Origin of the sequence: Chryseobacterium sp. FP211-J200 (assembly GCF_001643375.1) — a bacterium.
Lineage (GTDB): Bacteria > Bacteroidota > Bacteroidia > Flavobacteriales > Weeksellaceae > Epilithonimonas > Epilithonimonas ginsengisoli.
This window is the reverse complement of sequence record NZ_LSHB01000001.1, coordinates 1-57,671: the sequence shown is the minus strand read 5'-3', so window position 1 is coordinate 57,671 and position 57,671 is coordinate 1. Positions and strand designations below refer to the sequence as shown.

Annotated in this window: 56 protein-coding genes (1 of these 56 running past the window's edge); 24 read left to right on the top strand and 32 right to left on the bottom strand. The window is 36.7% G+C overall.

What is annotated here, in order from left to right; all coding sequences use genetic code 11:
• A protein-coding gene (locus AXA65_RS00275; protein WP_063968139.1) for an AsmA-like C-terminal region-containing protein crosses the window boundary here: on the top strand, positions 1–2,115 show its 3' portion. Its footprint begins 783 nt before the window's first position; the window shows 2,115 of its 2,898 coding nt (coding positions 784–2,898); the start codon falls outside the window, past its left edge; its stop codon occupies positions 2,113–2,115.
• A gap of 108 nt (positions 2,116–2,223) precedes the next feature.
• Here AXA65_RS00275 and AXA65_RS00270 read toward each other — a convergent pair whose 3' ends face one another.
• Together AXA65_RS00270 and AXA65_RS00265 are read right to left on the bottom strand one after the other, a co-directional pair.
• On the bottom strand, positions 2,224–2,733 hold the full coding sequence (locus AXA65_RS00270) for a YegJ family protein (protein WP_063968138.1): 510 nt from the start codon (positions 2,731–2,733) through the stop codon (positions 2,224–2,226).
• Positions 2,734–2,736: 3 nt separating this feature from the next.
• Positions 2,737–3,009: a hypothetical protein gene (locus AXA65_RS00265; protein ID WP_063968137.1), complete on the bottom strand. Its 273-nt coding sequence runs from the start codon at positions 3,007–3,009 to the stop codon at positions 2,737–2,739.
• Between the two features lie 523 nt (positions 3,010–3,532).
• Between AXA65_RS00265 and AXA65_RS00260 the strand changes: the two genes are divergently transcribed.
• The 3 genes from AXA65_RS00260 to AXA65_RS00250 all read left to right on the top strand — a co-directional run bounded on the left by AXA65_RS00260 (position 3,533) and on the right by AXA65_RS00250 (position 6,081).
• Positions 3,533–4,714, top strand: coding sequence for an acyl-CoA dehydrogenase family protein (locus AXA65_RS00260; RefSeq protein WP_063968136.1), 1,182 nt, complete (start codon positions 3,533–3,535; stop codon positions 4,712–4,714).
• Positions 4,715–4,798: 84 nt separating this feature from the next.
• On the top strand, positions 4,799–5,368 hold the full coding sequence (locus AXA65_RS00255; protein WP_063968135.1) for a DUF1287 domain-containing protein: 570 nt from the start codon (positions 4,799–4,801) through the stop codon (positions 5,366–5,368).
• A gap of 62 nt (positions 5,369–5,430) precedes the next feature.
• Positions 5,431–6,081 carry a peptidoglycan recognition family protein gene (locus tag AXA65_RS00250; protein WP_063968134.1) on the top strand — a complete coding sequence of 217 codons (651 nt, stop codon included), beginning with the start codon at positions 5,431–5,433 and terminating at the stop codon, positions 6,079–6,081.
• Between the two features lie 122 nt (positions 6,082–6,203).
• On the opposite strand, the gene AXA65_RS00245 is transcribed toward AXA65_RS00250, so the two are convergent.
• The 7 genes from AXA65_RS00245 to AXA65_RS00215 all read right to left on the bottom strand — a co-directional run bounded on the left by AXA65_RS00245 (position 6,204) and on the right by AXA65_RS00215 (position 16,078).
• Positions 6,204–8,897 carry a PD-(D/E)XK nuclease family protein gene (locus tag AXA65_RS00245; protein WP_063968133.1) on the bottom strand — a complete coding sequence of 898 codons (2,694 nt, stop codon included), beginning with the start codon at positions 8,895–8,897 and terminating at the stop codon, positions 6,204–6,206.
• A 98-nt stretch (positions 8,898–8,995) separates the two neighbouring features.
• Positions 8,996–9,214, bottom strand: a complete 219-nt coding sequence (locus AXA65_RS00240) for a hypothetical protein (protein ID WP_063968132.1) — start codon at positions 9,212–9,214, stop codon at positions 8,996–8,998.
• Between the two features lie 54 nt (positions 9,215–9,268).
• Entirely contained in the window at positions 9,269–9,478 is a 210-nt protein-coding gene (locus AXA65_RS00235) for a hypothetical protein (RefSeq protein WP_063968131.1), read from the bottom strand.
• A gap of 65 nt (positions 9,479–9,543) precedes the next feature.
• Positions 9,544–9,963, bottom strand: a complete 420-nt coding sequence (locus AXA65_RS00230) for a hypothetical protein (protein ID WP_063968130.1) — start codon at positions 9,961–9,963, stop codon at positions 9,544–9,546.
• An 11-nt stretch (positions 9,964–9,974) separates the two neighbouring features.
• A complete protein-coding gene (gene rsmG, locus AXA65_RS00225; protein ID WP_063968129.1) occupies positions 9,975–10,610 on the bottom strand; it encodes a 16S rRNA (guanine(527)-N(7))-methyltransferase RsmG in 636 nt (211 codons plus the stop codon).
• Between the two features lie 88 nt (positions 10,611–10,698).
• Positions 10,699–14,526 (bottom strand): Ig-like domain-containing protein, encoded by a 3,828-nt coding sequence (locus tag AXA65_RS00220; protein ID WP_063968128.1) that lies wholly within the window; start codon positions 14,524–14,526, stop codon positions 10,699–10,701.
• A gap of 289 nt (positions 14,527–14,815) precedes the next feature.
• Entirely contained in the window at positions 14,816–16,078 is a 1,263-nt protein-coding gene (locus tag AXA65_RS00215; protein WP_063968127.1) for a LuxR C-terminal-related transcriptional regulator, read from the bottom strand.
• 242 nt (positions 16,079–16,320) lie between these two features.
• On the opposite strand from AXA65_RS00215, the gene AXA65_RS00210 reads away from it, so the two are divergent.
• On the top strand, positions 16,321–17,511 hold the full coding sequence (locus tag AXA65_RS00210; protein WP_063968126.1) for a pyridoxal phosphate-dependent aminotransferase: 1,191 nt from the start codon (positions 16,321–16,323) through the stop codon (positions 17,509–17,511).
• Positions 17,512–17,577: 66 nt separating this feature from the next.
• Here AXA65_RS00210 and AXA65_RS00205 read toward each other — a convergent pair whose 3' ends face one another.
• Positions 17,578–18,438, bottom strand: coding sequence for a hypothetical protein (locus AXA65_RS00205; protein WP_063968125.1), 861 nt, complete (start codon positions 18,436–18,438; stop codon positions 17,578–17,580).
• An 11-nt stretch (positions 18,439–18,449) separates the two neighbouring features.
• Entirely contained in the window at positions 18,450–19,904 is a 1,455-nt protein-coding gene (locus AXA65_RS00200; RefSeq protein ID WP_063968124.1) for an MBOAT family O-acyltransferase, read from the bottom strand.
• 377 nt (positions 19,905–20,281) lie between these two features.
• Between AXA65_RS00200 and AXA65_RS00195 the strand changes: the two genes are divergently transcribed.
• From AXA65_RS00195 to AXA65_RS00175, 5 genes are all read left to right on the top strand, one after another.
• Positions 20,282–20,914, top strand: coding sequence for a peroxiredoxin (locus AXA65_RS00195; RefSeq protein ID WP_063968123.1), 633 nt, complete (start codon positions 20,282–20,284; stop codon positions 20,912–20,914).
• Between the two features lie 95 nt (positions 20,915–21,009).
• Positions 21,010–21,321, top strand: coding sequence for a thioredoxin family protein (locus AXA65_RS00190; protein WP_063968122.1), 312 nt, complete (start codon positions 21,010–21,012; stop codon positions 21,319–21,321).
• 38 nt (positions 21,322–21,359) lie between these two features.
• On the top strand, positions 21,360–21,608 hold the full coding sequence (locus AXA65_RS00185; protein WP_034967957.1) for a DUF6952 family protein: 249 nt from the start codon (positions 21,360–21,362) through the stop codon (positions 21,606–21,608).
• A gap of 79 nt (positions 21,609–21,687) precedes the next feature.
• Entirely contained in the window at positions 21,688–22,698 is a 1,011-nt protein-coding gene (locus AXA65_RS00180; protein WP_063968121.1) for an adenosine deaminase, read from the top strand.
• A 2-nt stretch (positions 22,699–22,700) separates the two neighbouring features.
• Entirely contained in the window at positions 22,701–23,309 is a 609-nt protein-coding gene (locus tag AXA65_RS00175) for an HAD family hydrolase (RefSeq protein ID WP_063968120.1), read from the top strand.
• Here AXA65_RS00175 and AXA65_RS00170 read toward each other — a convergent pair.
• From AXA65_RS00170 to AXA65_RS00145, 6 genes are read right to left on the bottom strand one after another with little or no spacing between them, the layout of a single operon-like run.
• Positions 23,299–23,745 carry a GNAT family N-acetyltransferase gene (locus tag AXA65_RS00170; protein ID WP_063968171.1) on the bottom strand — a complete coding sequence of 149 codons (447 nt, stop codon included), beginning with the start codon at positions 23,743–23,745 and terminating at the stop codon, positions 23,299–23,301. The genes AXA65_RS00175 and AXA65_RS00170 overlap by 11 nt on opposite strands.
• Complete coding sequence (locus AXA65_RS00165) at positions 23,742–24,239, bottom strand: thermonuclease family protein (protein WP_063968119.1); 498 nt, start codon at positions 24,237–24,239, stop codon at positions 23,742–23,744. Before AXA65_RS00165 ends, AXA65_RS00170 begins: the two co-directional genes overlap by 4 nt.
• An 8-nt stretch (positions 24,240–24,247) precedes the next feature.
• The gene (locus AXA65_RS00160; protein WP_063968118.1) at positions 24,248–24,841 is read right to left on the bottom strand and encodes a Crp/Fnr family transcriptional regulator; all 594 of its coding nucleotides are present in this window, start codon (positions 24,839–24,841) and stop codon (positions 24,248–24,250) included.
• Between the two features lie 29 nt (positions 24,842–24,870).
• The gene (gene ytxJ / locus AXA65_RS00155) at positions 24,871–25,248 is read right to left on the bottom strand and encodes a bacillithiol system redox-active protein YtxJ (protein ID WP_063968117.1); all 378 of its coding nucleotides are present in this window, start codon (positions 25,246–25,248) and stop codon (positions 24,871–24,873) included.
• A gap of 52 nt (positions 25,249–25,300) precedes the next feature.
• Positions 25,301–25,993 carry a ZIP family metal transporter gene (locus AXA65_RS00150; RefSeq protein ID WP_063968170.1) on the bottom strand — a complete coding sequence of 231 codons (693 nt, stop codon included), beginning with the start codon at positions 25,991–25,993 and terminating at the stop codon, positions 25,301–25,303.
• Positions 25,993–26,721, bottom strand: coding sequence for a class I SAM-dependent methyltransferase (locus AXA65_RS00145; protein ID WP_063968116.1), 729 nt, complete (start codon positions 26,719–26,721; stop codon positions 25,993–25,995). Before AXA65_RS00145 ends, AXA65_RS00150 begins: the two co-directional genes overlap by 1 nt.
• A gap of 102 nt (positions 26,722–26,823) precedes the next feature.
• Between AXA65_RS00145 and AXA65_RS00140 the strand changes: the two genes are divergently transcribed.
• The 3 genes from AXA65_RS00140 (at position 26,824) to AXA65_RS00130 (ending at position 30,926) form a co-directional block, all read left to right on the top strand.
• Positions 26,824–27,993, top strand: a complete 1,170-nt coding sequence (locus AXA65_RS00140) for a class I SAM-dependent RNA methyltransferase (RefSeq protein WP_063968115.1) — start codon at positions 26,824–26,826, stop codon at positions 27,991–27,993.
• A gap of 116 nt (positions 27,994–28,109) precedes the next feature.
• Entirely contained in the window at positions 28,110–29,105 is a 996-nt protein-coding gene (locus AXA65_RS00135; protein WP_063968114.1) for a glycosyltransferase, read from the top strand.
• Positions 29,106–29,189: 84 nt separating this feature from the next.
• Positions 29,190–30,926: a thiamine pyrophosphate-dependent enzyme gene (locus AXA65_RS00130; RefSeq protein ID WP_063968113.1), complete on the top strand. Its 1,737-nt coding sequence runs from the start codon at positions 29,190–29,192 to the stop codon at positions 30,924–30,926.
• A gap of 119 nt (positions 30,927–31,045) precedes the next feature.
• Here AXA65_RS00130 and AXA65_RS00125 read toward each other — a convergent pair whose 3' ends face one another.
• Positions 31,046–31,636, bottom strand: a complete 591-nt coding sequence (locus AXA65_RS00125; protein ID WP_063968112.1) for a DUF3244 domain-containing protein — start codon at positions 31,634–31,636, stop codon at positions 31,046–31,048.
• A gap of 163 nt (positions 31,637–31,799) precedes the next feature.
• Here AXA65_RS00125 and AXA65_RS00120 point away from each other — a divergent pair, with 163 nt between their 5' ends.
• A complete protein-coding gene (locus AXA65_RS00120) occupies positions 31,800–32,672 on the top strand; it encodes an AraC family transcriptional regulator (protein ID WP_063968111.1) in 873 nt (290 codons plus the stop codon).
• Here the strand turns inward: AXA65_RS00120 and AXA65_RS00115 are convergent, their stop codons facing one another.
• Positions 32,673–33,224, bottom strand: a complete 552-nt coding sequence (locus AXA65_RS00115) for a DUF2199 domain-containing protein (protein WP_063968110.1) — start codon at positions 33,222–33,224, stop codon at positions 32,673–32,675.
• A gap of 20 nt (positions 33,225–33,244) precedes the next feature.
• Positions 33,245–34,348 carry a pyridoxal phosphate-dependent aminotransferase gene (locus AXA65_RS00110; RefSeq protein WP_063968109.1) on the bottom strand — a complete coding sequence of 368 codons (1,104 nt, stop codon included), beginning with the start codon at positions 34,346–34,348 and terminating at the stop codon, positions 33,245–33,247.
• A gap of 165 nt (positions 34,349–34,513) precedes the next feature.
• Here AXA65_RS00110 and AXA65_RS00105 point away from each other — a divergent pair, with 165 nt between their 5' ends.
• The 4 genes from AXA65_RS00105 (at position 34,514) to AXA65_RS00090 (ending at position 37,553) form a co-directional block, all read left to right on the top strand.
• Positions 34,514–35,248 carry a CPBP family intramembrane glutamic endopeptidase gene (locus tag AXA65_RS00105; RefSeq protein ID WP_063968108.1) on the top strand — a complete coding sequence of 245 codons (735 nt, stop codon included), beginning with the start codon at positions 34,514–34,516 and terminating at the stop codon, positions 35,246–35,248.
• Between the two features lie 421 nt (positions 35,249–35,669).
• Positions 35,670–36,425: a sensor histidine kinase gene (locus tag AXA65_RS00100; protein ID WP_228391592.1), complete on the top strand. Its 756-nt coding sequence runs from the start codon at positions 35,670–35,672 to the stop codon at positions 36,423–36,425.
• 2 nt (positions 36,426–36,427) lie between these two features.
• Positions 36,428–37,135, top strand: coding sequence for a LytR/AlgR family response regulator transcription factor (locus AXA65_RS00095; RefSeq protein ID WP_063968106.1), 708 nt, complete (start codon positions 36,428–36,430; stop codon positions 37,133–37,135).
• A 34-nt stretch (positions 37,136–37,169) separates the two neighbouring features.
• A complete protein-coding gene (locus AXA65_RS00090) occupies positions 37,170–37,553 on the top strand; it encodes a hypothetical protein (protein ID WP_165596546.1) in 384 nt (127 codons plus the stop codon).
• A gap of 12 nt (positions 37,554–37,565) precedes the next feature.
• Here AXA65_RS00090 and purU read toward each other — a convergent pair whose 3' ends face one another.
• The 9 genes from purU to AXA65_RS00045 all read right to left on the bottom strand — a co-directional run bounded on the left by purU (position 37,566) and on the right by AXA65_RS00045 (position 48,318).
• Positions 37,566–38,396, bottom strand: a complete 831-nt coding sequence (gene purU / locus AXA65_RS00085) for a formyltetrahydrofolate deformylase (protein ID WP_063968104.1) — start codon at positions 38,394–38,396, stop codon at positions 37,566–37,568.
• An 84-nt stretch (positions 38,397–38,480) separates the two neighbouring features.
• Positions 38,481–40,058 (bottom strand): glycoside hydrolase family 10 protein, encoded by a 1,578-nt coding sequence (locus AXA65_RS00080; protein ID WP_063968103.1) that lies wholly within the window; start codon positions 40,056–40,058, stop codon positions 38,481–38,483.
• 95 nt (positions 40,059–40,153) lie between these two features.
• Positions 40,154–41,962: a translational GTPase TypA gene (gene typA, locus AXA65_RS00075; protein WP_063968102.1), complete on the bottom strand. Its 1,809-nt coding sequence runs from the start codon at positions 41,960–41,962 to the stop codon at positions 40,154–40,156.
• A 177-nt stretch (positions 41,963–42,139) separates the two neighbouring features.
• Positions 42,140–43,303 (bottom strand): class I SAM-dependent methyltransferase, encoded by a 1,164-nt coding sequence (locus AXA65_RS00070; RefSeq protein ID WP_063968101.1) that lies wholly within the window; start codon positions 43,301–43,303, stop codon positions 42,140–42,142.
• The gene (locus AXA65_RS00065; RefSeq protein WP_063968100.1) at positions 43,304–43,720 is read right to left on the bottom strand and encodes a DUF1801 domain-containing protein; all 417 of its coding nucleotides are present in this window, start codon (positions 43,718–43,720) and stop codon (positions 43,304–43,306) included.
• Positions 43,721–43,889: 169 nt separating this feature from the next.
• Positions 43,890–45,287 carry an MFS transporter gene (locus tag AXA65_RS00060; protein WP_063968099.1) on the bottom strand — a complete coding sequence of 466 codons (1,398 nt, stop codon included), beginning with the start codon at positions 45,285–45,287 and terminating at the stop codon, positions 43,890–43,892.
• A gap of 51 nt (positions 45,288–45,338) precedes the next feature.
• The gene (locus AXA65_RS00055; protein WP_063968098.1) at positions 45,339–46,400 is read right to left on the bottom strand and encodes an agmatine/peptidylarginine deiminase; all 1,062 of its coding nucleotides are present in this window, start codon (positions 46,398–46,400) and stop codon (positions 45,339–45,341) included.
• A complete protein-coding gene (locus AXA65_RS00050; protein WP_063968097.1) occupies positions 46,387–47,418 on the bottom strand; it encodes a YhcG family protein in 1,032 nt (343 codons plus the stop codon). Before AXA65_RS00050 ends, AXA65_RS00055 begins: the two co-directional genes overlap by 14 nt.
• A 24-nt stretch (positions 47,419–47,442) precedes the next feature.
• Positions 47,443–48,318 (bottom strand): carbon-nitrogen hydrolase, encoded by an 876-nt coding sequence (locus AXA65_RS00045; protein WP_063968096.1) that lies wholly within the window; start codon positions 48,316–48,318, stop codon positions 47,443–47,445.
• A 175-nt stretch (positions 48,319–48,493) separates the two neighbouring features.
• Between AXA65_RS00045 and AXA65_RS00040 the strand changes: the two genes are divergently transcribed.
• Positions 48,494–48,907 carry an acyl-CoA thioesterase gene (locus AXA65_RS00040; RefSeq protein WP_034974887.1) on the top strand — a complete coding sequence of 138 codons (414 nt, stop codon included), beginning with the start codon at positions 48,494–48,496 and terminating at the stop codon, positions 48,905–48,907.
• A gap of 194 nt (positions 48,908–49,101) precedes the next feature.
• Here AXA65_RS00040 and AXA65_RS19785 read toward each other — a convergent pair whose 3' ends face one another.
• The gene (locus tag AXA65_RS19785; RefSeq protein ID WP_165596545.1) at positions 49,102–49,266 is read right to left on the bottom strand and encodes a hypothetical protein; all 165 of its coding nucleotides are present in this window, start codon (positions 49,264–49,266) and stop codon (positions 49,102–49,104) included.
• 71 nt (positions 49,267–49,337) lie between these two features.
• Between AXA65_RS19785 and AXA65_RS00035 the strand changes: the two genes are divergently transcribed.
• The 5 genes from AXA65_RS00035 (at position 49,338) to AXA65_RS00015 (ending at position 55,393) form a co-directional block, all read left to right on the top strand.
• Positions 49,338–51,473, top strand: coding sequence for a S46 family peptidase (locus tag AXA65_RS00035; RefSeq protein WP_063968095.1), 2,136 nt, complete (start codon positions 49,338–49,340; stop codon positions 51,471–51,473).
• A 78-nt stretch (positions 51,474–51,551) separates the two neighbouring features.
• Complete coding sequence (locus AXA65_RS00030; protein WP_063968094.1) at positions 51,552–52,571, top strand: polysaccharide deacetylase family protein; 1,020 nt, start codon at positions 51,552–51,554, stop codon at positions 52,569–52,571.
• A gap of 49 nt (positions 52,572–52,620) precedes the next feature.
• Positions 52,621–53,691, top strand: a complete 1,071-nt coding sequence (locus AXA65_RS00025) for a GNAT family N-acetyltransferase (RefSeq protein WP_063968169.1) — start codon at positions 52,621–52,623, stop codon at positions 53,689–53,691.
• A gap of 9 nt (positions 53,692–53,700) precedes the next feature.
• A complete protein-coding gene (locus AXA65_RS00020) occupies positions 53,701–54,207 on the top strand; it encodes a MepB family protein (RefSeq protein WP_063968093.1) in 507 nt (168 codons plus the stop codon).
• Positions 54,208–54,250: 43 nt separating this feature from the next.
• Positions 54,251–55,393: a DEAD/DEAH box helicase gene (locus tag AXA65_RS00015; protein WP_063968092.1), complete on the top strand. Its 1,143-nt coding sequence runs from the start codon at positions 54,251–54,253 to the stop codon at positions 55,391–55,393.
• A gap of 5 nt (positions 55,394–55,398) precedes the next feature.
• Here AXA65_RS00015 and AXA65_RS00010 read toward each other — a convergent pair whose 3' ends face one another.
• Positions 55,399–56,850, bottom strand: a complete 1,452-nt coding sequence (locus AXA65_RS00010) for a hypothetical protein (protein ID WP_063968091.1) — start codon at positions 56,848–56,850, stop codon at positions 55,399–55,401.
• Positions 56,851–56,962: 112 nt separating this feature from the next.
• Positions 56,963–57,610, bottom strand: a complete 648-nt coding sequence (locus AXA65_RS00005; protein ID WP_063968090.1) for an alpha/beta hydrolase — start codon at positions 57,608–57,610, stop codon at positions 56,963–56,965.
• Positions 57,611–57,671 lie beyond the last annotated feature (61 nt).

Genomic DNA, 57,671 nt, shown 5'->3' with positions numbered 1-57,671 from the left:
TTGAAGGATGGTTATAATTTGAATATCAATGCGGCGTCGGAAAAAACGACGATTAAAGATATGTTGTCCGTTTTGCCACCGCAATATTTAAGTTGGGTGAAAGACACGAAAATCGAGGGAAATAGTGATTTGTTCTTCAGTTTAAAAGGTAGATTCAGTGAGCCGAAAAACCAGAAACCCGATTTGAAAGCCAGTCTTAAAATCAATAATGGTTCGGTTTCCAACAGCAATGCGCCAGTTCCAATGAACAATTTGAATATGGATCTGAATGTGGATCTACCATCATTGGACACCAACAAACTCCTACTCGACCTTCGAAATCTGAGTTTTGATCTGGGTAAAAATAATAAGTTCCGAGCCGTTGTAAGAACTCAGGGAATGGACGAAATGAAAATCAATGCCAACATCAAAGGTGGAATTGATCTGGCCACCTTGGATTCAGCTTTGGGATTGAAAGATATTGAACTGAAAGGTCTTATGAATACGGATATTCAATCGAATGGTATTTTCAATTTGGATAAAAAATTATTCCCAAAGACGAAAGGTTATTTTAATCTGAAAAATGGCTGGCTGAAAACGAAATATTATCCGAATGCGATTCAGAACATCAATATTTTAGCGAATATTTATAATACAGATGGGACCTTCAAAAGTCTGGGTGTGAAACTTGATCCGTTCAAATTTGATTTTGAAGGAAATCCTGTATTTGTGAATGCAGACCTTCAAAACTTCGAAGATCTGTTATATAAAATCAGAGCAAAAGGCGTTTTGAACATTGGCCGAATCTATCAGGTTTTCAGGAAAGAAGGATTTGATGTCAGTGGTCTGATAATGGCAGATTTATCTTTGAATGGTCGTCAAAGTTACGCGACAACAGGACAATACAGCAGATTGGACAACCGAGGAAACTTAATCTTAAAAAATATCAAAGCCACCACTGAATATCTCCCAAAATCATTTTTTATCAAAGAAGGAAATTTCGAATTTGAAAATGAGAAAATGTGGTTTAGAAAATTCTATGCGACTTATGGAAAATCTGATTTCGCCTTGAATGGCTATCTTTTAAATACTATTAATTATTTCATCGAGAGAAAAGGAACTTTGCACGGTAAATTCCATCTTAAATCTAATTACATTTTGGTTGATGAATTTATGGCGTTGAAAGAAGGCGACAACAAAGACAAATCGCTAGCTGTAGAATATGCGAAAGAAGAAAATCCGAAAAGCAGCGGCGTTGTGATTGTTCCAACAAATCTGGATGTTTCTCTGGAAGCGAATGCTAAAAAGGTAGAATTCAAAGGACTTGGATTGAATAATCTTGTGGGATTGGCGTCTGTCAACAAAGGCGAAGTTTACCTGAAGAATACAAGCTTCGACATTGTCGGAAGCAGAATGGGAATAGATGCAAGATATCAAAACGAGTCACCGATCACGGCCAATTACGATGTCGCTTTGAAAGTTGATAACTTCGATGTTCAGAGAGCTTACAAAGAAATCGATATGATTCGCGAAATGGCAACTGCAGCCAAAGATGTGAAGGGAATTGTTTCTCTTGATTATAAATTGAAAGGCGATTTTGACGGGAATATGAAACCGATCTACCCATCTCTTGAAGGAGGCGGAAACGTCAATCTAAAAGATGTCGAAGTCAAAAACCTAAAAATGCTTTCCGCAGTCGGAAACGGTATTGGCGCAGATGCCTTCAACAATCCCGATATGAAGGGGGTTGACATCAAAACGAACATCAAAAACAATTTGATTCACGTGGATCCATTTACTTTCAAAGTCTCAGTTTTGAGACCGTCAATTAGCGGGACGACCAGTTTCAACGGCCTGCTCGATTTCCGAATCAGAGTTGGTTTGCCACCAGGCGGATGGATCGGTTTCCCTGTTGTGGTAACAGGAACACACGAGAAACCGAAAATCAAAATCTTCAGCAAAACCGGACAAGGCATTATGGATGCGCTTTACAATACCAAATCCAACAAAGTCATCCGTGAAGAAAAACGGGCTGAGAAAAAATCCCGAGCGCAACAACGAAAAGACAAACGTGCGCAGGAAAGGAAGGCTGAGAATGCGGAGAAGCAGGTTAGTAGAGATGTGAAAGAGAAATAAAGTGAAAGCTCCAGTTATAATTGGAGCTTTTATTTTTGTTGTTAGTGCGAGCCTCTCACTCGTATCTTTTTTGTTTGGAGCATTTTTAAAATATTTGGATAGATATTCTTATTCATTCTCGAATTTCACACCACTTTCTGTATCCATTGCATTGCGTTCTTCCTGAGACATTCGTTTTCGTAAAACCCTGGTTGTAAATGCTCCCTTTACTATATTTTTATCAAAATACATCCAGTCCGTTATATTTTCATATCTCACTTCAATTGTATCCCCAAATTTCACTTCGTGTGTAGAAATTGGTTTTCCATCTACAACTCCATAAAATTTGTTGTCGTCATATTGAACATCACTGATCCAAATATGCTCACCTCCACCATCATCAACAGCAAACCTTGCTTTTAGCGCGAAATTATAGTAATTTGGATTCTCACTTGTTATTGCTTCTTTAAATTTATGAAGTGATTTTTGTGCATTTTCGATGGCAATATTCATTTCTTCATCTTCATTTTTAAGAAGATGAATATCTGGCTCATTTTCTCTTTTAACAACTGCATCTTTTTTTTGGCAACTATTTAATATTAAAAAAAATATCAAATAGTTTAAATATTTAAATCTCATAATTTAAGCACATAAAATAGGTTTAATAGTATTTACCAAGCATTCGAGATTTATATTTTCTAAGATTTGATTTTCTTGATTTTGACATTCAATTTCTAAATAATACTCATCAACTTCCTTGTTGAAGGTAGAGATATAAATCAAAATTGTTTTATCCACATTAGTAATACCAAAAGCGCAATCATCAGCATCCCAAAAATTAACGATTTGAGTTTTATCTATACGAAATTCAACCATTAAATAATCAAAGATTTTTTCTGTCTGTGATGTTTTCATAATATATTCTCATTTCATTTTTTTACACATTATTCAATAAATGCAATTTTTGAGTCATAAAAGTAACATTATTTCCAACACCATCAACAAAAACCGCCACCACCTGATTCAGAACTGGCAAAAACTGGTTGGTCAAATGGTCAAAACCGGTTCCGGACCACCTATGACCACTTCACCAACTGGTCGCAGGCGGTTACCCAAGTGGTCTCGGGCGGTCCTTGACCACCCAAAGGTGGTTGGTTAAGGGGCTATGACCATTTAAGAACCGGCTTAAGGGTAGTTCCGAACCAGTTGCGACCATTTCAAAACCGGGTAAAGGGTGGTTCGGAACCGGGGGTACCCCCCTCCTGAACCACCCCCTCAGAATTTTGCATTTATAAGAATGCTGAGTATTGATGAGCATTGTAGCGATTTATTCCGAAGTTCTAAATGAGAACAATGTATAAAATCAGAAAATGAATTATTTGTGAACAAAACTTTTTGGTAATTCAAGAAAAGCTTTATTTTTAGGCAAAACAAAACAATGTCATATTATCCACTCACCAGCATACCCGATTATTACTCAATAGACACCCTGTTAACCGAAGAACACAAGCTTATCCGCGAATCTGTGCGTAGCTGGGTCGAGAGTTTCGTCATGCCGAAAATTGATCAAGCAGCGCAAGATCATACGGATATTCCGGGGTTGATGAAGGAATTGGGCAACATTGGCGCTTTGGGGCCTTACATTCCCGAGGAATATGGTGGACCCGGATTGGATCAGATCTCTTACGGATTGATCATGCAGGAATTGGAAAGAGGCGATTCGGCGGTTCGTTCAGCAGCTTCTGTACAATCTTCATTGGTAATGTTCCCTATTTTTGAATTCGGATCTGAAGAACAAAAGCATAAATATCTACCAAAATTAGCATCAGGCGATTTGATCGGCTGTTTCGGATTGACAGAGCCCAACCACGGTTCTGATCCTTCATCCATGGAATCCAAATTCACAGACCAAGGCGACCATTATCTTTTGAATGGTGCCAAAATGTGGATCACGAATTCTCCTATTGCAGACATTGCTGTAGTTTGGGCAAAAGGCGAAGACGGAAAAGTACGAGGAATGATTCTTGAGCGCGGAATGGAAGGCTTCACCACACCAACTACGCATAACAAATGGAGTTTACGAGCTTCTAAAACCGGAGAATTGGTTTTCAATAATGTGAAAGTCCCGAAAGAAAATCTACTTCCAAATGTTGAAGGTTTGAAAGGACCACTTTCTTGTCTTAATTCTGCCAGATATGGCATTTCTTGGGGCGTAATTGGCGCAGCGATTGACTGTTATTGTACAGGTGTTCAATATTCGAAAGAAAGAAAACAATTTGGAAAACCCATTGGTGGATTCCAGCTTCAGCAAAAGAAATTAGCTGAATTCCTGACAGAGATCACCAAGTCGCAATTGCTTTGTTACCAGTTAGGAAATCTTAAAAACGAAAATAAAGCTTCGCCAGCACAGATCTCTATGGCGAAAAGAAATAACGTCAAAATGGCTATCGAGATTGCCAGAGAATCGAGACAAATGCTTGGTGGAATGGGGATCATGGGCGAATTCCCGATGATGCGCCACGCCGCCAATCTGGAATCTGTGATCACTTACGAAGGAACACACGATATTCATTTACTGATAACAGGAATGGATATTACAGGCATCAATGCCTTTGGATAAGACCAAATCAATCTTATATATTTTTAACAGAAACCTACGGAATATTTTCGTAGGTTTTTACGTTCATAACATATAAATATTCAGATGAGAAAATATTTTTTCCTATTTATTCTAATTTCTGGTTTAGGTTTTAGCCAAAATTTCCCTACCAAACTTTCAAATGCTTCAATCAGCCTGACTAAAGATAAAGTGGTTTATGACCCAGCCTATTTCGTTTTGAAATATCCAAACGGCGATGTTCCCGCTGACAAAGGTGTCTGCACCGATGTTGTGATTCGTGCTTACAGAAAATTAGGAATTGATCTGCAGAAGGAAGTTCATGAAGATATGGTGAAGAATTTCTCAAAATATCCTAAAAAATGGGGACTGAAAAGACCGGATTCCAATATCGACCATCGCAGAGTTCCGAACCTGCAGGTATTTTTCTCAAGATTTGGAAAAGTCAAAGGAATTTCAAATGATGCAAAAGATTATGTTCCCGGCGATATCGTAACTTGGAATCTGCCGAAAAATCTGACACATATTGGAATCGTTGTCAATCAAAAATCGCCCGATGGCAAACGTTTTATGATCGTTCATAACATCGGCGCTGGACAGGTTTTGCAGGATTGTCTGTTTAGTTGGCCGATCACTGGACATTATTCTTATCAATGATAATCGATGAATGATAATTGATTAATTAAAAAAAATTGTGACTTTTGTGATTTAAAATATTTATGACTAAACTTTTGCAAATATTATTTCTGAGTTCTTGCTTTCTATTGCAGGCTCAGAATATAAAGATCATACAGAAACCGATCGATTATTCTAAAGAAAAGATCAAGCTGAGTGTGGACTACATGAAGGAACATCATGGTCTAAATCAGAAAACCCCGAAAATCACGCCGAAAATAATCGTATTGCATTACACAGCTGGTGGAACAGTCGAATCCAACTTTAGATATTTTAACAATCTGCATCTTGAGAATCAAAGATCCACGCTGAAAAAGCAAAGTTCACTGAATGTCTCTTCTCACTTCATCATCGACAGGGACGGAACGATTTATCAATTGGTAGACCCAGAACTATTTGCCAGACACACGATCGGCCTGAATTATTGTGCCATTGGCGTTGAGAATATCGGAAGCAAAGCGCAACCGTTGACCGACAAACAAGTGGAAGCCAACGCCGAACTGGTAAGATATTTAACCAAAAAATATCCGATTGAATATCTTATCGGACATTCGGAATATGGTGTTTTCCGAAATTCAAAACTTTGGAAGGAATCTGATCCGAAATATTTCACTGGAAAAGCTGATCCAGGCGATGATTTTATGAAAAAAGTGAGAGCGAAAGTGACGGATTTGAAATTGAAAAGTCAGCCATAAATTCTGAACTTATCGCGAATACAGAACACTTTGACTCCGCTCAGTGTGACAACTCTAATACTAATCGTTTATTTTTAACAGTTTCAGGCTGAGCGGAGTCGAAGTCTTAGTGCTACTAAAAATTACCAACTCACTTTCTCTTTTTCCTCAAAAGGAACTTCAGGATTCAAGATTTCCGCAATTAGATTTCTGATGGAATCTTCCACTTCAGAATCTTCAATATCGATGAAATTAAGGTTTTGTGGACCATTCTTCACTTCTGCGAAAGACCAGATTGCGGTTTCCACATTTTCTGGCTTGATGTTTAAAGAATTGGTGATGCAAAACTTATAGATTGATAATTGTAAAGCTTGTTTGTAATCGTCTCGGAAGAATAATTCTGGCAACTTTTCCTCTTTGTTTTTTCCTAAATTAACCGTAAGATTTTTAGGTTTCGCTGTTTTATAATCAATGACGCGCGTGATTCCGTCGAGTTTGTCAATCCTATCAATGAAACCGTAGAAACTGATTTTGTCTTCTCGATTTTCGTCAAGATAAAAATCACAGTTGATCTCTTTTTCGAGGTCGATGATTTCTAGAGCTGAACCATTTTTGACTAATTCCAAATCGTATTCGACTATGTTTCGCACTACTCTTTTTGCAATTTCTTTGTGAATGAAATTCATTCCGCGTTCATAGAATTCGGATTGGTGTTTTAGCTTTTCGATGGCGTCCTCTATCGATTCATCTACTTTTTGAAGTAAGTCTTCCAAATCTTTAATTGATAGGATTCTACCTTTGATTGGCTCGTGCAAAAATTGTAAGGCATAATGGACGAGATTCCCGTAATTTCTTTGCGAAAGTTCTTCTTCGATCTCGTTGGTTTCTCTCGTTTTAAGGATTTGATTGAGATAAAAATCAATTGGATTGTAAAGATAAGTGACGAGATGCGACGCAGAAACGCGGTTTTTCCATTCGTTTAAAAGTTGTATCACCGCTTCATTTTTCTCGATTTTCATCAACTCTTGAGAGATAGGTTCAGAGGTATTTTCTATAATGATATGTTCGATCCGGTGTGGACTTTCCATTTCAAGTTGAGTGATGAATCGGCTTTTTTCGCCTGTATTTACGCCCGAACTCAAAGCGTTGTAAAGTAGATGGACATTTTGAGAATCTCGAATTAATCTATAAAAATGATAAGCGTAGATGCTGTCATTTTCAAGGAAAGTGTTCAATCCAAAATTCTTGCGGACATCGAATGGTATGTAAGTATTTTGAGTATTACCTAATGGCAATTTCCCCTCGTTGACTGAAAGGAGAATGATGTTTTTGAAGTTCAAAAGTCGTGTTTCCAAAAGTCCCATAATTTGAAATCCTGCCAATGGTTCGCCCACGAAATCAATACTTTCTGTGTTCACCAATTGATTGATGAGGACTTCCAAAGTCTCGATCTTGATCTCAATTTTATAAGGCAACAACTGGTTTTTGATGACTTTGAAAACCTTTTCAAAATGTGCCACATTCTCATATTGGATGTCATCCAGTTCTTTGAATTTCAATTCGTAACAGAATTTAATTAACAGATCTAAAAAGTCCTGTGTTGATTCTGGTTTTTGAAGAAGCTGAAAATAACTCAAGTTTCCGAGTAATTCTGCTAAGAGATTTTTTGAGATATAGACGATATTCCGTTCCTCGATCTTTGCAATGAATTCCTGAATGATTGCGCCATCTATCTCGTCATTCGGAAGTTCTTCCAGGATTGGTAAAACATCGGCGTAATAGTAGCTGGACGACTTTTTCTCTTGTTGTTTTTGAAGGTAAAATAGTTTTTTGATCGCGTTGCTGAATGACAGATTCTTCAACGGAAATCCCATCGTAATGTTCACGCTTTCCACGGAAGTCAAGCTGTCCAGAACGGCTGGCAGAAGATTTTCGTCCAACAAGACCAAAGCTGTTTCTGACAATTCTTCTTTTGGAATTTTTTTCAGAAGTTCTGGTAAAACCTTTGCCTGAACGATGTTTCCGGAAACTTCGTAGGTTTTGATATTTTTTGGTTGAGAGAATTGGTCATCGATCCAGTTGAAGTTTCTGTATAGGTCGAATTCTTTCCACTTGATGGTTTCTCTGAGGAATTTTCCGGATTCCTGTCTTGCATCATCAATGTAATATTTGTCTGCCTGGAAATAGGTTTCAGCTTTGTTCCATTGCAAAAGTTTGCGGACGAGCTGTTCCTCAACTCGAGATAATGCGTTAAAACCACAGAAAACAAAGTGATTTTGAGTTGACTTTGCAAAAGTTTCTAATTTTGAAAATGCTTCCTGATAGATCATTCCGGAAGTTGCGAGATTTTCTTTCCTTAAGTCTGATTTGAGAAGTGGCAGAAACTCGTTCATTTTTCGCCAGAAATTGAGGTTTCTCTTTCTAGCGTTATCCTCGTCGCCAAGGTCTTCGCCCCAGTTTTTGATGCGCTCTTCGTCCAACATCCATTCGAGGATCTTTTGGTCATTTTCTGAGAACTTCATCATATCGTCCCAATCTTTTTGCAAGGTTGGAAACCATTTGAGGAAGCCGGAAAAATCTTCGGAAGAATCTACTTTTTGATAAGTTCGATAAGCGAAAAGCCAAAGTGCGATTCCCTTGATTTCAAGATCTTCAGAAAGTTCTGCGATGAGTTCGTCTATCGTCACGAAATTAGGAAGAAGGCCTTGGTACTGCTTTTCCTGCAAAATCCTTTTGATGAAGACCATTGGACGCTTTCCAGGTAAGACGATGTCCAACGCTGAAAGGTCTTTGTAATTTTCTAATAATTCTGAGATGATCCTGTGGAGAAACTGCATAAAAAAAGCCTTTTGAAGTAAAGGCTCAATTTAATTATTTTTTTGGTTGAATCTGAATTTTTAACGCAAAGTTTACAATGATTTTTTTTGACAATATGTCATTTGATTTTTAGATTATTTTGAAGATGATCAAAACCTTCTATATTTCCGGAACTATCTTCGTCAGCACCTTGTTGTATAAACGCAAACACTTTTCCATTTTTGGCAAATGCATATATTTTGCCGCTATGTGCAAGACCCAATAATTTCATTTTATAATTAGCAGAAAGTGCATCTGTATTTTGAAATTTACTTTTTTCTATTTTTTCAAATTTCACATCTGCTTTTTGTAAGATAAGATTCGACTGTATCTCTTTAATATTAAGATTGATCTACTCTTGCAGGTCGTAATCTTTTTCCACGAAAGAAATTGTTACCAGGCCACTGGAACTTAATCCACTTTTTTCGATCGCAAAGTATTTTCCAGCACCGAAATCTTCATTATCAGTCATGTTCCAACCAACAGGGAAATCAATTTCAATGTCTTTGCTAATATAATTTTCCTGCTTGACATATTCCGAACAAGAACAGAAAATTGTCATTAATAAAATTGAAATAAGAAGTCTCACTTATAATTGTTTTTTTGAAATTGAAAATTCATTGAAACCTACAATACCGCTACTTTCTTCTCAATATAGGTATTGGCTCCTGCAGCATCTTTTCCTGTCCAGAATTTGAAAGTGTAAGTTCCTGTCTTCACTGGTTTGAAATTGATACGGCTGCCATCCACATAAGTTCCGTCGCCACAAGCTTCATTGGTCTTGAAACCAAAGTTGGCCACTGTTCTCACGGAGTCATTGGTGTAGTTGTAATCATAGCTATAGATCCCTTCACAAGTTTTAGTAAATGTAGAATAAACCCTCAATTCCTGAGTAACTCCTACAGCCATCGTATCCAATGGAATTTGTACGCTATCAACCTTTGATGCATACACTTCTGTGATCTGCGTGTAATCATCATTGTCGTTACAAGATGTAACTGCTCTGGCAAAAACCGCCATCATTGATAAGATAAATACTTTCTTCATGATCGTTTCTTTTAATTATTAAAATTACCTTTTGATAGATATACGACTTTTTTGGTGTCAAAGAATTCCTCTTCGAAATAATTTTTCAGTTGGAAGATCTCGCATTTGATTCCGGCTAGCTCTTCACCAAGGTCACCACCTTTGAGATAAATGACGCCATTGTGCTTTGGATTGAATTGCTCTTTCTCGAATTTTCCCCGCAACCAAGTCAGAAAAATCGGCATTTGCGTCACAGCTCTGCTTACCACAAAATGAAATTTCTCTTTCAACTGTTCCGCTCGCATATGATGCGCCGTCACATTCTTCAAGCCCAGACTTTCTGCAACACCTTTTACAACGGTGATCTTTTTACCAATACTATCGACTAATGTGAATTGTGCATTTGGAAATAAAATCGCTAATGGAATTCCTGGAAAACCGCCACCAGTACCAATGTCTAGGACCTTTGTGTTGTCTGCAAATTCCATGATCTTTGCAATGCCTAAAGAATGGAGAATGTGCTTTTCATAGAGACTGTCTGTATCTTTTCTGGAGATGACGTTGATCTTCTCATTCCAATCTTTGTATAAGGTTTCTAATTCGGCGAACTGGTCTTTTTGCTCGCTGGTGATATCGGGAAAATATTTTAAAACTAATTCTAATGACATAGAGCGAAATTATGAATTTTAATAGATTATAAACAAAAAACCATCAAAAATAATTCTGATGGTTTTGAAATTTCCAAGTTTTAATGTGTTATTTTAAAACTTTCTTTGTCATCGTTGTATTTCTAGAATTCGCTTTTATGATATACATGCCTTCTGAAAGATCTGTTTTATTGATCAAAACTTCTTTCTTGGCATTTTTTATATTGAATATCAATCTTCCAACAGCATCATAAACACTTATATTTTCAAGGTTTTCGTCTGACCTGACAATGAAGTTTTGTGTGTCTTTGTAGATCTCGATTCCTTTTTTAACAGAATTATCTGTTCCTAAAGTTTCTGTAAACCTGTAGATGATCTCGAATCTATCTTCATATTGTCCTTCGTTGGTTGCAAAAACATAGGATTCAGTGCTAATATTTGTAACCTTATTTAAATATCTATCTTTTAAGTAAACCGTTTGTGACTCTGAGAAAACACCTTCTTTATCTGTGATAGTGATTGTATAATTACCCGATACTGAAGCTTTGAAGCCTAGTTTGATAACGTCATCATTGTACAAAGGTGCCTGTCTTGCCTGGATGCCTAATTTTTTAGTATCCAAGATACTCCAGAAAGAATCATTTCCAACGGCTAATAATTCTGTGTCAAAGTTCGTTTCGAAATTGTTTGTAGCATTCTCGATGTAACCTAGCAATATCTCATTATTGGCATCTGTAGGCGATTTCAGTTCTAACCAAAATCTATCTTTCTTATTACTTTTGTTGTAGAAGTTGGCTTTCTCACCAGACCTCATTGTGTTGTTGAAGATCAAAGGCTGGTTCTTACCTGCTGCTTTGGCAAGAACTATAAAACCCTGACCAACTGATACGACACCAGTAGGCTTTCTATTGTTGCTGCCATAATAAGTTGCAGAAACTCCACCAGACCCATTGTATATCGCATAGTTGTTACCTTTATAGTTGCTACTTTGCTGTGCTATTACTTGACCATCATTGTTTGTCCAGCAATATGCAACACCATTGATCTTTGTACTGTTGACTGCAAAGAGGTCATCAAAACTAAGATTTGAAGGATAAGGATTACCCACCATATTGTATCCGTGTGCAGCGTTCGTATATTTCAAAGTGTAAGAGAAATCTCCATTCTGAGGCGTTCCTACAAACTCAAACACTGAAGCTGGAGAAGTGCTCGTAATTTTGTCTGGAAAACTATTCTTACCTCTGATCGCATAACCTCTTGCTGGTTGAAATACAGATGTAGAATTCACAGTAATCTCATTGGCTATCGAAGTTACGAAATAATCGTTGGACTCGTTGTAGACATAGAATCTGTTCCAAGGCGTTCCTGTACCTGTTGTAGTTGCTTGATTGTAACCTTCCGAGAATTGATAAAGATTTTGCCCAGAAACTGGTGATGACCAATAGTTGTAACCCATTTTTGGAATTACTGCGGACTTCTTGACCGTTATTTTCCCTGTATTTGGACTATTGCTAGTTTGTAATAGATTCCCTTCATTTTCGATAGTGAAGTCAGCAGCGTTTGCATTGTTGATGACCTGTCCCTTCACTGTAACAGAGCCTCCCGCGTTGATTGTGATGCTAGCACCAGCATTGATCGTCAGATCTTTGCTTTCGAAGTTGCCATATACAGAAGTGTTATAATTGGTATCGACAATTGCATTTTTAGTCGCTGTTGGGATCCCGTTGCTCCAATGTGGATTGGTAGGGTTCAACCAGATGGTACTGTTTGGAGAGTACACGCTGTTGTAATATAAACCATCGGTCTGTGGTCCCATGCCTCCAGTAATGAACTGCATTACGAATTGTACGTAGAAACTGTTGTAAAGGAATAGTCTGATATAAACCTTTTCACCAGGTTCCAATTTGAGACCCTCATCAAAATTGAAACTTTGAAGCGTATAGTCCGTTGGGACCAAGCCACTGGAAAGTACAACTTCATTGGAAAAATTAGCATCCTTGGAATATCTGATCTCATATTTTGCACCAGCAGTTCCTTTGGCAACATAGGTGAAAGTCTTTGGTTCCACAGTCTTTTTGGTACTTGTATTGTCTAATACAAACTGGACATATCTTGAACTATTGAATGTTGTATTGTTTCCATTGGTCTCTACATAGTAAGTTCTAGGATTGGTTTCTCCACCAACTTTAATGTTCAGACCACCTTTTGTTGTCACAGGCGTCGATCCAATGAATGATTGGAAGGTGGTTGGAGTAAAATCTGTCTTATCCCATCTCACCAGTGGTGAGGTACTGTTAACATTATTAGTGATATTAACCATTGCTACATTGGACACACCATATTGGTTTGTAATATAGTAAGTGAAAGAGTCTGAACCCACATAATCCTTTGCTGGAATATAGTTAATCGTTCTATCGGCATTGATCAGCGTTGTTCCATGTGCAGGCTGTGTGTAAGTGAGTGATGTGATCTTATTACTGTAATCATCATTCACTAGGACATTGATATCGATATCATTATTTACGATGTTTGTGATCGTGTCATTATATGCAAGAGGAACCGTACTACTATATTCCACAGTACCATTGAATATCGGCCCTACACTTTGTCCATTTCGAAGCAAAATTTGCATTGCATTCCAAGTATTGTAGACATACACCCTCAAAAATACGACTTGACCATCTGTTGCTATTGGCTTGGAAAAATTTGTAAGAGAAATTGTCGACAGGTTACCGTTGATCGTCGTTTGTGGAAGGATTGTAACTGGATCTGAGAAATCAGGTTTCAAAGAGTAATCGATTCTGATATTTGCATCGCCGCCCTGCATCGCACACAGAAAATTGAATTCTGACAAATTAAGTTTGTAACCAACCTTTGGACTGATCGTGAATTGTACATATTTTGATGTATCTATTGTCTGTGCATTTTTATCTGGCCATCCAGTGGTTTGAAAGGCGTTGTAACTAACGCCATTGACTGAAACATTTTCAGTATATGAAAGATTCGCAGTCGATGTAACATCGCCAACGGTAATATAGCTGTTGTAGGCTGTAGGCTGATAATTGGAATTGTTCCATCTTACCAAAGGTGCATTTACACTTTCCACTACATTGATATTAGCAGTAGCCTCATTAGAAATCCCTACAGCATTGCTGGTCTTATATTTGAAACTATCTGAGCCTGTGTAGCCTGTTGTAGGTTTGTAGGTGACATTTGTCATGCCATTTATAGTCAATGTTCCGTGGCTTGGCTGCTGTGTTACAGTGACTGAACTAAGGTTTGTTGAAGGGACATCGTTCGCAAATATGTCAAGGTCTGTCTCGATGTTTTTGTATGCTGTGAAAGTATCGTTGTTGGCAACGGGTGCAACTTGCTGTGCATTGGTAATCTTCAAAGAATTGACTTTGATCCGCCAGCCTGCACCCCAATCATTTCCAGATGTGTAGAATCTAACGATCAGTCTTTTGGTTCCGGAAATGGTGACGTTAAGAGGTATGTTCTTAACAGAATTACTGCTAATGGATTCGTTATTCACCAAGATTGGAGCATTGACGCTGTAAAAGAAGTTCCAATCATCCACATTATTGCCATCCGGTGCTATATAATATCGAACGGTATAATTTTTGACACTAGCATTTAAACTTTCTTGCTCGAAAGCTAAATTGGATAAGTTAACAGGATTTCCATCACTCGAGCCTACAGAGAATCCAAAATAACGATAGTGTTCAACATTCCCATTGTTCCAACCTGTGACCTTCATACCTTGTGCGTCATAGGAGATTGGATTTTCACTTGTAGTAATTGGTGTTGCAACGATTCTACTGTCCGAGTACTTTACACCTCCATTTGAGGTCAAACCCCATGTTACCAAATCAGATTGCGCAGAGAAAATGTTTGCAATGAAAATTGCAAATAGAAAATAAAAATTTTTTTTCATCAGTTGTTGCTTATAATAATTAACATTGCAAATTTAAACACTTGTTTAACTATCAAATCTTGATATATGATAAGAAAACCGGTACATAAGCTTTTAAGAATTTACGAAAATGGCTCCTTGATCCTGTAAGATCCTCAATAGAAACCAATTGTCATTTGAATAATGATAGGGCAATATTATTACAAATATTATAAAAAAGAATTATCCTTCGGGATAGTATAGACATATAAACGAAAAAACTATCCCTCGGGATAGTCAGTGTTCATGCGGTGTTGTAGGTATGTAAGGTCTAGCTGTTGCTTATTTTTTTAAATAAGTCCCTTCTGTCTTTTAGCTCTAGAACGCTATAAATATTTTTGATATGATATTTTACTGTACTCTCAGTAATGAATAGTTTTTCTGCGATCTCTCGGTTGGATGACCCATCTGCCATCAGTTTTAGAAGCTCTTTTTGACGCTCCGTAAGTTTGTCCGAATTGAAGATCTCATTTTCCGGATCTACATTTTTTTCATTCGAATGAGTATTTTGAGAATAAGAATGTAGATCTTCCTTCATCTGTTCTATTTCTTCTTCCATTCTTATCTTGTCTTTTTTTAGTCTTCTGCTTCGTAGAACAGAGTAAACGATAAATGACAACAGCATCGCAGCAACAATTATTGCGCCAATTTTTTCATGGGCGACAATTTCTTCTTCTTCCTGCAAGGTTCCTTTTTCGATGTACGCTTTATCTATGATATGCATTTCCGAGATCACGTTGCCCTGATCTTCCAATTTTCTCAAAGAATCGGCTTTAAGACCCATTTCATAAGCTTGAGTGAAAAGATCATTTTCCTTGTAGATACTTTCCAACTCGGCAGCCAAAAAGACCTTGTATTTCAAAATGCCACAGTCGTCTGCAATTTTGTAAGCCTGATCATATATACCTTCAACCTTACTGATCTCTTTTTTACGACCGTAAAGTTCCATCATTTTACCATAGGCCATAGGCAGATTACAATGACTTACCTTTTCCATGATTGCAAGTGCCTCGGTGTATTTTTTTTCGGTTTCTCCGTATCTATTCTCCTTTAGTAGAAGAAAACCCTCCTGCATCAGGATATAGGCTTTATCCTCAGGATCGATCGTCTTATAATTTTGCTCAGCAATATGTCTCATGGCCTCACCAGACTTTTCGTAATCTTTGGTATCGAAGTAGACAAAAGCAAACTCATGATCGATTCGCATTAGCAATGTATTCTCATTGGGCAATTTTTTGGCAATAGCCTGCGAACGCTCCAGATAATCTATGCACATCAGATAATCGTTCACACTGCGATAAGTTGTGGCCATTAGATAAAGTATGTTGGCCCGCTCTTCGGCAGAGAGGTCATTCGTAAGTAAAATTTCTGATAGTTTCTTTTGGGAAACCATGTGCTTTCCCGCTCTATTATAGGTAACGATCTCCTTTTCCAGGGATTCAAGATTAAGTCCTTTGGCGTTAAGAAAACTGATAGATACTAATGTAATTAAGGTTAAGTAACGGGTAAAATTTTTATTTATGAGTGCATCCAAAAAAATTCTTTTGAAAAACCATAACTTTTTGAAATGATGTTTTACTAGAAAAATTGATGTGCAAAAATAATCAATTATCGAGATACATCATTGAGTATAAATACTTATTTGTATAATTGTATGCATCAAATTCAGTAAAAGTCTATTTTAAATAAAAATTCCTGAATAATATTTGAAAAACAAACCATTCATTTTAGATTAAAAAATTATATTTGTGTCTAAATCTAATTTAATTAAGTTTCATGAGTAAAATTTCCGACAGGCTGAACAGACTGAGTTATTCTCAAACCTTTGTAATGAGTAACAAGGCGCGCGATATGAAAGCCGCTGGCATAGATGTCATCAGCTTGACATTGGGTGAACCAGACTTCGATGTTCCTCAAAAGATCAAACAGGCAGCTTTTGATGCCATCAATGAAAATTACAGCCACTACTCGCCTGTTCCTGGGTTTCTAGAATTGAGGCAAGCCGTTTCTGCAAAACTGAAAAGAGATAACGATCTTGATTATAAACCTTCACAGATCTGTGTTGCCAATGGTGCCAAACAATCTATAATGAATGTCCTGCTTGCCATTGTAAATGACGGCGACGAGGTGATCTTGCCTGCTCCTTACTGGGTAAGTTATGATGAGATGGTAAAATTGGTTGGTGGAACTTCAGTCTTCATAGAAACTTCTATTGACACAGAATTCAAATTCACAGCCGAGCAATTAGAAAAAGCAATTACGCCAAAAACCAAAGCTCTACTTTACAGTTCACCTTGTAATCCTTCCGGAAGTTATTATACGAAAGAAGAATTGGAAGCTATCGCAAATGTGGTGGCCAAATATCCTCACGTTACCATCATCTCAGATGAGATCTACGAATTCATCAATTACGAAGGTGAGCACGTTTCTATTGCTAGTTTCCCACAAGTTTATGAGCAGACAGCTGTGATCAACGGGATGAGCAAGGCTTTTGCGATGACGGGTTGGAGAATTGGTTATTCTGCTTGTCCAGATTGGTTGGCAAGTGCTTGCGACAAAGTTCAAGGTCAAATGACCAGCGGTGCCAATACAGTTGCTCAGCGTGCTTCTATCACTGCTTTGCAAATGGACCCATTGGAGCTGCAATATATGATCACAGAGTTCCATAAAAGACGTGACCTGGTTTTCGAATTGATGAAAGACATCAAAGGTTTCAAATGCAACCTTCCGAAAAGTGCTTTCTATTTCTTCCCGGACATCTCATATTTCATCGGAAAAAATCTGAACGGGACCGAGATCAAAGACGCTGACGACTTCGCAATGTTCCTTTTGGAAAATGCACACGTCGGTTGCGTTGGCGGTGTAAGTTTTGGAAGTCCTGAATGTATCCGTTTTTCTTATGCAGCGTCTGAAGATGACCTGAGAGAAGCTATGAAACGAATTAAAGATTGTGTAGAGAAGTTTTAAAATTGTCAGTCTGAGATTCTCGAAGACATTAAATAAAATTAAACATCACTTTTAAGTGGTGTTTTTTTATTTTAATAATTTTTCGACAAACGCTTCGCCACCTTTTGGATTGAGATGGTCCTGATCTCCAAAATAATCATCATTTTTGATAAAAGTTGATTCATTGTCAATGACTTTCAAACCATTGGAAATGAATAATTGGTCGGCGCCGTAATTTTTGCAGCCTAGTATTTTTAGATAAGTATCTGACACTGGAAATTTTATTCCTATCAATTCAATGCCATTCGTTTTGCACAGGTCGATGATTTCCAATAAGGTCTTTTCGAGCTTAAGACTTTTATTTTTTGTTGGGAATTGTCCCATTACTCTTTCTTCAGACCTTTTTACTTGTTCACTTTTCGGTAATTTGCTCCAGATGATATCAGTTGAAGTTTCGGATTTATCAGTAAAAATATTTTTGATCTTGTGCTCCATATAACTTCTGAATAATGGATTGACCTTCAATTGGAAAATAGGAAAATAATATTTCAAATATTTCTCTTTGATATAATCAGGATTAATCTCCGAAGTATAAATGATGCTTTTATCTGTATTGTTATTAGCATCTCTGTAAGGACTTAGCGTATGACCATCAACCGTGATGTAAATCGTTTTTACCTTGTAATCATTTTCTATCAGATAGTTGATTTTCCTCTTCATGTCAAAATAAGAATCACTGTTCGACGAGAAATTGTAAACTTCAAATTTCTCCGCAAATTGATCAAGAGGCATTCCATGTGAGTCCGCCATGATGAATGAGTGATATTTTTTATTGGGAAACTCTTTGTACCCTTTGTAATAGTTATCATTCGCAAACACAAACACGACAACATTGAATAAGAATACAATGATCAAAAAAATAACGAGATTAGAAATAAACTTTTTCATATCTGATATCTTTAAAATTGAAAATAGATAAACTCCACCGTTTCACCAAAATTGCCATAGAAATAGATGATCAAAAGAATGATGATGTAACTAAACCACCGCGCGGATTTTGAACTGATCCTTTTCATGCCTTCCAAAGCGTACTGGTTCTCACGACCTTGCCATTCAATCAATAAAAATAATAAAATCAATACCAGCTTTGTCCATGCATTTTCCATTCCCTCAAATTTTGGATAGCTAAAGATGGAAGGACTAAAAATTCCATTAATATAACTGATAGCGTGTTCTATATTCTCTGCTCGAAAAAATATCCATGCAAATACGGCCAAAGAAAATGTGATGAAAATTTGCAAAAATTCTTTCAGTGTTGGAAATATTCTACCGTGCGCAACAATTTCCAAATTGTTTCGATTGGTTTTCATAATGATGGACGGTAATATAAATAAGGCGTGCAAAAGTCCCCAAACGATAAATGTCCAATTCGCACCATGCCAGAATCCGCTGACGAGAAAAATGATAAATGTATTCCGGATCCTCATCCAATTTCCACCTTTGCTGCCACCAAGAGGAATGTACAAATAATCCTTGAACCATGATGAAAGCGAGATATGCCAGCGTCTCCAGAACTCAGCAATATCTCTTGAGAAGTATGGGAATGCAAAATTTCTTAATAATTCGATTCCAAATAAACGTGCAGTTCCCAATGCGATGTCCGAGTAACCCGAAAAATCCCCATAGATCTGGAATGTGAAAAACAAAGCGCCCAAAACCAAAGTGCTTCCGTTCATATCCGCAGAATTGTTGAATATATAATTGGCATATTCTGCACAATTGTCAGCAATCACGATTTTTTTGAATAATCCCCAAAGTATTTGCCTGAGACCATCCGCAGCTTTTGCATAATCAAAGGTTCTTTGCTTTTTGATGTGAGGTAAAAGATGCGTCGCCCGCTCGATCGGACCTGCAACAAGCAATGGAAAAAAGCTGACAAAAACTGCATAATCCACAAAATTGCGTTCGGCCTTTATTCTGTTTTTATAAATATCGATGACGTAAGAAAGTCCATGGAAAGTGTAGAACGATATTCCAACTGGCAAAATTACGCTCAACATCAACGGACTCACTTGCCAACCAAAATGCGAAACGCTTTCTGCAAATGATTCCGCGAAGAAATTATAATATTTGAAAACGCCCAGAAAACCAAGATTGATAATAATGCTCAGCCAAAACCAGATTTTTCGATGCTTTTGATTTTGTGAATCCTGCATCTTCAGACCAGTAAAATAATCAAGCAATGTCGAAAACAATAGCAAGAACATAAAACGCCAATCCCAGCAAGCATAGAAAAAATAGCTGGAGACGAGTAGCAAACCATTTTGAAGTTTTAAATTTCTGTTGGTGAAAAACCAATACAGAACGAATACGATAGGCAGAAAAACCGCAAAACTGACAGAATTAAAAAGCATTCTTCTGGTCTCTAGTTTTCAAATATATTTCGCTCATCGTGTTTTTTTTTAGCTTATGCTTTTCAATTGAGCGAAATTATTAAAAAAAATGCAAACCTATCAAAGCTTGACTAAGAATTTTCCATTTGAAATTATTTAGAAAAGTCTGAGTAGAATTATTTTTTAGTTAATGATTTGTTTGAGATTTGATTCATATTTCTGGAAGAATTTGGAAGTCATCATTTTATTTAGCAATCAAACATGTCATAGTTCCTTGATAACACTGTTAGTTTCCAATCTTTCGTATTGATAGATTTTATAAATCGATTATTAATATTCAATTCACAAAATCTTTGTAATTTCGCACTATTAAAAATAACAATTTAAACTTAAATATTATGTCATTAGTAGGTAAATTATTCCCAAATGTTGCGATTGATGCAATGAGCGAAATGGGTGACGACCTTAAGATCAATGTTTTTGAAGAAGCTTTAAACAATCAGCAAAAGGTTATTTTGTTCTGGTATCCAAAAGATTTCACTTTTGTTTGCCCTACAGAATTGCACGCATTCCAAGAAGCTTTACCAGAATTTCAAAAAAGAAATACAATTGTAATTGGTGCATCTTGCGATACGAACGAGGTTCATTTCGCTTGGTTGAACACACCAAAAGACAACGGCGGAATCGAAGGTGTAACTTACCCAATTCTTGCAGACACGCACAGACAATTGGCAAACATCCTTGGAATTGTAGACCAAGATTTGGATTACGATGAGGAAGGAAACGAAGTTTACACAGGTTCAAACGTAACTTACAGAGCTACTTATTTGATCGACGAAACTGGAAAAGTGTTCCACGAGTCTGTAAATGATATGCCACTTGGAAGAAATGTGAAAGAATATCTTCGTTTGATCGATGCTTATACTCACGTTCAAAAACACGGTGAAGTTTGTCCTGCAAACTGGGAAGAAGGTAAAGAAGCAATGAACGCTAACAGAACTGGCGTTGCAGAATACTTCAGCAAAAACTAATATTTTTTAATCTAACAATTGAACAATGTACCAGTGTAACAATATTTCAAATCATTGTTAAACTGTTACACTGATACATTATAAAAATTGAAATTATGTACATAGAACTTACAGAAGACAACTTACAACAGATCGTAAGTGAAAATGATAAAGTGATGGTTCAGTATGGTGCAACGTGGTGTGGAAACTGCAGAATCATGAAACCGAAATTCAAGAAATTGGCTTCAGAAAATGACGAGATTCCTTTCTATTATGTAGATGCAGAAAAATTACCGGAAAGTAGAAAGTTGGCGACAGTTGACAATTTGCCAACATTCGCAGTATTTGAAGGCGGCACTTTGAAGAGCCAAGTTCAAACCAACAAGGCTGACAGCTTGACTACATTATTTTCAGAAATTAAGAATTAATTAATTTTTTAATCATTTAATTTTTTAATTTATACAAAATGAAATTACCCATCATAAGACAGTTTTATCAAAACCAAACGCCAGAAAATCTGGAAGCGACTTTGGAAGTTTTGGAAAGTTTTTCAGAATTCCGTAATGTTTCCGAAGAAGATCTGAATGTTGCAGGAGAATTGATAACCAACATTTGCGGTGCGCTAGAAGTTCACGCAAACGTCAACAATGGAATGAGCGAAAAAGATGCGCTTAACTCATTTGCTCAAAAAGTAATGGGATCCATTGATAAATAAAAGTTAACTTTTATAGTATATCGAGGCTTTAGAATCATTTCTAAAGCCTTTTTTATTAAATTTGAATAAATCAAAAACTATGAACGATTTTATCGCAGCACTTCCAAAGGCAGAATTGCATCTCCATATCGAAGGAAGTTTTGAACCCGAATTGATGTTCGAAATTGCCCAAAGAAACCAGATCGAGATTCCTTACAAAACAATCGACGAAGTCAAAAAAGCCTATCAATTCTCTTGCCTTCAGGATTTTCTGGATATTTATTACGCTGGAGCTGGCGTTCTGATTCACGAGCAAGATTTCTATGATCTGGCGATGGCCTATTATCAAAAATGTTATGAGAACAATGTGATACACACCGAGATCATGTTCGACCCGCAAACTCATACAGAACGTGGAATTGCATTCGAAACCGTGATCAATGGATTACAAAAAGCGAGACTTGAAGCTAAAGAAAAATGGGGAATCAATTCTTTATTCATCATGAGTTATTTGCGTCATTTGTCCGAGGAATCAGCGTTTGAAACTTTGAAGCAATCACTTCCTTACAAAGATCTGATCACTTCTGTCGGTTTAGATTCTTCCGAAATGGGAAATCCACCAATCAAATTCAAAAATGTGTTTGAAGCGTCTGTCAAAGAAGGCTACATTCCGGTTGCTCATGCTGGCGAGGAGGGTCCAACAGAATATATTTGGGAAGCTATCGACGTTTTAAAGGTTGCAAGGATCGATCACGGAAACAGATGTTTGGAAGATGAAAATCTGGTTAATGAAATCGTCAAAAGAGATCTGGCTTTAACTGTTTGTCCACTTTCCAATCTTGAGTTGAGAAACACGGATGTGATGACCAATCATCCTTTAAAAAAGCTTTTGGATAAAGGTATCAAAGCAACAGTTAATTCTGATGACCCAGCTTATTTTGGAGGTTACATGAATGCTAATTTCGTCGCCGTTCAGGAAGCTCTTAATCTTTCCAAAGAAGATATTTTAACCTTAGTAAAAAACTCCTTCAATTATTCGTTTGCCACATATGAACAGAAGAAAATTTATTTAGAAAAAGTGTATGAAGTTGTTAATGAATTTAATAGTTAAGAATGAAAATCAAAAATATAATCTTCGATTTCGGAGGCGTGGTAATGGATTGGGATCCGAGATATTACTTCAAAACCTATTTCAATGACGATGAGAAAATGGAGTTTTTCCTAAAGAACATCGCCGTTGACGAATGGAATATAGAACAAGACCGTGGAAGAACTTTGAAGGACGGCACAGAGATTCTTGTCAAGCAACATCCGGAATGGGAAAAAGAGATCCGTGCATATTACGACAATTGGACCACAATGCTAAAAAGTGACATTCCAAAAAATGTTGAAGTTCTGAGAAAATTGGAAGGCAAGTTCCATCTTTACGGATTGACGAATTGGTCAGAGGAAACATTTCCCTTTGCTTTGGAAAACTACGATTTCTTCAAAATTTTCGAAGGGAAGATCGTGGTGTCAGGAACAGAAAAACTGATCAAACCAGACAAAGAGATCTTCGAGGTTTTACTGTCGCGTTATGACCTGAAAGCTGAAGAATCTGTTTTCATAGATGACAATGCAAAAAATATTGCCACCGCGAAATCTTTAGGTTTTATAACAATTCATATCAAGCCGGAAACGGATCTTGGAGAAGAATTGAAAAATTTAGGAATTAATTTTTAAGGATCATCAAACTCCTTTTATGATTTTGAAAACCATAATGTTCATAGAGTTTTTTCGCTTTGTCATTGTGGTTTTCGATTTCCAGAAGCACAACTTTGAAGTTATTTTCAACCGAATAATCCTTAACAAATTCCAAAGCTTTTTTCCCCAGCGATTTCCCTTGAAATTCTGGTTTGACATACAACTCATCCAAAAACAAAATCTCACCACCAAATTCAAAACTGAAATATTTAACTAGGATAATGTAGCCAGCAATTTGACCTTCAAAAACAATCTTGAAACAACCGCCATATTTTTCTTCATTAATGAATTTAGCAAAGTTTTCATTCGTCACTTTTTCATCAAAAGGATAAAAGTCGATGGCGTAGAAATCCCGCATCATTTGAGACAATTCTGGAATATCGGAAAGCGTTGATTTTATAATTTCGTGGTTCATTTTTTCTTTTTTTCTCGCCAAAGCCAAGGCGCAATCGGATTCTTATCTTGCCAAAGTCCTACTCTATTTTTTCTGGCAGTTTTTTCCAGTTTCGCATAAATAGGATCTTTGGAATATTTTGTAAAATGCCAGGCCATTCCCAGCTTTACCATTTCCTGATTGACATTTTGATTTTTATCATTGATGACGACTGCGATCAATCGTCTGTATCGGTCATATTTCTCACCTTTGACAGTAACGATTCTTCCAAAACAAAGATCAGACAACGCCACTTTCGCATTATTACCAAAAGGCTGTTTTCCTCTTTTTTCGGGACAATCAATATGCGCTAAACGGATTTTTATGGGAACATTTTTATAAAGGATTTCCATCGTGTCGCCATCTGAAATGCCAATGACTTTCGCTGAGAATGTTCTATTGGAAAGCTTTTCTGAATGTTGAGTTTGCGAAAATACCTGAGCAGAAAATAAAATTAGAAAAAGAAAGTATCGCATTAAGAATATTAGATCTCAAATTTTTTCTTCGCCAATTCTTTTCGTACTCTGCTCAAACTTTCAGGTGTTATTCCAAGATATGAAGCAACCATCCATTGCGGCGCTCTAAGCATGAGACTCGGATATTTTTTCAGGAAATCCATATAGCGTTCTTCCGCAGTTGTACTGATCAAAGCGTTCACACGGTTTTGTAAACTTTTGATATGATTGAACATCAATCTCTGGTTTTTCTCGGCAACATCGGGATAGATCTTCGACAAGTTTTCAAAAAAACCTTCTTTGGTAACAATGATGGTACTTTCCTCTATCGCTTCGATGTAAAACCTCGATTTTTCATTCAACAATTGACTTGTTGTATCAGAGATGATCCAATTTTCAGGTGCAAATTGAATGACGTGCTCTTTGCCAGCTTTATCAATAGAATACATTCGCAACAAGCCTTTTTCCACAAAAAATGTAGAATCAGAGATCTCTCCTTCCCTTAGAATGATCTCATGTTTTTTCACTTCTTTTATTTCGTAAAAAGTAGAACAGAACTCGAGACTGGTGATAGGAACGCCTAATATTTGTGAAAGGTGATTGCGGAAATTATGATATTCCATCTGTTTTAATTGTGTTTAATGAAAAAAGGTTATTTGATATTGTCCAGATCAATACTCTGGTGCGAAGCATTGTAAAAAGCTTTTCCATTTTCCAAAGCGATCAGTTGCGGACTTTGATGTGTGATATCAAAACGGCTTTCAATTTCATTGGAAATATCACGATGCGCGATCAAATCGAGGAAATAGTAAGTCTGGTCTTTATCAGAATTCTCCATTTGCTTTTCGAAAGATTTCAAAACCGTCTTGCTGATAAAACACCGCGTCGAATGTTTGAATATCAATACTTTTTGCTGAAATGACTTTTCTACAGCCAGGTCAAGATCTTTCTGAGTCTCGATCTTTTTCCAAAGCGTTTTGGTTTGATCTTGCTCTTCTTTCTTTCCGAATAATTGGTCTAAAAATCCCATCAAATTAATTTGAGTAAAAATAAGATTTTCTTATTGATTAGAAAATACTTTTTTAATGATGATGAAAAAGATGTCCTGTCAAGGCAAGCGCGACCCCAACCATTACAAGAATGATCTTTTGCCAATCCATCTTGTGATTCTTATTGCTCTCAAAAATGATGACGCTTGAAATATGCAGGAATATCCCACCAACAACAGCTAAGAAATAGACTTTCAGATCTTCATCAAAATATTTCCCTAATAACATTCCAAGTGGTGAAGCCAAAGCAAAAACCATAACGATGACCCAAAATTTGGTTGAGAAATTCTTGCTATGCGCGAGGAAACTTCCCAAAACAAATGAAATCGGGATATTATGGAACAAAATCCCCAAAAGATATGGCGAGAATGTTTCTTTCTCGTGAGACAAAGGAATGCCTTCTATAAAAGCATGAACAAACAATCCAGCAATCAATGCAATCGGAATGATCGAATGGTCATCGGAATGATGATGAACGTGCCCGTGTTCAAATCCTTTGGTCAGATTCTCCAATAACATCTGGATCAACACGCCCAGAATCACAAAGATTCCAATATTATGTCCACCAAATTCGTAGACTTCTGGAAAAACCTCATTAAGGCAGATCGTGATCAGAAAACCAGCACTTAATATCAGAAGATTTTTAGCAAATTGTTGTTTGCTCCCGAAGTATTTCCCGAGAAAAACACCGATTAAGACGCTTAATATGAGTAGTAAAATTATAATCATTTTTTGATCTTAAACAAATTAATACAACGCAGTGAACTATTCTCATCAAAATCATTCAATTGATAATCGCCCCATCTCTTGACCAATTCAAAACCAAACTCTTTTGCATATTGCAATATTTTTTCTGGACGTGTCAGTTTTACTCTTTCAAAGAAATGAAACTTTTTGCCTTGATCTTCAAAATCAATTTCCTTCATGATGTATTCCCCTTCAATATGTTTCTTGATATTAAAGACAATATTTTCTCTTTCAATAGAAGCTGTTGGTGTAATAACACTTTTGACATATTCTGCATTCAGAAAATCGAGGACAAAATAACCTTCATCTTTCAACACATATGAAACAGAACTAAATACACGCTTGTCTTCTTCTTCCGTCTCAAAATAACCGAAACTGGTGAACAGATTGAAAACTGCATCCACAGGTTCGCTTTCAATTTTATTTCGCATATCGTGAACCTGAAACTTCAAAGTCTCGGTCTCAAATTGTCTATCAAAATTGATACTTTGTTCTGAAAGGTCAAGACCTAAAACATCGTAACCTAATTTGTTCAGATAAATAGAATGTCTGCCTTTTCCGCAAGCCAGATCGATTATTTTTGAATTTTTCTCAAGTTTCACGTAATCTGTTAAAAGATTGAGAAAATCTTCCGCTTCCTTGTAATCGTGATTTTTGTAAAGTATGTGATAATATGGCGTATCAAACCATTCTTCGAACCATTGCATTTTGCAAAAATAGTGAAAATAGACGTGAGACAAATAGAATATAGATGATAGATTTTTCAAATCAATTATCATTTATCGATTATCATTCATTAATTTTGCAGAATGGATATAGAAAATCTTCAGATACAGGTCAAAACTTTTTTCGGATTAGAACAGATTTTGGCAGAAGAAATCAAGAAATTAGGTGGCAAAAATGTAGAGGTCAAAAACCGCGCAGTCACCTGCGAAGGCGATTTGGGGTTTCTTTACAAGCTTAATTATTCTTGCAGAACAGCCGTTAAGATCATCATTCCAATCATGGAATTCAAGGCTTACAACGAAAGCAAATATTACGATAAACTGTTCAAGTTTGAATGGGATGAGTTCCTGGACAAAAACCAGACCTTTGCCATCGATGCGACTGTAAATTCTGAAAGATTCCACCATTCTCAATTTATGACCTTGAAAATGAAAGACGCCATCGTCGATTATTTCCAAGACAAATATAAGATGAGACCAAGCGTCAACAAGGACAATCCAGACATCAAATTCCACCTTCATATCGACAGGGAATTGGTAACGATCTCTATCGACAGTTCTGGTGATCCGCTTTTCAAGCGTGGTTACAGAAAAGAGCAGACCATTGCACCAATCAACGAAGTTTTGGCTTCGGGAATGTTGCAACTCGCAGGTTGGGACGGAAAAGGAAATTTCCTCGATCCAATGTGTGGTTCCGGAACATTATTGATAGAAGCGGCGATGATCGCAATGGATCTTCCGGCACAGACTTTCAGAAGAAATTTCGGTTTCCAGAACTGGAAAAACTACGACTCTGAATTATTCGAAACCATCAAAGATGTACGATTGAATCGTGTGAGAGAATTCACTGGAAAAATCGTAGGTTATGATATTGATTCTGAAGCTTTGGACATTGCGCACATTAATATAGAAGCAGCTGAAATGGATGATGTCATCACACTAAGAAACAAAAATTTCTTCGAATCTGAGAAAGATTTGTTCCCGTTATTGATGGTTTTCAATCCGCCTTATGACGAGAGAATCTCCATTAATGATGATGATTTCTACAAAAAGATCGGCGACACGTTCAAACAACATTATCCAAACACCTTAGCTTGGCTGATTTCTGCAGACCTTGATGCGCCGAAGAAAATTGGATTAAGACCTTCAAGAAGAATTAAATTGTTCAACGGAAAATTGGAAACGAGATTTTTGCAATATGAAATGTATGATGGATCTAAGAAAGGGAAATACATGAATAAGGAGGAGGAATAAATAATGAATTTTCTTGAATTTTTATTTGATTTTGTATCTATTTTTCATGTGTTCGGAAATGGAAAAGAGAAAAACAATACTGACAAAGAAGCAAGAGAACATTTCAAAAATCTAAAATGACAACAATCTCCATCATCATCGCCATCTTCAACAGAAAAGACGAATTGTTCGAGCTTCTTAATTCTCTGTCTCATCAAACCGACAAGGATTTCGAAGTCATAATCGTGGATGATGGTTCCAAGATTGCGCTTCTGCCAACAGTAGAGTTATTTGAAGAACAGCTTGATATCAAATTCTTCCGAAAAGATAATTCAGGACCTGGACTTTCCCGAAATTACGGAGCGAAACGAGCAAAAAATGATTGGTTGGTCTTCGTAGATTCCGATGTGATTGTTGAAACAGATTACATCGAAAATATCAAAAGAAATCTTATTGAAAATCCTTGCGATGCTTTTGGTGGTGCAGACAAAGCGCACAAGGGTTTCAATCTAATGCAGAAGGCCATCTCCTACTCTATGACCTCGGTTTTCACAACAGGCGGAATCCGAGGAAAGAAAAATGCAGTTACCAAATTTCAGCCGAGAAGTTTCAATATGGGCGTCAACAAAGCGATTTTCCTAAAAGTTGGTGGCTTTTCAGAAATGCGAATTGGCGAAGATCCGGATCTTTCTATGACGCTTTGGGAAAGTGGCTACACGACAATGTTTTACGACAACATTGGTGTTTACCACAAACGCAGAACAGACTTTGGAAAATTCTCAAAACAGGTTTATCAATTCGGTTGTGCGAGACCGATTTTGAATCATAGACATCCAAAATATACCAAACTGACTTTTTGGTTTCCAAGTGTATTTCTCTTAGGCTATATGGTTGGAATCATCCACTATTTCGTTTGGGGAAATGGATTGATCCTCGCTTTATACGGACTTTACACATTTCTTGTTCTTTTCCATGCAATGGTTGTAACAAGGAATATCAGTATTGCTTCGATGGCTGTCATCTCAACTTACATCCAAATGTTTTCTTACGGTTATGGTTTTCTGAAATCTTGGTTTCTCATCAACATTCTGAAACAATCTCCAGAAGAAGCTTTCCCTAAACATTTTCATTGATTTAATTAACATTTAATTATAAGTAGATATTGCTGATTGGAACATCTTTTGTGAATTTTCATTTTTAATTAAATTCATAAAACTATGTCAAAAAATATCGCTGACCAATTCGTTGAGATCCTTGTAAAAACAGGAGTTAAACGCATATATGCTGTCACTGGTGACAGCCTTAATTTTTTAAATGACGCTATCAAACGTGAAGGTTCTATCAAATGGATTCATGTAAGACACGAGGAAGTTGGCGCTTTCGCTGCCGCTGCCGAAGCCGAATTGGAAGGTCTTGCCGTTTGCGCAGGAAGTTCTGGCCCAGGCCACGTTCATCTCATCAACGGACTTTACGAAGCTAACCGTGGCAACGTTCCGGTTTTGGCTATTGCTTCAACTTGTGAAAGTTCAGAATTCGGGACCTCCTATTTTCAGGAAACCAATACGATCAAACTGTTTGATGACTGTTCCGTTTACAATCAAATTGCAACAACGCCCGAACAAGCACCAAGAATGCTACAAGCTGCTTTGCAGCATGCGATTTCTCAAAAAGGTGTGGCCGTTTTGGGAATGCCTGGTGATCTTTTCGAAGCCGATTCTGTGAAAAACATCAGTTCTGATCTTGTCTTTAAGACCAATCCAAGAATAATACCTTCAGATGAAGAAACAAATTGGATCGCAGAACATTTGAATTCAGGGAAAAAAGTAGCGATCTATTGTGGAATTGGTGCATCTGAAGCACATCCTGAAGTGATTGCTCTAGCAGAAAAACTGAAAGCACCAATAGGATATTCTTTCCGAGGGAAAATGGGAATTCAGTACAACAATCCTTACGAAGTGGGAATGACCGGACTTTTGGGTTTGCCTTCCGCCTTCAAAGCGATGCATGAGGCCGATATTATTTTATTACTCGGAACAGATTTTCCTTACGTGAAATTTATGCCTGTGGATAAAGTAATTATTCAGATTGATGACAAGCCGGAACGCTTGGGAAGACGCGCGCAATTGACGAGAGGATTTGCCGGAAAGATCAAAGATTCATTGGTCAATATTTTACCATTAATTAAAATTAATGATGACAGGAAATTCCTTGATAAACAATTGGAATTCTATCAAACTGTAAAAGATAATCTCAGATCTTACATCGAAGACAGAGGAAAAGAAAGTCATATCTCACCAGAATTTGTTGCCGAAACTTTGAACCTTAAAGCCAATAAAGACACAATCTTCACAGTCGACACAGGAATGTGCTGCGTTTGGGGTGCAAGATATCTGGAAGCAACGGGTGAGAGAAAACTTCTTGGTTCCTTCAGTCACGGAACGATGGCGAACGCAATGCCAATGGCTATCGGCGCTCAATTATCCAACCCAGACAAACAAGTGATTGCGCTTTGCGGAGACGGTGGACTTTCTATGTTGTTGGGCGATATCGCAACGATAAAACAATACAACTTACCAATCAAGATCATTGTTTTCAACAACCGTTCATTGGGAATGGTAAAATTGGAAATGGAAGTAAACGGAATACCAGATAACGAAACAGATATGATCAATCCAGATTTTGGACTGTTGGCTCAAGCTTTCGGGATCAAAGGAATCAATGTAACTGACCCGGAAAAAGTGGAAGAAGCGATCGATGATGCATTGCAGACCAAAGGTCCAGTTCTGGTGAATGTTTTCACCGATCCAAATGCTCTTGCGATGCCACCGAAAGTTGGCTGGGACCAGATGAAAGGAATGGGAATCGCGATGACGAGAATGATGCTGGACGGTAATTTCAAAGAAGTGGCGGACACGATCTCCAGCAATTACAGACACATCAAAGAAGTTCTTTAAAACAAACGAAAAGCCCAATTTTGAATTGGGCTTTTTTATTTCATTGATCGTAAACAAAAAAAGCTTCACACAATGTGAAGCTTTTAGAAAATAATATATATAACCTTAGTTTAAAGAAACTATTTCAAAGTGATCATCCTGCTGAAGCTGTCGTCGCCTTTTTCAACACTGATGATGTATGTTTCTGCATTTTCCGGATTCAGATCAAATGTTAGGTCGATCAGTCCGTTTTTCACTGCATTGTCATTAGAATAATAAGTGTTGTTTGCCGTATCGTAGATAGAAACTCTCACGTCACCAATTACATCATTCATTTTTAACTTTACAATATTTTTGTCCACAGTATAAGAAGGCTTCGTCATCGCAGAAATTGGAGACTGGTCTACAACCACTTGATTCGCATCTACTGTGATCTTGTATTTTTCAATTTTACCGTCAGATTCAGCAACCAAGAAATAATTTCCAGCAGCCATATTGCTCATATTATAAGACTTCTCTGCAGTCTCTACATTAATTCTTTCTGAGAACAATTCATTTTTATCATCGTTGTAAACATAGATAGAAACATTTTTCGCATTGGAGATCCCAAAATGGACTGTCTTCTGTTTTACCTCTCCGATAGAAAGAGAAAAATCTTTATCCTTTCCAAAAACATTTGCAGAGATGAATGTCAACGCCGCAAGAAAACTTAATTTTATAAACTTATTCATGATGTTTCTTTTTAATTGTTTTACTATGCAAATGTATATCTGAAAACAAAGAAATAATACATTCTGATTTTCACAAACATGTCCTATATTAACATTAATTAAATATTAACTACATATTAAAGATAATATTGAATATGTGCTTTGGATTTTGTAATTTTGACAAATGAAACACCACAGTCCTTCCTTCGAATCCATAAAACCCAATATTGGAAGCAGTTTTACATGTCTTCACTTCACTAAGAGTGAGAACATCAAATCGCATGTTTGGCACTATCATCCAGAAATTGAACTGATCTTTGTTTGTGGCGGTTCGGGGAAAAGACAAATTGGAAGTAATATTTCTTATTTCTCAGATGGTGATTTGATTCTGATCGGCAGCAACTTACCACATTGCGGCATGACGAATGAAAATACGAACAACGAATATGAAGTCGTGATCCAGTTTTCCCAGGATTTCCTTGGAACCGAACTTTGGAATGCACCAGAAATGAACCGGATCTTCCAAATGTTGCAAGCGGCAAAAAGCGGAATCGTATTCGGAGAAAATGTAAAGAAAACATTGGAACCTAAAATCAAAGCTTTGTCAGAATCCTCTTATTTGGACAAACTTCTGAAGTTGATAGAGATTCTAGATGAACTCGCTCACACCAATGACTTTAAAATCCTCAACGCTGCAAAATATTATCTGCAAACGCAAAAGGAAGATAATGACAGGATCAATCTGATCTTCAACCATGTGAAGGATAATTTCAAAAACCAGATCAGTTTGGAAGAAGTTGCAGGATTGGCAACGATGACGGTTCCTTCGTTTTGTAGATATTTCAAGAAGATCACGAACAAAACCTTCACACAATTTGTGAACGAATATCGCATCACGCACTCACTGAAACTTTTGGCCGAACAACCGATGAGCATTACGGAGATCTGCTTTGAAAGTGGTTTCAACAATTTCAGTTATTTCAACAAGACTTTTAAGGAACATACAAAACAAAGTCCGTCGCAGTATCGGAAGGAGTTTAGTAATATTTTGGCTTGATTAGTTTAAACTATGTTGATACTTCATTATTTCATCAACTATTTCTACTGCTCTTTTATATGTAATTCCGTTTTCTTGGTCAATTGTCAAAAGATGTCCTTCTTCAATAGACTTAATTTCGGGAATTAATCCAACATTTTGTTCAATTGCAATCGTTTTTATATTTAACGTTTCACCATAAGTGGAAACGTTTGTTTGCAACCAACCAAAATATGGTTCTTCATTTACTCTATTAGGATTTTCCCATAAATCCATACGCTTGCCGAAATTATCTTCACTAATAGAAGTCCAAACATTAAATATCAGATTTTCATTGTAATCGATAATAGGAATTGTTAATCTACCACGATGAAAAAAACATTTTTCATCAACTACACATAAACTTTCTTTAAGTTCAATGCGAGTTTCTCTTTCATCAGAAGGAATAGAAAAGTAATAATTAGGATAATCTGAGCCAAAACAAAGTGGTAACTCATCATAAACCTTACCACAGCAAGAACACTTGTATGCTACTTTTTTTTCTTTTTTATTAAAAAACGGGAACAATTTCATTTGATTATTATTTGATAAAATCACGAAATTGCCCCAAAATAACTCTTCATCTCCTCCATCGTCCCCAAACTAATCCTAGTCCATTTTCCAGTTTGCTCATAGGTTTTTCCGCCAAGGATTTTGGCATCTTTCAACTTTTTGAAATAATTATCCTTGTAATTTTCCAAAGAAAAATAAACGAAATTGGCAGCAGATGGAATAGTTTTGATTCCTCTTTTTTGGAATTCCGCAACAGTAAAATCTTTCACTTTTTGATTGTTGTCCAAAACCTTGGAAATGAATTCCTGATCTTCCACCGCAGCAATCGCGCCAGCCATAGTCGTCACGCTGATTTCCGCACCACTCCAGCTTTGAAGTTTCTTAAGTCCTTTGATCAATGTAGGATTTCCAATTGCGTAACCCAATCTTGCGCCGGCAAATCCATAAAGTTTGGAAAATGTTCTCGTCACAACAAGATTTTGATAAGTATTGACCAGATCGCTCAAAGATTTCTGATTGGTAAATTCTATGTAAGCTTCATCAACCAAAATGGTGATATTGTCAGGAACAGATTTGATGAAATTTTCAATTTCTGCTCTTGATAGCAAATCTCCAGTCGGATTATTCGGATTGCAGATGTAAATCAGTTTTGTATCTTTTCGGATTGAGCCTTTCATTTTACCAAGGTCAATTCTCTTTTGTTCATTCAAAGGAACCACAGTTTTTGACATTCCAAGGAATTCGCCAATTGGTTCAAAAATTGTGAAAGACGGATCAGGAATGATAAAATGTCCTTTATCCAACGACACATATTTGATCATCAATTCCAAAAGAAAAGATGAACCTGCAGCCACTAGAATATTTTCTTGCTTCAACTGGTTTTTCTCCGCTAATTTCGCACTCAAAGTATCGGCAAATTTGAAATCATACATTGATGATAGACTCAGGCTTTTCTGCATTGCTTCCAAAGCTTTTGGGGAAACGCCAAACGGATTCTCGTTGAAACAAAGTCGGATGGTTTTGTCATCGTTCTTCAATTCGTGAAAATTAGGGGTATTCTTCGCAAGGAATTCAAGTGGGGAAAGTGTGAGCGCAGCACTTCCAAGGAAAGCAGTTTTCAGCCAGTCTCGTCTGTTGATCGACATAGTTTTTGATTTATTTCCCGATAAAAATAATGATTTTCTAATGATCACATCTCTTCGTCGAATAAAATTAATCGTTTGACCGAAAAAATTTCCATTTCACCGATTAGAATTGAAATCCTCCTTTTTCCAGTATATTTTTGAATCAGAAATTAAAACGATCAAAATATGTCTCTATTTACTCCACTCATTTGGCTTTTGGTAATGTCTCCAATCTTTATCATCGCTTTCTTCAAATCTAAAAAAGGAAACCTGAAATTCCTTTTGCTATTCATTATTTTATTCTTGGTAGATAATTATCTTCAGATCTTCAGCAAAGAACTGATCCCTAATATTATGGGACTCAAATTCGCTTGGGTCGGGAAATTCTTGAGTCTGGCCTTGTCATTAGGATTTATATTTTACGTGGACAAAAACGAGCGAAAAGAAATTGGGTTCACCACATCCACCAACACAAAAAGCCAGGTAAAATATGGTGTTTTGGTTTTCCTTGGATTCTTGATCTTCGATTTCATTTTCAAATTGATATTATTTCCGAAAGGCGGCGCATTCGATATGGAAACGTTTGCCTTCCAAGCGACAATGCCAGGTTTGACGGAAGAATTATTGTACCGAGGAATCTATTTTTGGATTTTTGACAAGGTATTTCTGCCCAATTGGAACTTCAAAGGAATACAATTTGGTTGGGGATTTGTCATCGTCACACTTCTCTTCGCAATTGGTCACGGCATCGTTTTAACAGCAGATCATCAATTCAAATTTGATATTGTCACCATCGTATATCTGACATTGATTTCTTCTTTAAGTGTCGGAATCTTGAGAAAATGCACTGGAAATCTTATCTACCCGATCCTTGGTCACAACGTTATCAATGTGATGAATGCCATCATCAGAATTCTTTAATAAACTTAAATAATATTTACCTTTGGCTACTATGATGAAAGACTATTTTTCGCAAGTTTTCTTACTATTTGATTTTGAGAAAATAACGTATAAAAAAAGACTAACATTACATTTCTCAATGTGGTTATTTCTTTCTGTTCTTCTTTTTTTGAGTTATCGAATTGCTTATCAATTAACACTTGTCAATAGTTTGCTACTCACAGTAAGAATGGCTGTGGTCAATATGTTTGTATTTTACAGTTTTTTTTACAAAGTATTACCTTTTGTTCTAAATTCTAATAAAATAAAAGCCTTATTTATATTATTAATTAGTTTTCCTCTTTCGGTTTTTTGTTGGCTCGCCATTACACATTTAATATCATTATTATATTATCATTTAGGATTTGAAATACTGAATGGAGAACTGAAGGGAGCAATAAAAATGAGCGCAGATCAAAGTTTTTTGGAAGCTGTTTCACCAAAGAGAATGCTTTCTCAGTCCATTATAATCATATCGATTTTATCCCCATTTTTCTTTTTGAAAATTTTGTTTGAAATTTTCAAACTTTACAACAGAAATTTAAAACTTCAAAAAAACAAACTCGAAGTCGAGATACAGAATATCAACATAGAAAAAGATTTTCTGAAATCGCAACTCAATCCACATTTCCTCTTCAACACCTTGAATAATCTGTATGGCCTGAGTGTGAAAAAAGATGATTCTGCACCCGAAGTCATCCTGAATCTGTCAGAGATCATGAGTTACACACTTTACGAATCCAATTCTGAAAAAGTGGCTTTGGAAAAGGAGTTAGACTTTATCAAAAATTATTTTGAGCTTGAGAAAATGCGTTATCCGAAAGACAAAAATATCCAGCTGGAGATTTTAGGCGGCAATCAACTCAATGGACTTTATATCGCGCCACTTTTGACCTTTACCTTCATCGAAAATACTTTCAAATATGGATTGAAGCATTCGAAAAATCAATTTATTGATCAGAAAATTAAGATTGAAAATAAAACCTTTTATTTTGTTTTGGAAAATGATTTTGACAAGTCAGAGATCAAAAAAGAATTTGGTGGAATTGGATTGGAAAACATCAAAAAACGACTTCAGTTATTATATCCAAACCAACACGATCTGAAAATATCAACCTTCGAAAATAGTTTCAAAGTAGAACTGAAAATCAATTTATAGAAATGGAAAAACTGCGTTGCATCGTTTTGGACGACGAACCGATCGGAAGAGAGATCATAGAAAACTTCGTGAAAGAAATTGATTTTCTGGAACTTGTGGATTCATTTGAAGATCCGGTGAAAGCTATTATGTTTTTGGAAAGTAATAAAGTTGATTTAATTTTCAGTGATATTCAAATGCCGAAGATCAATGGTTTGGACCTGGTGAAAAGTCTGGAAAATCCGCCTGTCATTATCTTTATCACGGCTCACAGAGATTTTGCTTTGGATGGTTTTGAAACTGGAGCGACAGATTATTTGGTAAAACCTGTTCGATTTGACCGTTTTCTGAAAGCAGTTAATAAAGCGAAAGATTATATTAATCTAAAACAAAAATCAACCGTTCATCAAGTTAATTCTGACCGGATTTTCATTAAGTCTGATGGGAAACTCACGAAAATCCTTTTGGACGAAATCCTTTATGTAGAAGCGCAAGGCGATTACCTTAAAATTGTCATCCAAAATGGAACTTACAATACTCTAGCAACTTTGAAATCGATGGATGAAGTTTTGACTTTACCAAAATTCTTCCGGGTTCAGCGTTCATTTATCATCAATCTTGAAGCCATCCGAAGTATCAGTGGAAATATGGTGGAACTTGTGAATGGAAAAAGTATTTCGATTGCGCTGAACAAGAAAGAGGAATTGTTTCAGTTGTTGGGGATTAGGTGATTTTTTAGTAAGTTTGGTTGATTGGAAAAACGAAATGATGAATATTAAACATAACGAAGAAATACAAATTAGTAAAATAGATAAATCAATCATTTTGATTTTCTTCATATTTATTTTTGGATTAATTGCAACTCTCGGATTTTTCGGATATTTTAATAATCAAGAAAGAGATACCGTTTTAGCAGAAGAATATTCCGGAAAAGTAATCGAATTATTTCACGACCACAAAGATCATAGTAGTTACAAGGCAAAATTATCAAATGGGAAAACCATCTATGTTTATTTTCCTTTAGAAAAGCAATTTGAAACACTTAATTTAAATGATAGTATTATCAAGCAAAAGAATTCTGTTTACATTTTAGTTTTCAAAAATGGAAAGTTTGAAAGGACAATCAACACTTTAACTTCTAAAGATTAAAAATAAAAATTCCTACTCAAAAATAATCGTCTTATTCCCATCAATAAAAACCTTGTCTTCAAAGACCAATTTCAAAGCATTTGCCAGAACATTCTTCTCAACATCTCTTCCTAATTTCGCCAGATCTTTTGCCGTTTTGGAATGCGTCACTTTAATAATATCTTGGTAGATGATTGGACCTTCATCCAAATCGTTTGTCACAAAATGTGCTGTTGCGCCGATGATCTTCACACCTCTTTCGAAAGCCTGTTTGTAAGGATTGGCGCCAATAAAAGCTGGTAAAAATGAGTGGTGAATATTGATTATTTTCCCTTTAAAATCCGCCACAAAATCCGAAGACAGAATTCTCATAAACTTGGCCAAAACCAAATAATCAAACCCGTAATTCTTGAGTGTTTCTTTAATCAGGTTTTCGTGCTCGTCTCTTGTGATATTTTCAGTCGAGATAAAATGAAACGGAATATCAAATTTCTCTGTTAATTCTCTTAGATTTTCATAATTCCCAACAACTGCGAGAATATTAAAATTAAGGTCTTTAAACTGATTCCTGATCAATAAGTCTGATAAACAATGATGTTCCTTCGTTACGAAAACAACGACATCTTTTGGTTTGTTATTGCTCAGTTCTATTTCGCAATCGCCTAATTGATCTTTGAGCTGGGCAATCACTTTTTGAGGATCAGCAATTCCGGCAACTTCGGTTCTCATAAAGAATAAGGACTTTTCGCTGTCCACGAATTCGTCATTTTTGATGATGTTGAGACCGTTTTCCAAAAGGACTTCGGAAATCCTGTAAACCAGACCTTTTTCGTCGGTACAGGTGATTTTGAAAGTGAAATTCATCGTTTAGTTTTTATCAAATTTAGATATAAATGTACTTGATTCTATAATTTAAAGATTAATTAAATTAAAACATTTGCTTTCAAATTACTTTACTTTCTCAGCTTTATAATCGCTTTCGTTTCCTAATCTGTCAATTGCTTTGATGGCAACAGCATTAAGAGTTTTTCCATTATAAAACTTTATGATCTCCATATTCTGAATATCAGGATTCAAGATCTGAATTCGCCATTCATTGCCATATCTTGTGAATAGAACCCATTGGAAAGCCTTTTCACTGTTGGATAAATTCCAACTTGCGAAGATATTGCCTCCATTATTTTTCAAGTTTAATTTTGGTTGCGAAAGTTCCTTATCGATTTTCAACCAAGGGCTTCTTGGGATCAAAACTTTATCCTGATAAACTCTGGTTTTGATTGCATCCTGCATACTCCAACTTTTTGTAAGGCCCGCAATACTCCAATGGATCTCGCCAGTGTCATCTTTTAAAATTTGTCTGCTTAATTCGATTTGATTGACGATCTCGGAAGGTTTGTCAGATACTTTGATTTCAACTGTGTTGAGTCCTGGCCAAAGATGTCGGTTAAAATTGTTTTCGGTTTTCCACCATTCCAAAAGTTTTGGGAAACTCTGTCCTGTAGAATTGACCGGCCAATACAACTGCGGTGCGAAATAATCCACCCAGCCTTTGTTGAGCCATAGTTTTGCGTCGGCGTAAAGTTCGTCGTATTGTGAGGAACCTTTGATGCCCGTAGGATAATCCGGTTTCCAAATCCCAAACGGACTGATTCCGAACTTAACATAATTCTTTTCGTTTTTGATCTCTTTATAAATCCTTTCCACGAAACGATTCACGTTATCTCTTCTCCAATCGGCTCTGGAAAGATTTCCGCCAGAGTTTCTGTATGCATTCCAGGTTTTAGAATCTGGAAAATCTGCACCACCATTGTAAGTTGCGTAAGGATAAAAATAATCATCGAAGTGAACAGCGTCGATATCATAATTTTTCACCAATTCATTTACAACTTTAGAAACATGATCTTGGATCACAGGACTTGCTGGATCGAACCAGTACATTCCGTTTCTCAGTCTGTAAGTGACGTCCGAAAATTTATTAGCCAAAGATTGCGACGTGATTTTCCCTCCGTTGGAGTGATGCGCTCTGTAAGGATTCAGCCAAACGTGAAGTTCTATTCCACGCTTGTGGGCTTCTTCAACCCAAAATTCTAAAGGGTCATAATAAGGATAAGGTTCCCTACCGATCTCGCCTGTCATAAAATAAGACCAAGGCTCGTGAGAACTTTTGTACAAAGCATCTCCGGACGGACGCACTTGTAATATCACCGCATTAAAATTATTATTTTGAAGCATATTCAACATTTCAATAGCTTCTGATTTCTGTTGTTCTGATGTGAGATTTGTTCTCGAAGGCCAATTGATATTTGCAACTGATGCGATCCAAGCACCACGAAATTCTCTATCGATCGCTGGCAGATCTACGCGGAAATTTTCTTCAACTTTTACCTTTGTCGGAACTGATTTGATAATTGGTTTTGATGGTGGCGTTTTGATCTTACTAACTTGCTTCTTCTGAGGAGAACAATTGTATATTAAAACAGAAATTAATATCAACCAAAAAAATTGGAACTGGCGTTTATGATTCATAAAATGAAATCTAAATATGATTTTGAAATTTGAAAATCGAATATAATAAAAAAAGTCCCCATTTCTGAGGACTTTAAATATTTATTTGAAATAGATTAAGACTTAGCGCCTCTTTCGATTCTTCTTCTTTCTTCTTCAGAAAGTACTTTCTTTCTCATACGGATGAAGTTTGGAGTTACCTCGATCGCTTCATCACCTTGGATATATTCCATACATTCTTCAAGAGAGAACAAGATCTTTGGAGCAACGCCACCATCTTTATCTTTACCTGCAGCACGGATATTGTTCAACTGTTTTGCTTCAACAACATTGATAACTAGATCGCCTGGTTTGTTTTGCTCACCAATGATCATCCCTGCGTAGATCTCCTCGCCCGGATCAACATAGAACTTACCTCTATCTTGTAGTTTCGCAATAGAATATTCAGTCGCTGGACCCTGACCTTTACTTACCAAAACACCATTACTTCTTCCAGGAATTGCGCCTTTGAAAGGTTTGTATTCTGTGAAACGGTGTGCCATGATAGCTTCACCGGCAGTTGCAGTCAACATCTGAGAACGCAATCCGATCAAACCTCTTGAAGGAATCTCGAATTCCATATGTTGCATCTCACCTTTAGTTTCCATGATGTGAAGATCTCCTTTTCTCTGAGTCGCCAAATCAATCACTTTTGAAGCAAATTCTTCTGGAACGTCAACAACCAAAGATTCGTAAGGCTCCAATTTTTGTCCACTTTCGTCTTCTCTCAAGATTACTTGTGGCTGACCGATGGTCATTTCGTAACCTTCTCTTCTCATTGTTTCAATTAGAACTGACAAGTGAAGAATACCTCTACCGAAAACTAGGAAAGTGTTTGCATCACCAGTTTGTTCAACTCTCAATGCAAGGTTTTTCTCTAATTCTTTGTATAATCTTTCTTTCAGGTGGTTAGAAGTTACATATTTACCATCTTTTCCGAAGAAAGGTGAATTGTTGATAGAGAACGTCATGTTCAACGTTGGCTCATCAATAGAAGTTCTTTCCAATGGTTCTGGATTTTCTAGATCTACGAAAGAATCTCCAATCTGGAAAGCATCGAAACCTACAACAGCACAGATATCTCCAGCTTTAACCTCTGATACTTTTTTCTTTCCAAGACCTTCGAAAACGTAAAGTTCTTTTACTTTTCCTTTCAATATCTTTCCGTCAGCTTGTGCCAATCCGATCCACTGAGATTCTTTGATCTCACCTCTGATCACTTTCCCGATCGCAATTCTTCCTAAGAAAGAAGAGAAATCTAGAGAAACGATCTGCATCTGAAGGTTACCTTCCTCTACTTTCGGTTCCGGAACATATTGTAAAATACCGTCCAATAATGGGAAGATATTATCAGTTTCTTCTAATGAAGTGTTGAACCATCCTTGTTTAGATGAACCGTAGAACGTTGGGAAATCCAACTGCTCTTCTGTAGCATCAAGTGCAAAGAAAAGATCAAATACTTTATCATGAACTTCTTCTGGACGACAGTTTGGCTTATCCACTTTATTGATAACTACAAGAGGTCTCAATCCAAGGTCCAAAGCTTTCTGAAGTACAAATCTTGTCTGTGGCATTGGTCCTTCGAAGGCATCCACCAACAAAACAACGCCATCAGCCATTTTCAATACTCTTTCTACCTCTCCACCAAAATCGGCGTGACCAGGAGTATCAATAACGTTGATCTTTACGTCTTTGTAAGTTACAGAGATATTTTTTGATAAAATGGTAATCCCTCTTTCTCTTTCAAGATCGTTGTTATCCATGATCAGATCACCACTCTCCTGATTTTCACGGAAGATGTTTGTGGCGTGGATAATTTTGTCAACCAAAGTCGTTTTTCCGTGGTCAACGTGTGCGATAATCGCTATGTTTCTAATATTTTGCATTCCAAATTTTTACGCGTGCAAATGTAATGATTTTTTCACAAATTTCACCAGATTTTTGATGAATTTTCAAATTATTGATAAATTGAAACTATATTTAATATATCCGCAAAGTATCATTAATTTAAAAATGGAATAGATGTTAGCTGTAAAAGTTTAGAAGTTAGATTTCCCCCAGATTTACCTACTCCTCAAAATCTCTTTTCCGATAATGCTTTGCGTGAAAATAAGATAACGGTTTCCACCATCTTTCAATTTGTACTTTTTCTTGATCTCGTCAGGTTTCAAAGGATAATTCTTGGAAATGATATTGAACTGATCATTCTTTTTTAATTCTTTTCCATCGATCTTTTCAACTTGCAAAATCCTTCCGGGAAAGTGTTCTATTTTATTTTCTGAAGTATAAAAATGCGTGTTTGGATGAAGTTTCTTCAATCCGAATTTTTCTGATATGATATTGAATGCTCCCGCTTTTAGAATTGAATTGTTTGGAATATAAAGATAATTCAGACTTTCGGAGAATTCTGATGTGGCAATCTTCTCTTCATTAATATAGAAAGAAAATTCTGGCTCGTCTGATTCCAAGTTGACACAAGTGATTTTTGTGTCTTTACTCTTTTCTCTTTCTTTTTTAGTATCAATTATTAAAACCAATTCCTTCACTTCATTTCTGACAGCAATAATTTTAACTTCATTAATGTTTTGAAGTTCCGAAACCAGATATGAAATATCAATCAAGGGCGACAATTTCACAATGATCTTATCTGAAATTGAACTAAGTTTTTCCTGGATTTCTAAAAGATTTGGTGAAAGGTCTTCGAGCAGGAATTTCTTTTTGTTATTCTGATCTCGCCTTGCAGGATCCAGATAAATGACATCGAATTTTTCTTTATTAAATTCTAAAAATTCTTCAAGGTTTTGATTGATGAAATTTGCTTCTCTGTTTAAAGTCTTCCAATTGTGTTCGACGATTTTTATCAAGCCAGGATTTTGTTCAACTAAAGTCACTTCTTCGAAATTTTGAGATAGAAAATACGCGTCGATTCCGAAACCTGAGGTCAAGTCGAGAAATGAGTTGCCTTTCAAAGTCTGAGCTTTGTATTCTGCTGTGGATTGTGAAGAAGCTTGTTCCAGATTGAGGTTTGGCGGAAAAACAAGATTATCTTTCAATAAAAATGCAAACTTTCTCTGCGCAACTTTTTTACCTTTGATCTGTTGAATGATTTCCTGCATCGTCACATTTGGAAACGGTGATTTTTTTAATAATAATCTAGTGATGTCACTGTCAATATTTTGGTTGATGAAAGCTTGAACTTCCGGAGCAAGCAAGTTTGTAAAATCCATTTATCCGTAAATATTTTGAATGGTTTTGATGGAATTGGTGATGATCGTTTTCAAAATATCAGTGTTAATATCTTCCAGTTTTTTGATGTAAATACAAGCTTTCGCTGTTTTGACTTTTCCTAATTGTGAAAACAGATTTTCTTTGTCATCAATATCCTGATAAACATAGAGCGAGATTTGAGCAACACGATTGGAAAGTCCAGCCAAAGGTGCGTCGCCATCGTGACCGCTTTCATATTTGTAATGGTAATTTCCAAATCCGATGATGGCCTCGCCCCACATTTTAGGTGGAAATCCTGATGTTTCTTTGAAAATTTTCACCAATTCTCTGACATCTTTTTGCCGATTTTCATCCGCAATATTGTTGATGTGATCTTCTACGGAAAGGTCGTTTTCGGTGGTTTTATTTTTTGCCATCTTGAGAAGTTTTTAATTTTTAAAGATAGAAAATTTCAATTTAAAACCAATCGTTATTTCTTGTAACAAACCTGCAACCCGACTTGAGTGGAGCTCTTTTTTGTATTGGGAAAGGCTTGGCAAAAAAAGCGGGAACGGAAGGCGGAAAAGTTGCCCAAATCATATCAATTTAAACCGATTTCATATTGTCGCCATCCCGGAAATTGAGTCTCCGGAAAACGAAACCAGAGAGAATCGTGAGAGATCCGACAATCAAAAAGGTGTATCGGAAAGCATTGTGAACTTCGTTTTTTATGAATGTTGTATCACCTTCGAACAATTTCAAAACGATCAAACCAAACGCAATCCCAAATCCGACCGCAAACTGCTGATTGACAGAAACCAAAGAATTTCCACTGCTGTTCTGGTAAGGTCGCAAGTCCGCAATCGAAATCGTGTTCATCGAAGTAAACTGGATGGAATTGAAAAATCCTAAAACCAACAAGATCGGAATGTACCAATAAATTGAACTTTGAATAGTTGGAATTGCCAGACAACATATCAAAACACCAATCACAAACGTGTTGGTCATCAAAGTTTTACGATAACCAAATCTATCCAAGATCCCAATAACATAGGATTTCCCGAACATCGCGGTTAAGGCCATCGGTGCAACGATCCAACCCGAAGTAAGCGCCGATTGTCCGTATGCGATCTGGATCATCAACGGAACTAAAAGCGGAATAGAACTTACTCCCAACCTTGTCGCAAGATTTCCTAAAATCCCAACACGGAACGTTCTAACTTGAAAAAGATTCAGTGGAAAAATCGGATTATTATCTGTTTTTGCATGTTTGTAATAAAAATACAACATCAAAAATCCTAAGACCAAAACCAAAAGAACTGGCGTGATATTCTGAGCATTTCCCAACAATTCCAAAGAAACTGAAAGTAATAATGAAGCCATTGCGAAGATGAGAAATCCCTTCAGGTCAAAATCGATGACGGGTGATTTGAAATTGGGCATATATTTTAAACTTAAAAAAATCCCTAACACTCCGATTGGAATATTGATGAGAAAGATCCAGTGCCAACTCAAATAATCAACCATATAACCGCCAACCAAAGGTCCCATCACTGGTCCGATCAAGGCTGGGATAATAGCAAAATTCATTGCCTTCAAAAGTTCATTTTTGTTGAAAGCCCTGATCAAAGCCAATTTCCCAACAGGCGTCATCAAACTTCCACCAATCCCTTGAATAATTCTAGAGATCACCAACTGCGTTAGATCCTGTGATAAAGAACAGAATAATGATCCCAAAGAAAATATAACGAGTGAAAGAATAAAGATCTTCTTGGTACCAAACTTGTCTGCCAAAAATCCGCTGACCGGCATAAACAAAGCCAATGTCAAAACATAACTGATGATCGCGTTCTGCATATCAAGCGGCGATTCCTGCAAGTCTCTAGCGATTGAAGGTAATGAAGTGTTTAGAATTGTGGAATCCAGCATTTGCATAAAAATGGCAGTTCCCAATATAAATGGCAGAAACTTTTTGACTTGATCGGTAGCTTGTATGTCACTCATTGTTTAAATTTAATTGATTAAAAAAATCCGCTTGTGTGCGGATCTTTATTTTTAAACCAAAGGTTCTTGTTGGCTGAGGCAGTGAAAACTTCCCAAGCCCCAAATAATATCGGTAGAATCTATGCCGACCACTTCCCTTTCCGGGAAACATTTTTGGATAATATCCAAAGCAATTTGATCTTTATCGCAATTGTAAGTGGGAACAATGACCGATTTGTTTGCAATGTAGAAATTAGCGTAAGATGCTGGCAATCTTTGTCCGTCGCAATAAACTGGGTGTGGCATTGGCAGTTCGATGATATTGAGAGGTCTTCCGTCCAACAATTTCATTTCTTTTAATTGACGGAGATTGGTTTGTAGGATCTCGTAATTGTCATCTTCTTTATTATCCTCGATTACTGTCAAAACTGTGTCTTCATTTACGAAACGGATTGTGTCGTCTACGTGTCCGTCTGTATCGTCTCCCACAATGCCGTCATCTACCCAAAGCACTTGTTTTTGTCCATAATATTTTTTCAAGAATTCCTCAACTTCTTCCTGAGAAAGATGTGGATTTCTGTTTTCATTAAGCAAACAGGATTTCGAAGTCAAAACCGTTCCAGCACCGTTGAATTCCACTGAACCACCTTCCATGATAATTCCTGGATAAAGCACCGGAAGTCCTTTCTCGTCAGCAATTTTTGTCGGAATCACATCGTCCAATTCGAATGGTGGATATTTTCCACCCCACGCGTTGAAACCCCAATCTACAATAATCTTCTGCGGTTCTTCTCCGTTTTTATTAATTAAAAAAGCAGGACCGTGATCTCTGCACCACGCGTCATTCGTTTCGTGGAAATAAAATTCAACTTTCGAAATATCTGCGCCGGCTTTGGAAATATGTTCCATTGCGAAAGCCTGCATTTCCTGATCTTTTACATTGATGCAAACGAATTCACCTTTCGTGATTTCCGCAATGAATTTGGCGTAAGCAGGATAGATCAGATCGATTCTTTCTGGCCAGGATTCTTCTTTATGAGGCCACGAAAGCCATGTTGCTTCGTGTTCTTCCCATTCTGCAGGGAATGTGTAATCGGAAAGTTTGATATTTTCAGGGTTACTATTGTTGTTCATTTTGTTTGTTTCCAAAGTTTTTAAGTTCGTTTTCTATCTCTTCGATGGTTGGAAGAGAACTTTTGAGGTTATCCGGAAGTTTTTCCACAAACTGGATCTCACTGATGCCAATTGGTTTGTTGATGTCTCTTAATGCAAATTCTGCCTCGATATTATTTTTGTCTTTACAAAGTAAAATGCCGATGGTTGGATTTTCGGACTCATCTTTTATCAAACTGTCAACGGCGGACAAGTAAAAATTCAGTTTTCCCGTATATTCGGGTTTGAACTTCGTATTCTTGAGTTCGATCACGATGTAACACTTGAGTTTGATGTGGTAAAAAAGCAGATCCAGGTAATAATCCTTATTGGTAACTTCGAGATGATATTGATTTCCGAGAAATGAAAATCCTTTTCCTAGTTCTAAAAGGAACTTCGTAATATGATGCGTCAACTGCTTCTCTACATCCTTTTCTCGAAAATCCTGATCTAAAGTCAGAAAATCAAAAATGTAAGGATCTTTTAAAGTTTGATTGGCCAAGTCCGAAAGTGGTTTTGGCAGAGTGCTTTCAAAATTGTTGATAGATCTTCCTTGTCTATCGATGAGACTGTTTTTTATCTGCAGATCCAAAACGTCTCTGCTCCAGTTATTTTCTATGCACTTTTCCGCATACCAAAATCTTTTTTGCTGGTCTTTGATTTTCTCAATCAGTAAAATATTATGACCCCACGGTAATTTTGCCACAGCTTGTGGCAAAATTGATTCGTCTGGATATTCACGATAAAACGCCAGCATTCTACCAAGATTTCTCTCCGAATAACCTTTGGAATTTGGGAATTCTATTTTCAAATCCTTTGCTAATTGTGGAATGACGCCAGAAGACCAGCCTTGCTCATTTTGTTTCTGAGCGATAGAATTACCAATTTGCCAATACAAAAAGATCATCTCTGCATTCACAGACAAAGCAGCCTTTAGCTGTGAGCTCAGGATTCTTTGTTTTATGTCTGAGAAAAGATTTTTGTAAATATTAAGTTCCATCAATTGGTCTCGAAAAATTAGGGATTAATCCTCGTCAATAAAACGTTTTGTAATCGGCGAATAAGTTTCGATCCTTCTGTCTCTTAGGAATGGCCAGTGCTTTCTCATATAATCTGTCTGTGCCAGATCAACTTCTGTTACAACAACTTCTTCTTGGTCGTGAGAAGCCAGATACAATAACTTTCCTTGAGCGTTCGTCACAAAACTTCCGCCCCAGAATTTCATCGCACCATCTTGTTCAAAGCCCACTCTATTCACAGAAACTACGGGAAGTCCATTAGCAACTGAGTGAGAACGCTGGATGGTTTGCCAAGCGTTGTATTGATCTTGGTTTGTTTCTTCGTCCTGAGTTGTGTCCCAGCCAATTGCGGTTGGATAGAACATGATATCAGCACCCATTAAAGCTGTGATTCTTGACGCTTCCGGATACCATTGGTCCCAACAGATCAAGACACCAACCTTTCCAAATTTTGTAGGAAAAATTTTATAACCTAGATCACCTGGTGTGAAATAGAATTTCTCATAGAAAGCAGGATCATCCGGAATGTGCATTTTTCGGTATTTTCCAAGGTAAGCTCCATCAGCATCAATCACTGCAGTTGTATTGTGATAAAGACCTTGTGTCCTTTTTTCGAATAATGAAGCGATGATGACAACCCCTAATTCCTTTGCTATAGGTGATAAAGCATCTGTCGAAGGTCCTGGGATTGGTTCTGCCAAGTCGAAGTTATCATAATCTTCGACATCGCAGAAATATAAAGATGTGAAAAGCTCTTGCAAACAAACGATCTGTGCGCCTTTTGCTGCGGCCTCTCTTATTTTTTCAATGGCTTTGTCCAGGTTTTGCTGTTTGTCTGCAACGCAAGACATCTGAACAGTTCCGATTTTAACTTTTGACATTTCTAAAAATTTTTACAAAAATACTAAGATTCTAGCGAATCAAAAATCCCACCAAAGAATTTGCCAGTATATTTCGAAAAATTAATTTCATCATCCATATTTTCTATAGTCTCACACCCTCCATTTTATACTAAATCCTTACCTTTGCAGCATCTTAAAATAGTACAGAGCCATGATGAATTACCACACCAGAAAATGGATAAAACCAGAAGACCTAAACCCAAATCATTCACTTTTCGGAGGAAGATTGTTGCAATGGATCGATGAAGAGGCGGCGCTTTACGCAATCATTCAATTAGAAAATTCTAGGACTGTCACAAAATATATCTCGGAGATCAACTTTGTAAGTTCGGCTAAACAAGGTGATATCATAGAGATTGGAATCGAAGCGGTTGAGTTTGGAAGGTCATCTTTAACACTTCGTTGCGAAGTCCGAAACAAAATGACACACCAAAAGATCATCACCATCGAAAGATTGGTTTTCGTAGCCTTGGACGAAGATGGAAATCCGAAACCGCACGGTAAAACAACGATTGAATACGTCGAAGACCGACTGAATGTCAAAAACACTTCGCCTGAAAGTCTTTAAAAAATCGATAAAATAACAGCGTCCCGAAATTGATTTCGGGACGTTTCTATTTGTAACGCAATTAGGGGTCCACACCCGCAATAGTAGGTCAGAATGTGCAAAACATAGCTAGCCAAAAAAAATAGTTCCACCTACCAAAATGGTAAGTCAGCCTACGAAATTGGTAGGCTCACCTACAAAAATGGTAGCTCCACCTAGTAAAAAGGTAAGTCGATCTGTGAAACTGGTAGGTCGACATAGTAAAGTGATAGGTTGACGCGACAACAAAGTCGATCAACCAATCTTCCGTTATCATTACCGTTCAGAAAATTTTCTTTAAATTCGTCACGTTTTATAAATTGATATAATGAAATCGCCATCGTTTGAAAATCAAGCATCGATGAATACTGAGCGATAACATAAGACCTTTGAAAAATAATAGAATCTACTTATGAAAAGAAAAATTCTTCTATCAGCCCTATTTCTTCCGGCTGTCATGGCTTTTGGCCAGCAATACGGCGGAATGTGGATCCCGACGGAACTTAATGAAAAAGAAATGAAAGATCTGGGAATGAAGATCTCTGCAAAAGACATCTTCAATCCTGACAAAGCGAGTATCAAAGATGCCGTGGTGCAATTCGATGGTGGATGCACAGCTGAAGTGATTTCCCCAAAAGGACTGTTGTTGACCAACCATCATTGTGGTTATGACAACATCCAAGCCCACTCCACGGTTGAAAATGACCTTTTGACCAATGGTTTCTGGGCTAAAGACATGACCGGGGAATTGCCAAATCCTGGCGTTACCGTTGACTTCATCACAGACATCAAAGAAGTAACTGCTCAGATCCTTCCAGGAACAGAAAACCTTACTGGTGCAGACTTAACTAAGAAAATCAATGAGAATATCGAAGCTTATAAAAAAGCTCAGAAAACAGAATCTTACCAGGCCATTTCTGTAAGATCGATGTATTATGGGAATAAGTTTTATGCTTATGTGATCGAGACTTTCAAAGATATCAGACTGGTTGGAGCACCACCATCCGCAATCGGAAAATATGGATCTGACACAGATAATTGGGTTTGGCCAAGACATACGGGAGATTTCTCGATGTTCAGAATTTATGCCGACAAGAACAATAAGCCTGCAGAATATTCCAAAGACAACATCCCTTACACACCAAAACATTTCCTTCCAATTTCCGTGAAAGATAAGAAAGAAGATGATTTCACATTTGTATTCGGTTTTCCTGGAAGAACTACGGAATATCTACCTGCAATCGCGGTGGAAAAGATCATGACAGAAACGGATCCAGCTATGATCGCTGTACGTGATGTAGCTTTGAAAACACTGGACGAAAAAATGAGAACCAATGCTGCAACAAAGATCCAATACGCTTCCAAATACGCAAGAGTTGCCAACTACTGGAAAAAATGGATCGGTGAAGTTGAAGGTCTGAAAAAGTCCAACGCTGTTGAGAAAAAGAAGCAGTATGAGCAGACATTGATCTCAAAAAATCCAGCCATCAAACCGACCATCGACGGACTGAGTCAAAAATATAATGAGCAGGCGACTTACAACCTTCACAAAGCTTACTATTCCGAAATCGTAAGAAACTCTGAGACATTTACCCTTGCCGGAATCTACAGCAATTACATCAAAGCTTACGAAGAAGGGAAAATGGATGCGAAAAATCTAGAAGGTTTGAAATCTAGATTATCAGAAGTTTATAAAGATTACGACGCAGAATTGGACGCCAAAGTAACAGCGAAAATAATGGCCTTGTATGCCAATAAAACGCCGGAACAATTTTTACCAAAAGATTTTGGACAGCTGAAAGATGTTAATAAAAACCTCGGTATGTTTGAGACCGTCTCAAAAATGTCCATCATCACAGGAAGGGGAAACCTGAACGGAACTAAGGCAACAGATGTCAATAAATTGTTCGCAGACCAAAAAGTACTGGTGGAGAATTTGAAAAAAGATCCATTGGTACAGATGTATGGCGCTTTCAAAACTTCGTATCTGGAAACAACAGATGCAAAAGTGACGGCATTACAAACGGATATCGACGCGTTGCAAAAGAAATTCATGGCACAACAAATGGAAACCGACAAGGACAGAAAATTCTTCCCCGATGCAAACTCTACTCTACGTGTAACTTACGGAAAAGTGAAAGGTTCTGAACCTAGAGACGCTGTTTCTTACGGCTACCAGACGCACCTTGCCGGTGTGATGGAAAAATATGTTCCGGGAGATTATGAGTTCGATGTTCCGAAGAAATTGATCAGTCTTTACAACAGCAAAGATTACGGGATCTACAAAGATAAAACGGGTGATGTTCCGGTGAATTTCACAGCGACCAACCACACCACTGGCGGAAACTCTGGAAGTCCAGCACTGGATGCTTACGGAAACCTGATCGGACTTAACTTCGACAGACAATGGGAAGGTACGATGAGTGACATCAATTATGACCCAAAATTGTGTAGAAATATCATGGTAGATACGAAGTATATCCTTTTTGTGATCGACAAATATGCAGATTCAAAATGGTTGCTGAACGAGATGAAAATCGTGAAGTAATACTTCAAAACATTTTTAAAATATTAACTTTGCCAGAGTCCAGAACTTTGGCAAAGTTTTTTTTTAATATTATAAACATTGAGTTTTAAAACTAAATTTTTCAAAATATCAAATCCAATTACCAAGAATTTTTCTTTCGGTAGATTTTCTAATTTGTTGCCGTTTGGTAATCAAATCTTGGTTTATCATTTGGTTTCCGATGCGGATTTAAAACACGCAAAACATTTGTTTCCTTATCGTTCTGTGAAGCAATTTGAACGTGATCTGGGTTTTTTATCAATGCATTTTGACTTCATCTCTTGGGACACTTTTGTAAAAAATAAAACAGAAAAACTAACGACCAAAAAGCCCACAATTCTTTTGACCTTCGATGATGGTTACTCAGAATTTTATGATATCATCTATCCTATTCTAAAACGTAAAGGAATCTACGCCATCAACTTTATCAACCCAAAATTTATTGATAATAAAGAGTTGATGTGGCGAAACAAAGCGAGTCTAATCATTTCAAAAATCCTTGAAAATAAAGAACTTCAAAGTAAAGTAAGTCAATTTCCAAACTTTGGAAATGATTTGAAAATTAATTTAGATTCGATTCTGAAAATCAATTATAAAAATCGAGATCGGCTTAATATTATTGCTGATCATTTAGAGATTGAGTTCGATATTTATTTGAAAAACAAACCAGTTTACCTGACAACCGAACAATTATTAAAATTAAAAAATGATGGTTTTGGGATCAGTTCTCACGGTTGGGACCATCCGCTCTACAACCAGTTATCAGTGGAGAATCAGTTGGCAAACACACAACAATCTTTGGATTACATGACAGAGAACCATTTTCTAAATGACTCTTTTGCCTTTCCGTTCACCGATCATTTGGTTGAAAATCAATTTTTCGATTCAATTTTCAGGCAAAACACTGATTTGAAATTTACTTTCGGAGCTGCTGGACTTAAACTGGATTCCAATCCAAAAAACCTGCAAAGAATTCCGGTTGAGATTGGAAATTATTCTGCGGAAGAGATTTTGAAGAATGAGATTCTATACTATCAATTTTTAAAGAAATTCAATAAAAATAGGATTATCAGAAGTTGAAATTATGCTTTGAATAAAGTGTTGCTTATATTTGTTGAAACTATTTTTTGTGATCAATATCGTAGGACTCAACAAAGAACAACTCAAAGGATTTACAAGCTCAGAAGATTTTCAAAAATTTCCATTTGCACCGATCTCCGAACTAAGAGAGGTTTCTCACATTAAAAATCCACGTGCCAATCCTGAAGATATTCTACTGTTTTTAGCATATTCGGGGAACGACCTGGCTGGATATTTGGGAATTTTACCAGATGACATTACGGCTCGCAATGGAGAAAAATTTCACTTTGGCTGGCTTTCCACCTTGTCTGTAAGCGAAAAATTCCGAGGGAAGCAAATAGCCCAAAAATTACTCTACGCCGCAGAAGATTCTTATGATAAAAGTCTTATGATCACAGAATTCACTGCAAGTGCGGAAGGATTGTACAACAAACTAGGATTCTTTGATTATCTGGATCCAAAGAAAGCGGTCCGATATTATTTTAAATCCAATCTAGCAGAACTTTTACCCACCAAAAAACCTTTTTTTGAGGACAACAAAAAATGGCTGAAGCGATTGGATCATTTTATCAATATTTTCATTCCGTATCTCAGCAATGGAAAGAATCATCTTTATAAAATCACGAAAACTTTTGATAAAGATCTTGAGAAATTCATCAACCAACAGAAAACAAATCCAATTGGAAGAAGCTCTTCAGAATTCCGCTGGATTCTAGATTCCCCATGGCTTTCCCGAGAAAGAGAACAACCAAATTATCTGTTTTCATCATTTTCGAAAGATTATGAGATGTTTTGGGTCAGTGTTTATCAGCAACAGGAGATTGTTGCGACCATGCTTTGTTCGGTTCGAAATACTCATTTAAAAGTGCTCTATTATTTTGGAAATGAGAATTTGATTTCAGATATACTTCCAAAGATCATCAAAAAATATAAAGTAAAAATGATGACGATATTTGATGATAAACTAAATGATTCCATTGATAAAAACAAATCTCCATGCGCTATTTACAAACGTCAACTTGTGAGAAAATATCTCATTCATAAAGATCTAAAAGAAAGAATTGGAGAAAATTTCAATTATGATTTTAAAGATGGCGATGGCGATTTTTCATTTACTTAAATTACTACAATGACCAATGAAATCAAGAAACTTGATGATCTAGTCTTCAAACCTTTGAACTTGAATCTTTCTGAAGTAATTCCAGACCCGGGATCTGAAGAATATTTTGGATTTAATTTTAAAATCAATGATGTTAAGATCAAATTCAGGAAGTCCAAATTAACGCCTAAGAAAATTGGACAATTCGTCACGTTATGGAAGCGAGATCAAGATAAGAAAACAGTTCCTTTTGATATTAATGATGATTTTAATTTCTATATTATTTTAACTGAAGAAAGTGAAAACTCGGGATTTTTCATTTTACCGAAATTGATTTTAGAGAAGGAAAATTTGATTTCCAGTCAATTAAAAACTGGAAAACGTGGTTTCCGTATCTATTCAGACTGGCATTGTCCAACCAACAAACAAGCTGAGAAAACCAAACTTTGGCAAACCCAATATTTCATTGATCTCTCTGATCAAAAAAGTTCAATCACTGAGAAATTCGAAACCATCTTGAATTCCAAAAATCGGTAGAAACCAATCTCAATAACTTATCTTTGCAGCAAATCATTATTTTATGTCATTTGAGTCGTTAGGATTATCAAGCAATATCATCAATTCTGTCAAAAAATTAGGTTACCTGAAGCCGTTTCCAATCCAGGAACAGGCGATTCCTGTGATTCTGGAAGGAAAAGACCTGATGGGAATTGCGCAGACAGGTTCTGGAAAAACGGCTTGCTTTGTGATGCCAATCTTAGAGAAATTGCAAAATACAGAAGTAAAAAAAGACCGAAATGTTCAGGTTTTGATATTGGTTCCGACACGAGAATTGGCCATCCAGATCGATGAAGTTTTCCGGGCTTTTACGGATACTTTGAAGCGCGACATCCGTACAATGGCAGTCTATGGTGGTGTTTCCATCAATCCACAGATGAAAGGCATGTTTGGTGTAGAAGTTCTGATTGCAACGCCAGGCCGATTATTAGACTTGATCGACCATAATGCTTTGAGTATCTCAGGAATCCAGCATTTGGTCATAGACGAGGCTGACAAGATGTTCCAACTGGGTTTTGGTGAGGAGATGAATAAGCTTTTTGGACTAATGCCTGTCATGAAACAAGTGACTTTGTTTTCTGCAACTCTGGATGATAAAGTTTCTGAGATGAAAGAACGTCTTTCCATCAATCCAATTTTGATTGAAATAAAAAAAGAGGAAGTTCAAATCGATGATATTGAACAACTCGCCTACCACGTTTCACCTGAAAATAAAGGTCCATTTTTGAGATATTTGATCAAAGAAAAAAAGGTGGAGAAAGCATTGATCTTCGTTTCTTCTACCCGTTCTGCAGATAATCTGGTTGAGAAACTTAAGAAAAACAAGATCAAAGCTGTGGCCATCCACGGTCAGAAATCACAAGGTGCGAGACGAAATAATTTGGAGGAATTCAAAGTCAATGGCGCTCAAATCTTGGTAGCAACGGACCTGCTTGGTCGTGGGATCCACATCGATTCTTTGCCTTGCGTCATCAATTACGAATTACCGCGTTCGCCTTTGGATTATATTCACAGGATTGGTAGAACTGGTCGTGCCGGCGAAAAAGGAACAGCCATCAATATTTTGACGGATGACGAACTACAACATTTCCGAGTAATTCAAAAGAAAATGGGCAAGAAAGTAACCTTGCAAAGAACAGAAGGAATTGATCTTCACGGCTATTAAAATCATCATTTTTCGCAATCACACTGTTCTCTCCTGTAACGTTTGAAAGCGTTGTCCCAGAATGGATAGAGCTTTATCGCCAAATAGATGTTGGCAGCATGAAGTTTTTTCTGTTTGAATAAAATCGGGAAGGCATTTTCACTTCCAAGAATCAATGGTCCAAGTCTAACGTAACCGCCAAATTGCAGGCTTTTATATTCTGATAAAGTTGTAGAAATTCCATAACCAATTCCTTCCTTCTGGATAGAATAATTGGCGTTGATGATATTATTCCGTTTCAAAGAATTTTCGAAGACAGGAACACGCTGGATCCAATTAACGTTGAAAAAATAGTGTTCTTTGATTCTCTGACTATAATTGACATTGATGCTCGTTGGTAAACCTATTTTGAAACCGTAGCCAGCCAATGAAGCATTCTCATTGCCGTAAGCTTCTTGGCTTAATAATTTGAGATACTGCTCCGGACTTTCAAATTCAGCATCTTCAAAATTCGGATTATTTTGCAGCCAAACCGTATTCCCATTATTGAAAACGTGGTTGATTCCCTCTTTGAAATTAACATAGCCCAGATCAACAATATTGAAAGAAAATTTAGAATTATATTCGTCTTCCCGATGATTCTGATTTACCATTGCAATTCCAATATCCAAGCCTAGTCCAGAACCATTTTGTTTGTATTCATAGGTTTTAGTTTCGAAGTTATAATTCGTGATATAACTTGCAGCGATATTATAATTGGAAGCGTAGATATTGCGAAGGTCAGGGTTTTCATCAATTGACGGTTCAGTGGAAATCAGTTCAATATCATTATGGCTGATGATGTTAGCAGCGTCCAATCCTATTTCATATTTCAAATTAATACCTAAAATCCATTGCTTATCTGAATAAGGAAAAATAGTGGTTGCTGCATTTAGACCGACCTCATTCCAATTCATCAAATTGGTGGAGAAAGGTTTCATTTTGTAATCATCAGGCTGTGGAACCATCTCGTTGCCATAACGCAAATAATTATCAAAATCCAAAAAAGAGTTCTGTGTCCTCATCCTACTGAACAATCCAAAGACATATTTTTTATCTCTGATCATGGCTTTCATATAAAATGAAGGTCCCAAAATATCTGAGGCAACCAGAAGGTCAGCTTTTCCTTTGTTGTAAAAATCAAAAACGTTGGCTTGATTTTCTCCTGTGATATTTTTTTTCGGATTTGCAGATTCTATGGGAGTTCCGGTCAATCCTAAAAGGCTTTGTTTAGAAATGTAGGCATAATCGTTTTGGAGAAAGACGTCTGCAGAAACCAGGTTGATGTCCCATGGATGCTGATTAAAAAAAGGTTGCGTTGGTGACAATACTGCAGAATTGATACCGCTGTAATTATCATTGAGGAAGGTCAAATTGTTTTGTGCTGCAATTTTGAAAAAACAGAAGATCAACAGACAAAAACAAAATAACTTGAGCATCTTGGAGTGCGAATGATTATTAAACTCTAATCCAAATGAAATATTGTTTTTACATCAACATTATGAAAACAATCTTCTCATTGCATATTGTTAATTTTTTAGTCGTCAATTATTACGCCATGGGAACGGAATGAAGTATGATTTCTTGAATTTCCTTTGAGCGATTCACAGTCATAAAATGTCCACCACCTTCAATCACAAAATCAGCTTTCACATTTTTAAAAGGAATGATCCGGTCTTTGTTCCCGTGAATGTGAATGACGTTTTCTGGAATTGTATGATTTTTCCAATTCACAATTTCATTGATTGCCCAAGAGAAAAAGTTTGGATCAGTATCTTTTAGAATCTCTTTCAATAATTGTTTTTCAGAATCAGTTTCAATCCCGAATATCCAATTGGTAACTAAGTTTTGCTTTTTGAAAATCGATTTTGGAATCAGTTTATTTAGCTTCAACTTTCCAGAGATTCGATTGAATTTTGGGAGTTCAAATTTATTTTTAGCAGAACCAATGAGAATGATTTTTTCTGTTTTGATAATTTTAGAAATCTCAACAGCAACCATTCCACCAAAGGACAAACCTATTAAAATTGGATTATCATGGGTTATTTTTTGTGAAATTCTTTTAGTATAATTTTCCAAAGGTTCATTTTTCAACGGATCGATCCAATCAACAAATTCTACATCCAAGTTTCCGAAATCAATATTATCAAAAACTCTTCTGTCAACGCCAAGACCGCTAAAAATATAAATTTTACTCATATTCTAAATTACAATTTCAAATAAAAAAAGACCGAATTTCTTTAGTCATGGTCGGAAGAAA

Excerpts from the sequence above, each read along its gene's own strand:
- AXA65_RS00020 (WP_063968093.1), top strand. The coding sequence starts at position 53,701 with ATGACCAATGAAATCAAGAAACTTGATGATCTAGTCTTCAAACCTTTG.
- AXA65_RS00260 (WP_063968136.1), top strand. The coding sequence starts at position 3,533 with ATGTCATATTATCCACTCACCAGCATACCCGATTATTACTCAATAGAC.
- AXA65_RS00130 (WP_063968113.1), top strand. The coding sequence starts at position 29,190 with ATGTCAAAAAATATCGCTGACCAATTCGTTGAGATCCTTGTAAAAACA.
- AXA65_RS00055 (WP_063968098.1), bottom strand. The coding sequence starts at position 46,400 with ATGAACAACAATAGTAACCCTGAAAATATCAAACTTTCCGATTACACA.
- AXA65_RS00220 (WP_063968128.1), bottom strand. The coding sequence starts at position 14,526 with ATGAAAAAAAATTTTTATTTTCTATTTGCAATTTTCATTGCAAACATT.
- AXA65_RS00110 (WP_063968109.1), bottom strand. The coding sequence starts at position 34,348 with ATGTCGATCAACAGACGAGACTGGCTGAAAACTGCTTTCCTTGGAAGT.
- AXA65_RS00270 (WP_063968138.1), bottom strand. The coding sequence starts at position 2,733 with ATGAGATTTAAATATTTAAACTATTTGATATTTTTTTTAATATTAAAT.
- AXA65_RS00185 (WP_034967957.1), top strand. The coding sequence starts at position 21,360 with ATGAAATTACCCATCATAAGACAGTTTTATCAAAACCAAACGCCAGAA.
- AXA65_RS00245 (WP_063968133.1), bottom strand. The coding sequence starts at position 8,897 with ATGCAGTTTCTCCACAGGATCATCTCAGAATTATTAGAAAATTACAAA.
- AXA65_RS00235 (WP_063968131.1), bottom strand. The coding sequence starts at position 9,478 with ATGACAATTTTCTGTTCTTGTTCGGAATATGTCAAGCAGGAAAATTAT.
- AXA65_RS19785 (WP_165596545.1), bottom strand. The coding sequence starts at position 49,266 with ATGGCGATTTCATTATATCAATTTATAAAACGTGACGAATTTAAAGAA.
- AXA65_RS00205 (WP_063968125.1), bottom strand. The coding sequence starts at position 18,438 with ATGAAAAAGTTTATTTCTAATCTCGTTATTTTTTTGATCATTGTATTC.
- AXA65_RS00080 (WP_063968103.1), bottom strand. The coding sequence starts at position 40,058 with ATGAATCATAAACGCCAGTTCCAATTTTTTTGGTTGATATTAATTTCT.
- AXA65_RS00005 (WP_063968090.1), bottom strand. The coding sequence starts at position 57,610 with ATGAGTAAAATTTATATTTTTAGCGGTCTTGGCGTTGACAGAAGAGTT.
- AXA65_RS00070 (WP_063968101.1), bottom strand. The coding sequence starts at position 43,303 with ATGGATTTTACAAACTTGCTTGCTCCGGAAGTTCAAGCTTTCATCAAC.
- AXA65_RS00010 (WP_063968091.1), bottom strand. The coding sequence starts at position 56,850 with ATGCTCAAGTTATTTTGTTTTTGTCTGTTGATCTTCTGTTTTTTCAAA.
- AXA65_RS00120 (WP_063968111.1), top strand. The coding sequence starts at position 31,800 with ATGAAACACCACAGTCCTTCCTTCGAATCCATAAAACCCAATATTGGA.
- AXA65_RS00060 (WP_063968099.1), bottom strand. The coding sequence starts at position 45,287 with ATGAGTGACATACAAGCTACCGATCAAGTCAAAAAGTTTCTGCCATTT.
- ytxJ (WP_063968117.1), bottom strand. The coding sequence starts at position 25,248 with ATGGGATTTTTAGACCAATTATTCGGAAAGAAAGAAGAGCAAGATCAA.
- AXA65_RS00195 (WP_063968123.1), top strand. The coding sequence starts at position 20,282 with ATGTCATTAGTAGGTAAATTATTCCCAAATGTTGCGATTGATGCAATG.
- AXA65_RS00125 (WP_063968112.1), bottom strand. The coding sequence starts at position 31,636 with ATGAATAAGTTTATAAAATTAAGTTTTCTTGCGGCGTTGACATTCATC.
- AXA65_RS00265 (WP_063968137.1), bottom strand. The coding sequence starts at position 3,009 with ATGAAAACATCACAGACAGAAAAAATCTTTGATTATTTAATGGTTGAA.
- AXA65_RS00035 (WP_063968095.1), top strand. The coding sequence starts at position 49,338 with ATGAAAAGAAAAATTCTTCTATCAGCCCTATTTCTTCCGGCTGTCATG.
- AXA65_RS00165 (WP_063968119.1), bottom strand. The coding sequence starts at position 24,239 with ATGCGATACTTTCTTTTTCTAATTTTATTTTCTGCTCAGGTATTTTCG.
- AXA65_RS00090 (WP_165596546.1), top strand. The coding sequence starts at position 37,170 with ATGATGAATATTAAACATAACGAAGAAATACAAATTAGTAAAATAGAT.
- AXA65_RS00145 (WP_063968116.1), bottom strand. The coding sequence starts at position 26,721 with ATGCAATGGTTCGAAGAATGGTTTGATACGCCATATTATCACATACTT.
- AXA65_RS00140 (WP_063968115.1), top strand. The coding sequence starts at position 26,824 with ATGGATATAGAAAATCTTCAGATACAGGTCAAAACTTTTTTCGGATTA.
- AXA65_RS00180 (WP_063968121.1), top strand. The coding sequence starts at position 21,688 with ATGAACGATTTTATCGCAGCACTTCCAAAGGCAGAATTGCATCTCCAT.
- AXA65_RS00115 (WP_063968110.1), bottom strand. The coding sequence starts at position 33,224 with ATGAAATTGTTCCCGTTTTTTAATAAAAAAGAAAAAAAAGTAGCATAC.
- AXA65_RS00100 (WP_228391592.1), top strand. The coding sequence starts at position 35,670 with ATGAGCGCAGATCAAAGTTTTTTGGAAGCTGTTTCACCAAAGAGAATG.
- AXA65_RS00065 (WP_063968100.1), bottom strand. The coding sequence starts at position 43,720 with ATGGCAAAAAATAAAACCACCGAAAACGACCTTTCCGTAGAAGATCAC.
- AXA65_RS00255 (WP_063968135.1), top strand. The coding sequence starts at position 4,799 with ATGAGAAAATATTTTTTCCTATTTATTCTAATTTCTGGTTTAGGTTTT.
- AXA65_RS00135 (WP_063968114.1), top strand. The coding sequence starts at position 28,110 with ATGACAACAATCTCCATCATCATCGCCATCTTCAACAGAAAAGACGAA.
- AXA65_RS00170 (WP_063968171.1), bottom strand. The coding sequence starts at position 23,745 with ATGAACCACGAAATTATAAAATCAACGCTTTCCGATATTCCAGAATTG.
- purU (WP_063968104.1), bottom strand. The coding sequence starts at position 38,396 with ATGAATTTCACTTTCAAAATCACCTGTACCGACGAAAAAGGTCTGGTT.
- AXA65_RS00045 (WP_063968096.1), bottom strand. The coding sequence starts at position 48,318 with ATGTCAAAAGTTAAAATCGGAACTGTTCAGATGTCTTGCGTTGCAGAC.
- AXA65_RS00200 (WP_063968124.1), bottom strand. The coding sequence starts at position 19,904 with ATGCTTTTTAATTCTGTCAGTTTTGCGGTTTTTCTGCCTATCGTATTC.
- AXA65_RS00210 (WP_063968126.1), top strand. The coding sequence starts at position 16,321 with ATGAGTAAAATTTCCGACAGGCTGAACAGACTGAGTTATTCTCAAACC.
- AXA65_RS00015 (WP_063968092.1), top strand. The coding sequence starts at position 54,251 with ATGTCATTTGAGTCGTTAGGATTATCAAGCAATATCATCAATTCTGTC.
- typA (WP_063968102.1), bottom strand. The coding sequence starts at position 41,962 with ATGCAAAATATTAGAAACATAGCGATTATCGCACACGTTGACCACGGA.
- AXA65_RS00175 (WP_063968120.1), top strand. The coding sequence starts at position 22,701 with ATGAAAATCAAAAATATAATCTTCGATTTCGGAGGCGTGGTAATGGAT.
- AXA65_RS00160 (WP_063968118.1), bottom strand. The coding sequence starts at position 24,841 with ATGGAATATCATAATTTCCGCAATCACCTTTCACAAATATTAGGCGTT.
- AXA65_RS00105 (WP_063968108.1), top strand. The coding sequence starts at position 34,514 with ATGTCTCTATTTACTCCACTCATTTGGCTTTTGGTAATGTCTCCAATC.
- AXA65_RS00040 (WP_034974887.1), top strand. The coding sequence starts at position 48,494 with ATGAATTACCACACCAGAAAATGGATAAAACCAGAAGACCTAAACCCA.
- AXA65_RS00095 (WP_063968106.1), top strand. The coding sequence starts at position 36,428 with ATGGAAAAACTGCGTTGCATCGTTTTGGACGACGAACCGATCGGAAGA.
- AXA65_RS00190 (WP_063968122.1), top strand. The coding sequence starts at position 21,010 with ATGTACATAGAACTTACAGAAGACAACTTACAACAGATCGTAAGTGAA.
- AXA65_RS00050 (WP_063968097.1), bottom strand. The coding sequence starts at position 47,418 with ATGGAACTTAATATTTACAAAAATCTTTTCTCAGACATAAAACAAAGA.
- rsmG (WP_063968129.1), bottom strand. The coding sequence starts at position 10,610 with ATGTCATTAGAATTAGTTTTAAAATATTTTCCCGATATCACCAGCGAG.
- AXA65_RS00250 (WP_063968134.1), top strand. The coding sequence starts at position 5,431 with ATGACTAAACTTTTGCAAATATTATTTCTGAGTTCTTGCTTTCTATTG.
- AXA65_RS00230 (WP_063968130.1), bottom strand. The coding sequence starts at position 9,963 with ATGAAGAAAGTATTTATCTTATCAATGATGGCGGTTTTTGCCAGAGCA.